Genomic DNA, 57671 nt, shown 5'->3' on the forward strand with positions numbered 1-57671 from the left:
TTACAAAATAAATCAATTTTTATTTAATTTTAATTCTTGAAATTCATTTCATTTTTTGACGGTATTATGAGTTTGAGTATTGTTAATTTATGTGGTGTTGGCGTGACATGTTAAGGTTTTTTGTCAACCATTAAAGGTTAATATTTTTATAAATTAGTTAATGATTTATTAGTAAGTGGCAAAGTGTGGTATAGCCTTGCTATGTAGCGGTAAGTATTTCTCGTAACCCAGTCAGGTATATTTAAAATTTTTCACTTATCAGTTCCAAATATTAATAAGGAAATTAATTTATGCGCTGTATAATTGATTTTCGGCACAATTTCAGCAAGATAGTTCGCTACAAGAAAAGCTCAGAAAGCGAAAACGCTGCCTGTTGCAAAATCTGCTCACTAGCTAATTGCTGGTTTAGGTAGTGAAACTTAAAACGGAGATAACGAATGACCCCAGAGCATCCGGCTTCACTGACCCCAATGCCCAGCGATTACGCTAACTGGTTAACTGACCTGAAAGGGCGTATTCACAGAGCCCAGCAGCGTGCTTCGTTGGCGGTTAACCAAGAACTAGTTGGGTTATATTGGCAGATAGGTCGAGACATCCTGACTCGTCAGGCTGATCAAGGCTGGGGGGCCAAGGTCATTGAACGGCTGGCGCATGATTTGCGCACAGCCTTTCCCGAAATGAAGGGATTCTCACCGCGTAACCTCAAGTATATGCGCGCTTTTGCCGAAGCCTGGCCCGAAGCGGAATTTGTGCAAGCGGTGCTTGCACAATTACCCTGGTACCATCAGCTAGCCCTGCTGGACAAACTTAACAGCCAGGAGGAACGCCGCTGGTATGCCGCCAGAGCCATCGAACATAACTGGTCGCGTAACATATTGGTGATGCAAATCGAAACCGGTTTGCTGCAACGTAGCGGTAGCGCAGTAACTAACTTCGATCTCAGTCTGCCTCAGGCGCAGTCTGACCTGGCGCGTGAGTCATTGAAAGATCCTTACCGTTTCGATTTCCTCGGGCTAACTGAGGAAGCACAGGAACTTGAAGTGGAAAACGCGTTGGTAAAGCATGTGACCGAGTTTCTGCTGGAGTTGGGCGCAGGCTTTGCCTTTGTCGGGCGTCAGGTGCTGCTAGACGTAGGCGGTGACGAGTTCTTTATCGATCTGCTGTTCTATCATCTCAAACTGCGTTGCTATGTGGTAATCGAACTTAAAGGCGGTAAGTTCAAACCTGAGCATCTTGGGCAATTGGGATTCTACCTGACAGCGGTGGATCGACAGGTGAAAAACGAACAGGACAACCCGACTATTGGTCTTTTGCTCTGTAAGAGTAAAAACAAAGTGGTTGCCGAATATGCCTTAGGAGATAAGTCCCAGCCAATGGGTATTGCTGAATACAAGTTAGTTGAATCGCTGCCAGTGGAATTGCAAACCAGTTTACCCAGTATAGAACAGCTGGAGCAGGAGCTGGCAGGGGGAGATTTCCCTGCTCATTAGACATCCGTACTTTTTCACCAGTTAAAAGGGTTGCCTCGTATCCGTAACTAGCGAGCTTTTTTGAAAACAAAAAGCCCGCTCAGGTTTCCCTGAGCGGGCTTCTCTAAATATGGCTCCTCTGACTGGACTCGAACCAGTGACATACGGATTAACAGTCCGCCGTTCTACCGACTGAACTACAGAGGAATCGTGTGAACGAGGCGCATATTAGCGATGCCGATCCCTGTTGTCAAAGCCCTATCGCACACTTCTGGTTTAAGTGCGCGTAAAAGCAGCGGAATGCTGTTTTTCTGCCTTGAACGTTCAGATTTCAAACTGCCAGCAAGATCTCACTTTAAGCGCATTTCCTTTGAGATGTTAGATGCATGTCAAAGTTTTGTTATTTGCCGATTTTAAAACAATCATTTCAGTGCTTTTATGATGAAAATTTCAAATGCTGATCAGATGAAACAAATGAACTGCTTATCATCACGGGTGAAATCAGTTTTGAAGTCTGAAACAGCATTTTGAAAATAACCTTTTGATAAGTAGATAGTTGCAGGAAAGAGCAGTACCGAAACGATAGCGTTAGACCAGAAGCCTTACCTCTACAACCAGATAAATAACGCCAGTGCCGTTGAGTGAATGTAAAAAATATTTTTCATTCGTCGTATCAGCCCAACTGAGCATGTTAACGAATAAGAAGGGTTACCTATGAAATTCAAAAAAGCGTTAGTGACTTCCCTGTTAGCTTGCATGTTACCTGCCGCTGTTATGGCAAAAGACCTTCAGGTGGGCGTCTCTATGGCGCTGTTTGACGATAACTTCCTGACCATTCTGCGTACCGCGATGCAGAAAGAGATGACCAAAGATGGTGTTCAAGGTCAGGTCGAGGATGCGAAAGGCGACGTTTCCCAGCAGCTGCAACAAATTCAGAACTTCATCGGTCAGGGCGTTGACGCCATCATCGTTAACCCGGTGGATACCAATGCGGTTAAACCGCTGATGGATGCGGCTTCTAAAGCAGGTGTGCCACTGATCTTCGTTAACCGCAAACCGGCAGGTGAATTGACCGACAAAATGGCTTACGTCGGCTCTGACTCCGAGCTGGCGGGCCGTCTGCAAATGGAAGCGCTGGCAAAAGCGATGAACGGTAAAGGCAACGTCGCCATTTTGATGGGCGATCTGGCTAACGAATCCACCCGCGACCGCACCAAAGGTGTTGAAGCGGTAGTGGCTAAATACCCGGGCATCAAAGTGGTTCAGAAACAGACCGCGAAATTCACCCGTAACGACGCGGTCGACGTCGTGAGCAACTGGATGACCGCAGGCGATGACATTCAGGCGATTGCGTCTAACAACGATGAAATGGCGATCGGTGCGCTGCAGGCGCTGGGTAAAAACCCGAACCACATCCTGATTGCGGGCGTGGATGGTACGCCGGATGCATTGCAGATGCTGAAAAACGGCAAGATGGTCGCCACTGTATTCCAGGATGCTAAAGGTCAGGGTGAAGGCGCCGTACAGACTGCTGTGAAACTGGCGAAAGGCGAGAAAGTGGAGAAGGTGATTAACATCCCTTACCAGCTGATCACCAAAGACAACATGGCGCAGTTCGAATCTCGTAACCAGAAATAATCGTTCCCGACTCAGCCGTACGGAGGTGATGTATGACCGCTTTTGCGCTTGAAGCCGAAGGCATCAGCAAGTTCTTCCCCGGAGTGAAGGCACTCGACAATGTCTCACTACGCATTAAACCGGGGTCGGTACATGCCCTGATGGGTGAAAATGGCGCGGGCAAATCCACTTTAATGAAATGCCTTATCGGGATGTATCGTCCCGATAAGGGCACCATTCGCATTAAAGGGGAGCCGGTGCAGTTTCAGGACACCATGGATGCGCTGCGTTCTGGCATTTCCATGATCCACCAGGAACTGAATCTGGTGCCTTACATGACTGTGGCTGAGAACATCTGGCTCGGTCGCGAACCGATGAAGTACGGCTTTGTTGACCACGCGTTGCTGAACAAGCAAACGCAGGAATTACTCAACAAACTTAATATCCGTTTAAAAGCCGATCGTATGGTTGGCGAGCTGAGTATCGCGGCTCAGCAGATGGTGGAAATTGCCAAAGCGGTGTCGTGGAACTCCGACATTGTGATTATGGACGAACCGACCTCGGCACTGACGGAAACCGAAGTGGCGCATCTGTTCACCATTATCCGCGACCTGCGTGCACAGGGTAAAGCCATCATCTATATCAGCCACAAGATGGATGAAATCTTTACCATCACCGATGAGATCAGCATCTTCCGTGACGGAACATGGGTGGGCAGCAATAGCACCTCTGAATTTACTCGTCAGTCATTAATTACCCAGATGGTGGGCCGTGAACTGACGCAGCTGTTCCCGAAATTCAATGGTGAGATCGGGGAAGAAGTGCTGACGGTGCGCAACCTCACCTGTAAAGACCGTTTCACCGATATCAACTTCACGGTACGCAAGGGTGAAATCCTCGGCGTTGCCGGCCTGGTCGGGGCGGGGCGCAGTGAGGTAATGGAAAGTTTGTTCGGTATGGAAAGCTTCGACAGCGGCGAAGTGCTGATCGATGGCGTACCGGTCAAAATTGATTCGCCTTCCACGGCGATAGAGAAGGGCATGGCGTTCCTGACCGAGGACCGTAAAAAGTCCGGCTTATTCCTGGTGTTGTCGGTGATGGAGAACATGAGCATCGTCAACATGCCGGATTATGTCAGTAAAGCCGGTTTCGTTAGCCACATGAAGATGGCGCAGGACTGCATGGAGCAGATCCGCAAGCTCAATATTAAAACGCCGACCATGGATCAGATCATCAACAACCTCAGTGGCGGTAATCAGCAGAAGGTGTTGATTGCGCGCTGGCTGCTGGCGCAACCGAAGATTCTGATCCTCGATGAACCGACGCGCGGTATTGACGTCGGGGCAAAAGCCGAGATTTACCGCTTAATCAGCGAACTGGCGAACCGTGGCGTGGCCATCATTATGGTCTCGTCTGAGTTGCCGGAAATTCTGGGCATGAGCGACCGCGTGATGGTTATGCACGGCGGACGTATAACTGGCATCCTCGATAAAGAAGAGGCCAATCAGGAAACCATTTTGTCGTTGGCATCCGAGTGAGGCGCGAGACATCTATGAGCAACGTAAAAATTACGGCCCCGCAGGCCGCGGAATCGACATCCTTCTTTGGCAATCTGCGCCATAAGCTGCCAAAAGATACCGGCATCTTTGTGGTGATGTTAGGTATTGCCCTAATCTTTGAAATTGCAGGCTGGTACGTACGTGACCAATCTTTCCTGCTCAACACCAACCGTCTGGTTTTAATTGTGTTACAGGTGGCGATCATCGGCATTATCGCGGTGGGCGTGACGCAAGTCATCATCACCACGGGGATTGACCTGTCGTCTGGTTCGGTGATTGCACTGACCGCGGTGGTGGCGGCCAGCCTGGCACAAACCTCTGACAGCCTGACACCGATGTATCCTTCTCTGGTTAACCTGCCCGCAGTCATTCCGATTGTGGCGGGGATCGGCGTAGGTCTGCTGTGCGGGGTAATGAACGGTTTCCTGATTACCAAAACCGGTATCCCGCCATTTATCGCGACACTGGGCATGATGGTGTCAGCGCGTGGTCTGGCGCAGTACTACACGCAAGGTAACCCGATTAGCTTCCTGTCAGATGGTTTTACCTCCATCGGCCAGGGTGCAATGCCGGTGATTATCTTCCTGGTGGTGGCCTTCCTGTTCCATATCGCCCTGAAGCATACGCGTTACGGTAAGTATGTGTATGCCATTGGCGGCAACATGACCTCGGCCAAAGTGTCAGGGATTAACGTTAATAAATACCTGATCATCGTCTATACCATTGCCGGTGCGCTCTCTGGTCTGGCGGGTGTGGTGCTGGCGGCGCGTGTGAGCAGCGGCCAGTCAAGTATGGGTATGGCATACGAGCTGGATGCGATTGCCGCAGCCGTTATCGGCGGTAGCAGCCTGATGGGTGGCGTGGGCCGTATTACCGGCACGCTGATTGGTGCGGTGATTCTGGGTCTGATTAAGAGTGGATTCACCTTCGTCGGTGTGGATGCTTACGTGCAGGACATCATTAAAGGCATCATTATTGTTGCCGCAGTCTCCATCGATATGCATCGCAACCGCAAAAAACGCTGATACGCGTCGTCCTTCGCGCTGTAACTGCGTTGGCTACGCTTGTTCACCCCGGTCACATAGTGGCCTATGTTACCGGGGATGAACAATCTTGCCGCCTTGTTACAGCGCGAATGACTTAGCGTATCTGCTTTGAGTAGGGTGTAAAACAATACATTTTTGCATTCATCTCCATCCGCTATCTATATCCCCCTGGCTGAACGGTCTTTTCAGTTTTACACCGCGAATGAGTGAACATATCGCCTTGAGCGTGCTTAAATCAAAACTCCGCTTCTTGAGTCCTGTCACGCTTTAGCTGCCTTGCCTCACAATAAGTTTTCCCACTGGTTGATCCTGTTCCTTTCCCCGCGTTTGCTTTCGTTCTGACCGTTTTTGGTCACTTTCTGCGACTTCTGCACCACTACAACGCTTTGGGTCATCACTTTTTTGCACATCTGCCACGCAATTTACGCACCATGGTGGTGCATTCTGATTCGTTTTTAATCACTCTGCGTCATGCGCTCAGCTTATTAACTCTTAAGAGGTAATCAGAAAGGCTTATTTTCCGTGCCGTTAGGAATATTCTGGCACTGCTTTTTCACGCTTCGAATAAACCTGGCCTGCATATTGCAACTTCATGAACACAAGCCAGCAGGCTGAGACACCCAAACGGGTTATTCGGGGATTGACGGAGGCAATATGAATTTAAGACGACTGAAGTACTTTGTAAAAATCGTCGATATCGGCAGCCTGACTCAGGCAGCAGAAGTGCTGCACATCGCGCAGCCTGCGCTTAGCCAGCAAGTTGCGACGCTGGAAAACGAACTCGATCAGCAGTTGCTGATTCGCACCAAACGTGGCGTAACGCCAACCGAGGCGGGCAAAATTCTTTATGCTCATGCTCGTACTATTCTGCGCCAGTGCGAACAGGCGCAAACGGCCGTCATCAACGCGGGCCAGGCGTTAAATGGCCAGGTATCAATTGGTCTGGCACCGGGCACCGCCGCTTCTTCGCTGACGATGCCGCTGCTGCAAACGGTGCGTGAACAATTCCCGGATGTACTGGTGTATCTGCATGAGAACAGCGGCACCTCTTTAAATGAAAAAGTGATGAACGGTCAGTTGGATATGGCGGTGCTGTATGACCGTGCTCCGACAGCCGGCATTAACAGCATTCCATTAATGAAAGAAGAGTTGTATCTGGTTGGCGCGACCGCATGCCCGGGCGCTACCGTTGATCTCGCCGACGTGGCGCAGATGAATTTGTTCCTGCCGCGTGACTACAGCGCGGTGCGCAAGCGTGTTGATGAAGCTTTCTCTCTGCGTCGTCTGAGCGCAAAAATCATCGGTGAAATCGAGTCAATCTCAACCCTGACCGCCGCGGTTTCCAGCGGTATGGGAGTGACCGTTCTGCCGGAATCAGCGGCTCGCGCCCTGGTGAGTTCAACTCACGCGTGGATGGCTCGTATTAACAGCCCATCGCTGAATCTGCCGCTCTCGCTGAATATCTCTGCGCGCCTGCCACTGTCACCTTCCGCGCAGGCAGTGAAAAACATCCTGCTGTCACTGCTGAATAAGCCGATGACGGAAGAACGCGAGTTGATGTTGGTCGGTTAATCCCTTCTTCTTTACCCCAGCTATCTCCGGCTGGGGTAAACCCTTCACGGTTAAACACCCGCAAACGCGTCGGGATATCACCCCCCCTTATTACTATTCCGCATAACACACCGTTTTTTATTATTTCCTGCAATGACACCAACTTCATAACATGGACGAAACAGGGCAGGGAACAGGAGAAAAGGGTGTGAATTTCCAGCAACTTAAAATTATACGTGAAGCAGCACGTTGCGAATTCAACCTGACAGAAGTGGCGAACACGCTGTTTACCTCACAATCTGGGGTCAGCCGCCATATTCGCGATCTGGAAGATGAACTCGGCGTCGAGATTTTCATTCGTCGCGGCAAGCGATTGCTGGGCATGACGGAACCGGGCAAGGCGCTGTTAACCATTGCTGAACGCATTCTTGATGAAGCAGGCAAAGTACGTCGCCTGGCGGATGTGTTTACCAATGAAACCAGCGGCGTGCTGACGATTGCCACCACGCATACGCAGGCCCGCTATAGTCTGCCGCGTGTGATCAAAGCATTCCGACAGCTCTATCCTAATGTTCGTCTTGAACTCAATCAGGGTTCGCCGCAGGAAATTGTGGCCATGCTGCTGGCGGGTGAAGCTGATATTGGTATTGCCTCCGAGCAACTGGTGAACAACAGCAGCCTCGCGGCATTCCCGTGGTTTAGCTGGCACCACTCGTTATTGGTGCCACACGACCATGAACTGTTACAGCATCAGCCGATCACGCTGGCTAGCCTGAGTCGCCATCCATTGATCACCTATCGTCAGGGGATCACGGGTCGCTCGCGTGTTGACCGCGCGTTCCAGGCGGCGGGCCTTAAGCCGGACATTGTGCTCAGCGCGCAGGATTCTGACGTCGTGAAAACCTATGTTGAGCTGGGTCTCGGCGTCGGCATTCTGGCTGATCAGGCATGTGACATCTATGAGGGTGAAGATTTGGTGAAAATTGACACTCACCATCTGTTTGATGCCAACACCGTATGGCTGGGATTGAAGCGCGGCCAGTTGCAACGCAATTACGTCTGGCAGTTTCTGGAACTGTGTAATGCCAATCTGTCGCTGGAAGAGATTAAGCGTCAGGCGCTCTCCTATGAAACGGAGTCTGAACCCGCTATCGATTTCCAGATTTAAGCCACAGGTCGCCATGAAGGGTGACCCAACATTCCCCGTAGGGTGCGCATTCATGCGCACCTGGCCACAAACCGCACCGTAAACGACGACGCATTCATGCGCATCTTGCCACAAACCGCACCGTAATTGATGACGCATTCGGTGCAGCATAAAATTTCTTTTGTCGCCCTAAAACGCATCCCAGCCCAGTTTCCACCCCGTAGAAAAACATCCTGCACTGCTGCGCCACGTTACAGTGAAATGAACAGGATAAAGGGGATGAAAATGTCGCGGATTCAATTAAAAGATGCAGAACTGTTGCGCCAGCAGGCGCTGTTTGGTGGACGTTGGCAGGACGCCCACGCGGGCGCCACGCTGCCGGTCATCGATCCCTCTACTCAACAGCAGATTGCTACTATTCCGGCACTGGGTGCAGCCGAAACCGAGCAGGCGATAGATTATGCCGAGTCGGTGCGCGTTAGCTGGGGCAAAACCCCGAATGCATCGCGCGCCGCGCTGTTGGATAAGTGGCATCAGCTGATTCTCGATAATGCGGACGATCTGGCGATCATCATGACCGCCGAGCAGGGCAAGCCGCTGGCAGAAGCGAAAGGCGAGGTATTATACGGCGCCAGCTTTGTGAAGTGGTTCGCTGAAGAGGCGCGCCGCATCTATGGCGACACCATTCCGGCGCCCAGCGAAGACCGCCGCATTCTGGTTCTGAAACAGCCCGTTGGCGTGGCCGCCGCGATCACACCGTGGAATTTCCCGATTGCGATGATTACCCGCAAAGTGGCACCTGCGCTGGCCGCCGGTTGCCCGATCATAGTGAAACCTTCTGAGCTGACGCCGCTGTCGGCTCTGGCCCTGGCAGTGCTGGCAGAGCGGGCAGGTTTTCCCTCTGGCGTGCTCCAGGTGCTCACCGGATTGCCGACCGAGATCGGCAGCACACTGACCGCCAGCCGCACGGTACGCAAAATCTCCTTTACTGGATCCACACGCGTCGGCCAGTTGCTGATGCAACAAAGTGCCGACAGCATCAAACGCCTGAGCCTTGAACTGGGCGGCAATGCCCCTTTGATAGTGTTTGATGATGCCGATCTCGATGTCACCATTCCCGGTGTGATGGCGAGTAAATTCCGTAATGCCGGGCAGACTTGCGTCTGTGCCAACCGCATTTTGGTTCAACGCGGCATCTATGAGCGTTTCAGCGAGAAACTCCTTGAGGCAGTGGCAACCCTTAAAGTGGGGGATGGATTTGAACCCAGTAGCACGATTGGGCCACTGATTAACGATCGCGCTGTTGAGAAGGTGAACAGTCATATTGATGATGCGCTTAGCCAGGGCGCCACCTTACTGCGTGGCGGGATCAGTGCAGCGAATGGCACCTTTGTTGAGCCGACCGTGTTGGGTAATGTCACCAGCAGTATGCGTATTGCGCATGAAGAAACTTTCGGCCCGGTCGCACCGCTTTTTGTTTTCGACACGGAAGAGGAAGCGATACGCATGGCGAATGATACACCTTATGGATTGGGCGCTTATTTCTTTACGGAGAATATACGCCGAGCCTGGCGCGTGGCGGAATCATTAGAATTTGGCATGGTCGGTTTTAATACCGGTGCGATTTCATTAGATGCGGCCCCCTTTGGCGGAATTAAATTATCCGGATTAGGACGTGAAGGTTCGCGCTATGGAATTGAAGAGTATCTGGAGCAGAAAACGTTTCATATGGGCAGTTTATAAATGCAGCAATGCGTGTTAAATCGTACCGCTTCAAATAGGTAGCCGCGCAATTCATTGCGCATAATGACTTTCATCATCAATTTCATAATCAGCGCCGGCAGCCTCAGGTTCCTGGCGCTGTTTTATTTTGTGCGCGCCGTCATACTTTTCCGGCTCATCACCGTTTTAGTGCAAGTTTCGTGCGAGCTGCACCGTAGGGATGCACGAATTTTGTGAAGTAAATCATCTGTTTATTCCTTCGGCAATTCCGCAAATTTTCCCTCTCCAATACGGCAGAAAATTTTTCTGGGCTGTTTTTTACGCATTTTTATTTTTTACTGGGCTGGCATACTTTCTGCATTAGCTTATTAACGTGACAGATAAATGTAGTGCAGATCGTTAATTGGCGCACATGTGATGGGTGTAACAAATAAGGAATTTTCCATGTTAAGTTTCGACCCTGAAAAAGTTTCTCTCCCAATTGGCCATTATATTGGTGGCCAGCATGTCACCACCCAGGGCGCACGTTTCGCCGTAAAACGGCCGTCTGATGGCAAAGTCTATGCCGAGCTGAGCGAAGCCCAGGCCAGTGATGTTGATCGGGCTGTCACCCTGGCTCATGAAGCGCTAAAAACCAGTGGCTGGCGCAGCTGCCCACCACGGCAACGTGGCAAAGTGTTACGCCGCTGGGCGGATCTGATTGAAAGCGATCCGTTACTGGCTCAGCTCGAAGCGTTGGGGTCGACGCGGCCTATCAGCGATGTGGTACAGCATGAAATTCCGTTCACTGCAGAAGCTATCCGTTTCTACGCCGAGTGCGCAGACAAATACAGTGGCGATCTATTTCCGACGCAAGAAAGCAGCCTCGGCATGCTGATTTCGGAGCCGTACGGCGTGATTGGCGCGATTACACCGTGGAATTTCCCGTTGTCGATGGCGTCATGGAAATGCGGCCCAGCACTGGCAGCAGGTAATGCGGTGGTGCTGAAACCTTCGGAGCTGACACCTTTCTCTACGGTGCGCATGGCAGAACTGGCGGTGCAGGCCGGTTTACCGGCGGGCATTCTGAATATTGTGCAGGGCAGTGGCGCAGTGACCGGCAGCGCGCTGGTCACTCATCCGCTGGTGCGCAAAGTCTCGTTTACCGGTTCCACTGTGACGGGCGCTCGCATCATGAGTGACGCAGCACAGCATGGCATGAAGCCTGTCACGCTGGAGTTAGGGGGTAAAAGCCCACAGTTGGTGTTCGATGATGCGGGCGATATCGATGTGCTGGCACAGCGCATCCTGCGCGGCTTCACCGCCAACGGAGGACAGGCATGCGTCGCGGGTACTCGCCTAATTGTGCAACGTGGCATCGCTCAACCGCTGCTGGATCGCCTGGTGGCGCTGTGTCAGCAGCCGCAGCCAGGTGTCACCTGGCAAGACAGCAGCCGTTATGCGCCGCTGATCGATGAGCGCCAGGGCAACAAGGTGGCATCAGTGATTGCTGAAGCCAAAGCGCAGGGCGCGGAAGTGTTAGTGGGTGGTGAGCGTTTTGCCGACACCGATGGCGGGTGGTTCTGGCAACCGACCTTGCTGTGTGGTGTAGCGGCAGACAACCCAGCCGTACAGCAAGAGATTTTTGGCCCGGTGCTGACCGTGCAGGAGTTCGACAGCGAAGAGGAAGGTCTGGCGCTGGCCGCGCATGAGACTTACGGATTGTGTGCGGGCGTGCATACGCTGAGCCTGCCGCGCGCCATGCGAGCGATGCGTGCCATCGAATCTGGCACTGTATGGATCAACCGTTATGGCCGCTCCGGTGATTTTATTATTCCTACTGGAGGCTTTCTTGGCTCCGGTATTGGCAAGGATCTGGGACGTCAGGCATTTCAGGCCTGTCAGCGCCAGAAGAGTGTATTAATCGATTTTTAAATTCACGTATCAGACAACGACGAGGTCGCGTCATGGCACTGTTTAAACCGAAATTCATCACCTTTGATTGCTACGGCACCCTGATTAACTTTGACATGGCGGGAGCGGCTGAACGCTGCTTTAAGGATCGTGTATCCCCGCAGGAGATGCTCGCATTCACCACCGATTTCGCCATCTATCGCCGCGATGAAGTGCTGGGAGCGTGGAAGCCTTACTACGATGTGGTGAGCGATGCGCTGCAGCGCACCTGTAAGAAATGGGGCGTGCAGTGGAGCCAGGCAGACAGTGATTTTATCTACACCGATTGCGCCACCTGGGGACCGCACCCCGATGTGCCGGCTGGGCTGGCAAAAGTGGCAAAAGAGTTTCCGCTGGTGCTGCTCACCAACTCTATGAACGATTTGATTCCGCACCATGTGCCGCGTCTCGGTGCACCGATCCACATGACCATCACCGCGGAAGAAGTGGGTGCGTACAAGCCACAGATGAAAGGCTTCGAGTACATGCTGGACAAGCTGAATTGTGGTCCGGAAGAGATCCTGCACGTTTCGTCGAGCCTGCGCTATGACCTGATGACCTGCTACGACATGGGCATCAAAAACAAAGTGTGGGTCAATCGCGGTCACGATCCGGCCAACCCAGCGTATGAATACACCGAGATTAAAGACATCGGCGGTCTGCCCGCTGTGGTTGGACTCTAAGCCCGGAGGCGGCGATGAAACTCGAATCATTCTGGCAAGCCACCGCACCGGAATTTACCGGCGCAGCGAGCGGCGCACTGCCGACGGTTGCGGATGTGGTGGTGATTGGCGGCGGATTTACCGGCATCTCAACCGCGCTGAATCTCGCACGACAGGGTATCAACGTAGTGGTGCTGGAAAGTGGCAACGTGATGAGTCAGGCCTCCGCGCGTAACGGTGGGCACTGCAATACCGGCGTGTCGCAAAACTTTGCTTCGTTGGTGGCCAGCCAGGGGATCGAACAAGCCAGTCGCTTCTACCGTGCTTTTGACGACGCCGTGAGTTATGTCCAGCAACTGGCGCGGGAAGAGCAGATTGATTGTGATTTTCGCCTGTGCGGCAAGCTCAAGCTCGCCAGCAAAGCGTCGCATTTCCCCGGGCTGCGCAGCGCATGGCAACTGATGCGTGACACCGTTGACCCGGAAATCGAGTTGATCAGTAAAGATGAGATTCGCCGTGAAGTGGGTAGTGATGCCTTTCACGGTGGCTTACTGCAAAAACGCGGTGGCCAGATGCATATGGGCAAGTTCGGCATGGGTCTCGCCAATGCGGCGGCCCGCGCGGGAGCGAAGATCTTTCCGCATCACGCGGTGACCGGCTTGACACGTCTGGATGGCTACCGTCATCGCGTCACCACCGCCAGGGGCGAGATCATCGCGGAAAAAGTCATGATGGCCACCGGCGTATCGAATGAAGGGCCATTCCCGTGGTTCCAGCGCCGCATCGTGCCGGTAGGCAGCTTTATCGTGGTGACTGAACCGCTGGGTGATGCGTTGATTGAACAAGTGCTGCCCAAAGATCGCACCTACGTCACCTCGCTGAACATCGGCAACTACTTCCGCACCACTGCCGATCGTCGCCTGGTGTTTGGGGGGCGCGCACGTTTTGCCGTCAGCAATCCGACCTCGGATACGCGCAGCGGCGAAGTGTTGCGCGCCGCGATGACCGCGCTGTTCCCGCAGCTGGGCAAATCGCGCATCGATTACTGCTGGGGCGGCATGGTGGATATGACGTCCGATCGCCTGCCGCATGCGGGTGAGCACGATGGCGTGTTCTATTCACTGGGTTACAGCGGCCATGGCACACAGATGTCGGTGTGGATGGGGCGGGTGATGGCGGATTTACTGGCAGAAAAACGTAACGAAAACCCCTGGCAGCGCGATGCATGGCCTGCGCTGCCAGGTTACCACGGGAAACCCTGGTTTTTGCCTCTCGCGGGGCTGTATTACAAGGCTAAGGATCGGCTCTCCTGATAGTTAGTCTGGTGCGCATCAATGTGCACTCTACGCTGGGATTCTTCAGGTCGCTATTGATGCGCGCCAGAGGGTTCTCTCGAGGGGAGCGCATAAATGCACATCCTAAGGTGTCAATGATTTGGCATTCATGCGGGCGCTATCCGGTTTGGTCGGGGCCACATTAATGGCGATGTGATTGACGCTCGATTATCAAAACAAACAACTTTTCATATTGAGGGTGTGCAGATGAGTAAATTCGATAAAGAGTCTGACGCTGTAAATCCGGCCCTGACACGTATGTTGACTGAGGGATCTCTGTCACGTCGTGGCCTGATGAAGTTGTTGTCTGCTGGTGCAGTCATGAGCAGTGGCTTGATAGGTTTTCCGCAGATGAGCTTTGCGGCTGACACCCCGGTGAAAGGCGGCAAGATGCGTGCAGCCATGTCCAACGCCTCCGCTACCGATACACTCGATCCTGCCAAAGGTAATAACAGCGGTGACTACACCCGCCAGTTTATGGTTTACAGTGGCCTGACCGAACTCGACCAAAAGTTGGCGATTCAACCGGGGCTGGCGGAATCCGTGGAGTCTTCGGATGGTGTCACCTGGCACATTAAATTGCGCAAAGGGGTCACGTTCCACGACGGTAAACCCCTCACCGCGAAAGACGTCATTTACTCACTCAGCCGCCACAAAGATCCTGCTGTGGCTTCCAATGCCTTTAAGCTGGCCGATCAGTTCAAAACCTTCACGGCGGTGAACGATAACGAAGTCACACTGGAGCTGAGCAGCGCCAACTTTGATGTGCCTTATATGCTCGCCAGTGCCCCGTTCCTGATTGTGCAGGATGGCACCAAAGACTTCAGCAAAGGCATTGGCACGGGTCCGTTCAAATTGAAAGAGTTCACGCCGGGCGTACGCTCTGTTGGCGTGAAGAACCCGAACTACTACAAGCCCGGCCTGCCACATCTCGACGAAATCGAACTGCTGGGCGTCACTGACCAGGCGGCACGCGTCAATGCGCTAATGTCGGGTGACTTGCATATCGTATCGACTCTGAGCGCAGCCGACAGTAATCGTTTGAAAGCCACGCAAGACTTCGCGGTGCTGGAAAGTAAGGCGGGCATGTACACCAACCTGATCATCCGCACCGACATGAAGCCGGGTAGCAGTGAAGATTTCGTGCTGGCGATGAAGTATCTGCAGCCGCGCGAAATTGTGCTGAAAACCGTGTTACAGGGTTATGGCGATATCAGTAACGATACACCCGTGCCGCCGTGGCATCCGCTGTTTAACGCCGATCTCAAACCGCGTCCACTGGATGCCGAAAAAGCCAAATTCCACATCGAAAAAGCCGGCATGAAAGGGGCAACGGTGGAGATCATCACCACACCCAACATTGAAGGTGCGGTGGAAGGGGGCCAGTTAATCCAGCAAGTGGCACGTAACACCGGGCTGAACGTTAAGGTACGTCGCGTGCCGTATGACGGCTACTGGTCAACGCACTGGACCAAAGATCCGGTGGGCTATGGCTCGATCAACCCGCGTCCAACGTTGGATATGCTGTTCTCTCAGTTCTATATGTCGAGCGCGGCCAACAATGAATCTGGCTGGAAGAACGATCAGTTTGACCAGTTGGTCGTTGCCGCACGCGGTGAGCGCGATCAGGGCAAGCGCAAACAGATGTATGGCGATATGCAGAAGCTGATCTATGACCACTGCGGCACCATCATCCCCACCTTTATCAGTACCCTCGACGGGTACAGTAAAAAAGTGGGCGGCGTCGAAGCCTGGCCAAGCGGCATGATGATGGGTTACCGCTTCCATGAGTTCGCCTGGCTGAAAGCCTAATTCGTCATCCGTCAGAGGAGAACGCCGATGAATCGATACATGTTGTTTCTGATTGCCCGGCGCGCAGGTGCGGGCATCCTGACCTTGCTTATCGTCTCGGCGGTGGTGTTTTTTATCACCAGCCTGCTGCCTGGCGACGCCGCGCAGATGATCCTGGGGCAAAACGCCACGCCGGAAACGGTGGCGGCGTTACGCCAGCAGTTGGGGCTGGACCAGCCGTTGTTGATGCGTTACTTCAGCTGGCTTGGCGGAATGCTACACGGTGACTTTGGCACCTCGTTTGCCAGCCATCTGCCGGTGACGCAACTGGTGGGACAGCGTATTCCTGCCACGCTGGAACTGGCGGGTATCACCACGGTAATCTGCGTCCCGCTGGCGCTGGTGATCGGCATTCTGGCCGCCATGAATCGTGGTTCAGCACTGGATCGTTTTCTGGTGATCGCCACCATGGCGACGGTGGCGGTACCGGAGTTTCTGGTGGCCACCGTGGCGGTGTTGATCTTCGCGGTCAAACTGCATTGGGTCTCGGCGATGTCGTTTGGCAGCCCCGACATGGATCTCGTCAGTTATCTGAAAGCTTACGCACTGCCGGTGCTGACGTTGTGCTGCGTATTAGTGGCGCAGATGGCACGGATGACGCGTTCGGCGATCATTAATCAGCTCGACAGCCCGTATCTTGAGATGGCGTTGCTGAAAGGGGTCTCGCCGCTGCGTGCCGTGTTGCGTCATGCGCTGCCGAATGCGGTGGGACCGATTGCCAACGCCATTTCGCTCAGCCTGTCTTACCTGTTTGGTGGGGTGATCATTATTGAGTCGATCTTCAGCTACCCCGGTCTCGCCAGTGCGCTGGTGGATGCCGTGAGTAACCGCGATCTACCGGTGGTGCAGCTGTGCGTGATGATGTTCGCCGCCTGTTATCTGGTGCTGCTGCTGATTGCTGACATCCTGACTATCGCCTTTAACCCAAAATGGAGGAGCTGATGAATAGCTTGCTGCTTCCTGTACGAATTTTTCAGTCGCTGTCGATCTCCGGTCGCATTGGCCTGGCGATCTCTCTGTTTTGGGTACTGATGGCGCTGTTCGGCAATCAACTGGCGCCGCATAGCGTAGAGGATATCGGTGGTGGCCCGATGCTAGGAGGGATGACCGCTGACAACCTGCTGGGCACCGATTATCTCGGTCGCGACATCCTCAGCCGCATCTTATACGGTGCGAAATTCTCCATCGGTCTGGCGTTGACCGCTGCGCTGGGTGCCAGTTTAATCGGCACCTTGCTGGCGCTGTTGGCCGCTGTGGCCGGTCGCTGGCTCGAGGAGTTGCTGGGCCGCATTAACGATGCCATGTTGGTGCTGCCAGGCAAAGTGCTGTCGCTGATGATTGTGGCCGTGTTTGGTTCGTCGCTGCCGATGCTGATTCTGACTGCTGTCTTCACTTACTGGCCCGGTGCGTTCCGTATCGCGTTCGCCATGGCCAGCAGTTTGCGCAATATGGATTACGTCCGTGCTTCACGACTGCGTGGCGAAAGCCGCTGGTATGTGGCCATCCATGACATTCTGCCGAATATGGTGCATCCGATGCTCACCGATTTTGGCCTGCGTTTTGTCTATATCGTGCTGTTACTCAGCGGCTTGAGCTTCCTGGGCTTAGGCGTGCAACCACCTTATGCTGATTGGGGCACGCTGGTGCGTGAAAATCTGCAGGGCCTGTTTAACGGCTCACCTGCGGTATTGATGCCGGCAGTGGCGATTGCCAGTTTAACCATCGGCGCCAACCTGTTTATTGACAGCCTGCAGCAGATGCGTCCGCTGACGCTGGCGAAGGAGGGAGCATGAACGTGACACCCCATACAGCCATGCCCGTGATCTCCGTTGAAAACCTGCGTGTCACCGCCGAGACGGATAAGGGCGAAGAGATCGATCTGGTTTCAGATATCCGTTTTACCGTACAAAAAGGCGAAGTGCTGGCGCTGATCGGCGAATCCGGTTCGGGTAAAACCACCATCGCCATGGCGCTGATGGGTTATGCGCGCCACGGCTGTCGCATCGCCGAGGGCAACATTCATCTGGCGGGCACCGACGTACGTAGTCTGTCGCCCGGCCAGCTGCGCGAATTTCGCGGCAACAAAGTGGCCTACATCGCCCAAAGTGCGGCAGCTTCCTTCAACCCGGGGATGCGTATTCTCGACCAGGTTATCGAGCCGGTGGTGATCCATGGCACCATGAAACGCAAAGCCGCCAAAGAGAAGGCGATCACGCTGTTTCGCGAGCTGGCATTGCCGAATCCTGACACCATTGGCGACCGTTTCCCGCATCAGGTCTCTGGCGGACAGCTGCAACGTCTGATGACGGCCATGGCACTGATTGGCGATCCGGATGTGGTGATCCTCGACGAGCCGACCACGGCACTGGATGTCACCACTCAGGTTGAAGTACTGAAAGCGTTTCGCCGTGTGGTGGCACAGCGCGGTGTGACCGCGATTTATGTCAGCCACGATCTGGCGGTGGTAGCGCAGATGGCGGACCGAATTCTGGTGCTGCTGCGCGGAAAAATGGCGGAATATGGCACCACTGAGCGGTTGATTGGTGCGCCGCAGGCCGAATATACCCAACTGTTAATGGATGCTGCACGCCAGAAAGAGCGAGAAAGCAGCTGGACCTGCGCAGAGGCTGATGCGCAGCCGCTGATGGAGGTGCGCGATCTCAGTGCCGGATATGGCCCGCGTGATAGTGAGGGCAAACCGAAAACGCTGATTCTGGAAGATATCAATCTCAAGCTGTGGAAAGGGCAAGCGATTGGCATTATCGGCGAGTCGGGTTCGGGTAAAACCACGTTGGCACATGCGATTGCGGGGCTTAATGCCCCGAGTCACGGTCATATTCTGTTTAATGGTCACTACATCAATGGCGACATGCATAAACGCCCGGATAACGAACTGCGGCGGATCCAGTATGTGTTCCAGATGGCGGATACCGCGCTGAACCCGGCACACAGCGTGGAACGTATTCTGACTCGCCCGCTTGTGCTGTTCCACGGTCTGAAAGGGGCCGACCTTGAGCGTCGTTTGCATCAGTTACTGGACCTTGTCAAATTACCGCGCTCAGTGTTGTGGCGCCGCCCATGGGCGCTCTCCGGTGGGCAGAAGCAGCGTGTGAATCTGGCCCGTGCCCTTGCGGCGGAGCCGGATCTGATTCTGTGCGATGAAGTGACATCGGCATTAGATACGGTGGTCGCCGCCGCCGTACTGGATCTGATCAGCGAACTGCGTCGTGAGTTGGGGCTGTCGGTGCTGTTTATCAGTCATGATATGCATGCGGTCCGCGCCGTTTGCGATGATATCGTGGTGATGAAATCAGGCCGCATCGTCACGCAAATTTCACGTGCTGATTATGATAAGCCGACCAGTGAGCTGTACTTCGAGCGTCTTAAACGGGCGGTGCCGGAGCTGCGCCAGGGTTGGCTGGATGAGCACGAAGAAGTGCTTAAAGCAGAATAAACATCACGACATCCGTAGCGATGCGATAAATCGCACATCTCAATGGCGAAACCGCTCGCGCAGCAGATTGCGCCGCTACGTCGCGGGGGCGTTTTACAAGAAAGGAGCAGCAGATGATCACATTACGCGCCATGACGCAGGACGATATTGAACACGGCTATGCCATCACCCAACAGCTCAAGTGGCCGCATCGTCGTGAAGACTGGCAGCAGGCGTTGGCATTGGGTGAAGGCGTGGTCGCTGAAGAACAGGGCAAATTTGTCGGCAGCGCCTTTGGCTGGCGTTGGGGTGAACACGCCGCAACCATTGGCCTGGTGGTGGTGAATCCCACCTGCCAGGGGCGCGGCATTGGTAAGCAGCTGATGCTGGCCGTGATGGAAAAATTCCCGGACGCCGTGATTCGTTTACATGCGACGGAAATGGGGCAGGGGTTGTATGAGAAGCTCGGCTTTAAGGTGACGGGCAGCATCCAGCAGCACCAGACACGTGAGCTGGCAGCCGTGCCTGCGGTGAGTATCCCCACCGGTCTGACGCTGCGTAATGTCGAGGCGAATGACGTCGAACTACTCACCGAATTAGACCATCAGGCTCACGGTATGTGGCGTCCACAGTTGATGCAAACGCTGATCGCTGATCATCAAACGGTATTGCTGCAGGACGCGCAGCAGCGGGTACAAGGTTTTGCCAGTCTGCGCCGCTTTGGTCACGGCTGGGCAATTGGCCCGGTGATTGCGCGCGATATCGAGACGGCACAGGCGTTAATTGCCGCGCTGATGCAGGGTTTGCGCGGCGAGTTCGTGCGCATCGATACCGATGCGGCTTTACCGCTGGCGAGCTGGCTGGAAAAACGGGGGCTGGTCAAGGTTGACGCGCCCACCACCATGTATCTGGGAACGCCGTGGTCACCGCAAGCCGGTGAGATGCAGGCGTTTGGGTTGATGACCCAGGCGATGGCCTGATGCATATCGTTTATAAATCGGAGGCCACGCGTGGAGCCCACTGGCAGCGCTGGCTGGCTGAGCATGCACCGGATGTGCAGTTGCATATCTGGCCGGATGTGGGTGACGCAGAACAGGTTGAACTGCTGGTGGCCTGGCAACCGCCGGAAGATGTCATGGCGACGTTCCCTAATCTCAAAGCGCTACTGTCGGTGGGCGCGGGGGCCGATCAGTTCGATCTAAGCCAACTGCCACCCCATTTGCCGGTGGTGCGCATGATCGAACCCGGCCTGACGCAAGGCATGGTGGAGTACGTCACCTTTGCCGTGCTGGGGTTGCATCGTGATATGCCGCGCTATTTCCAACAGCAGCGCGCAGCTACGTGGCAAACGCATCCGATTCGTACCGCCCATCAGCGGCGGGTGGGTGTCATGGGATTAGGCGAACTCGGCCAGGCATCTTTGCAGCAGCTGGTGTCATTAGGTTTTGACTGTGCTGGCTGGAGCCGGACACCGCGTGAACTCGAGGGTGTGCGCTGCTGGCATGGCGCCGAGCAACTGGCTGAGTTTCTGGCACACAGCGACATTCTGGTGTGTTTGCTGCCGTTGACTGACAGCACACGCGGTTTGCTTAATGCTGAACTGTTTGCGCAGTTACCTGCCGGAGCCGCACTGGTACAGGTGGGGCGTGGCCCGCAGTTAAATCATGACGATCTGCTCACGGCGCTGGCCAGCGGACAATTGAGTGCAGCCGTGCTCGATGTGACCGATCCCGAACCTTTACCGCCGGAACACCCTTTCTGGCAGCATCCTGCCATCTGGCTCACGCCGCATATTGCCAGCCAGACGCAAACCGATAGCGCAGTGGCGGCGCTGCTCGACAACCTGCGCCGCTACCAACGCGGCGAACCGATGGTCGGCCTTATCGATCGCAAACGGGGATACTGAGATGGAACTGGAACAATTAGTCGCTCTGCGACGGGATCTGCACGCCCATCCCGAGCTGGGGTATCAGGAAACACGCACCAGCGACATTGTGGCGCAGGTACTGCAAGAACATGGAATTGAAGTGCACCGTGGCATGGGAAAAACCGGTGTTGTAGGCGTGCTGAAGCGTGGCAACGGCACGCGCATCATTGGCCTGCGCGCTGATATGGATGCGCTGCCGATGCAGGATAACGGCACCCAGGCATGGAAAAGTGTGCATGCCAATGTCTGCCACGCCTGCGGTCACGATGGCCATACGGTGATGCTATTAGGTGCGGCTATCCAACTGGCGCAACAGCGTGATTTTGACGGCACACTGGTGTTTATCTTTCAGCCGGCAGAAGAGGGACTCGCCGGCGCGAAAGCGATGATCGATGACGGACTGTTCCAGCGATTTCCTTGCGATGCGGTATTTGCCCTGCATAACTGGCCCGAACTGCCGCTGGGCGACGTGCAGACGCGACCGGGCGCCATCATGGCGGCGGCGGATCGCTTTGATATCACGGTAAAAGGTGGCGGCGGTCATGCCGCACAGCCGCACCTGACGCGCGACACGCTGCTGGCGACCAGCGAGCTGGTGGTGCAACTCAATACGCTGGTGGCGCGTGCACTTGATCCCTGCGAGCCGGGATTGCTCACGGTGACGCGCATGCAGGGCGGATTCTCCCACAACATGATTCCAGCGGAAGCCAGTATCACCGGCACAGTGCGAACATTCAGCCCAGCGGCGCAGGACATCATTGAAAGTCGTTTGCGTGACATGGCGCAACATGTCACGGCGGCGCACGGCCTGCAGGCAGAGGTGAGCTATCTGCGCTATTACCCGGCCACGGTCAATCATGCGGGGGCTGCACAAGTGGCGCTGGAGGCATTGCGCGAGGCTGGCATCCCTGCTGAACAAGCCAGGCAACCGGCACTGACGTCAGAAGATTTTGCCTTTATGTTGCAGGCAAAACCGGGCGCCTATCTGTGGATCGGGTCGGCACCTAGCCAGCCCTTACACCATTCCTCTTACGACTTTAACGACGCACTGATCCCGCACGGTATTCAGACTTTGACGGCCATCGCCCGCCACGCGCTGCGTGCAGAATTTCCCTGCTGATTGGCAGAAGATTTTGAAACGAAATGCCGCTGCTTTGCTGATTACGGCAGCGTGAGAAACCAACGGGTTGCGATACTTGAGCCAACCGAACGTTACGTGGATGAGGATTTTGAAAATGCAGAATGTCATGGCGGAGCAGCAAGCGTATAGCGATAACGGCCTGTTACTGGATGCACGTGAGCAGAATGTGCCACGTGGTGTGGTCACCGCGCATCCGTTGGTGATTGAACGGGCAAAGGGCAGTGAAGTGTGGGATGTTGAGGGCAATCGCTATCTCGATTTTGTCGGCGGGATTGGGGTACTCAACGTGGGTCATAACCATCCGGCAGTGGTGAATGCGGTGACAAAACAGCTTGGGCTGGTGTCACACGCCTGTTTCCAGGTTGTTGCCTATCCGGGCTATATCGAACTGGCGCAGCGCCTGAATACACTGGTGGGTAAGGGTGAAGATTTCAAAAGCGTGTTCTTCACTAGCGGCGCGGAGGCGGTAGAAAATGCGGTGAAAATTGCCCGTGCGCACACCAATCGCAGCGGCATTATCGCGTTTGACGGTGCCTTCCATGGCCGTACCTTACTGGGCTGTACCCTGACGGGGATGAGCCAGCCGTATAAACAGAACTTCGGTCCGTTCGCCTCAGAGGTGTATCGCCTTCCTTATCCTAATGCCTTCCATGGCGTCAGCGATGATGACTGCCTGCAAGCGCTGGAACAGTTGTTCGCCGTGCAGATCCTGCCGGAGCGAGTGGCGGCAATCATCATCGAGCCTGTTCAGGGTGATGGTGGCTTCCTGCCAGCGGGTGCGAACTTCATGCAAGCGCTGCGTCGCATTACCGAAAAACACGGCATCGTGCTGATTCTCGATGAAGTGCAGACCGGATTTGGTCGTACCGGTACGCTGTTTGCCTTCGAGCAACTGGGCATTACGCCGGATCTGGTGACAGTGGCGAAGAGTCTGGGTGGCGGTCTGCCGATTTCCGGCGTAGTCGGCAAAGCGGCCATCATGGATGCGCCATTACCTGGCGGTCTTGGCGGCACCTATGGCGGTAACGCTCTGGGCTGTGCGGCGGCGCTGGCGGTGCTGGACCTGCTGGAAAACGACAATCTGCTGGCGCGCAGCAATCAGCTGGGTGAACAGCTTAACGCGCGTCTGCAACAGCTGGCGGAGAAGTATGCCTGTATTGGCGAAGTGCGCGGTGTGGGCTTTATGCAGGCGGTGGAGATCATCGACTTCGAAACCAAACGCCCTGACGCAGCGATGACGCAGAAAATCCTCGACTGCGCCTGCCAGGAAGGTCTGTTGCTGATCAAATGCGGCCTGCATCGCAACGTGGTGCGCTTCCTCGCGCCACTGGTGACCACAGATTCGCAGTTGGAAGAAGCGTTACATATCTTTGATATTGCGCTGGCCCGCGCCAGTGGTCGCCTGGGATAAATCCGGCTTCCTCATTGATATCTCTGGAATTATTGACTCGACCAATGAATGACGTGACGTGCGGAAGTCGCTAGCGCCGTCACGTCAAAGCGTGATATACCATCGTATCAGCCTGCGCGATTGGTCAACAATGAGGGGTGCTATGAACGGCTTAATGAAACTCGACCGCATCGACATCAACATCCTGGTGCAACTACAAAAAGATGGCCGTATCAGCAACGTCAATCTCGCCGATGCCGTTGGACTTTCGCCCAGCCCTTGTTTGCAACGGGTGAAGCGCCTGGAGCAGGCTGGATTTATTACCGGATATGAAGCCCACATCAATCTGACCAAAATTACCGATTCCGTCACCGTGTTTACTGAAGTGACGCTCTCGGGCCATCGCCGCGAAGATTTTATGAAATTTGAAAATGCGGTACGCGATGTGGATGAGCTGATGGAGTGCCACTTGATTACCGGCGGCTACGACTATTTGCTGCGCTTTATTACCCGCAGCATTGAGCATTACCAGGAAGTGATTGAGAAGATGCTGGATGCGCAAATCGGCATCGATAAGTACTTCAGCTATATCGTGATCAAATCGCCGATTATGAAAAGTACCGTTCCACTGCGATCGCTGATTGCTAAGCATAACTCAGTTGATTTTAGTGTCTGATGTTCTCTCATGAGACCTTCTCCCGTTGTGGGAGGAGGGATCCACTAAGCCCCTGCATTGACGATACGGGAACATGATTCTCCCCTCCCTCAGATCTCATTTTTCGTTTCAGCTAACCCAGCCATTGTCATGTTGCCCGCCGCATCGATTGGCGCGGTTGCTTGCGGGTGGGAGATAACGGTAACACGCGCTTTGACCCCGCAGCATAAAATTTCTTCTCTGCCGTAAATTCCCTTTATCTTTACTGTTCAGGTCGTGGCTTCACGCGCGCCCGGTGCCTGCATATCCGTACACTCAATTTATCGCTTTACAAGGAGTTGCCATGACCGCTCTAACCCTTGCCGATCATCAATGGCAGCGCGACGACTTCACCATCTCTACCGAACGTCAGCGCCTTGATATGGATTACATCCACCAGCAATTGACTGAGAAGTCTTACTGGGCCAGCGCGCAGCCACGCGCGAAAACCGAACGCGCGTTTGCCGGCTCGTTACCGTTCGGTGTTTACCATCTTCAGCAGCAGATTGGCTTCGCGCGGTTGGTCACGGATTACACCCGATTTGGCTGGCTGTGCGATGTGATGATTGATGAAAACTGGCGGGGTCATGGCCTGGGCAGCTGGCTGGCAACCTGTGTGCGTGCGCACCCGGAACTGGCCACGGTGCACCGCTGGATGCTTTCAACCAATGATGCCCATCAGCTGTATCAGCGCCTTGGCTGGCGCGTGGTGCAGGACCCACAAAAACTGATGGAATTTCCTCTCTCCTGATAACGGAGCTTGCTCACCATGGGTTACCGCGTTGGCGTTGATATTGGCGGATCCTTTACGGATTTTGCCGTGCTGAATGAACAAACTCATCAGATCCATACCTTAAAAGTTCTGTCGCGGCCGGATCAGCCCGGCAGCGAAATTCTCACCGGGCTGTCGCAGTTGCAGCAGCGTGACGGTATTGAACCCCAGCATATTGACTACTTTACCCACGGCACCACCGTGGGCATCAACGCGGTGATCCAGCGACGTGGCGTGCGGCTGGCGCTGTTTGCCACCGAGGGATTTTGCGATGTGCTGGAGCTGGCGCGTCTTAAAATCCCCCATATCCACGATCTCTTCTCGCGACGTCCGGCGCCGTTGATTACCCGCGACCGTGTGTATGCCATCAAAGAACGCACTGACCGCCACGGCGAGGTGTTGCAGCCAGTGGACCGGCAAAGTGTGCTGGAGGCGATTGAAAAGGCGCGTGCGGCGGGTTGTCAGGGCATTGTGGTGTCGCTATTGCACAGCTATCGCAATCGCCAGAACGAAGCGGCGGTCAAAGCGATCATCGAGGACGTGGCGCCTGAACTGCTTACCTCTTGCTCTGCCGACATCTGGCCGATTATTCGTGAATATGAACGGACCATCACCGCCACTATCAATGCTTACGTGCAGCCGATGGTGATTCATTACCTCGAATCGTTTGAACAGGCGTTACACACCATGGGCGTTAAGCCTCCGCCGCGTATCACTAAGTCCAACGGCGGCGTGATGGGTGTGGAGCAGGCAAAAACTGAATGCGTGCAGATGGTGCTGTCAGGTACGGCTTCGGGAGTGATCGGTGCCAGCTTCCTCGCCAGCGCCTGCGGTTTCGACAAAATTCTCAGTCTGGATATCGGGGGCACCAGCGCGGACGTGGCGGTGATCGTCAATGGGCAAGTCGCGCAGGGCAACGGTGAAATCATCGGTGATTTCCCCATTTATATTCCGTCGGTGGCCGTTACGTCGGTGGGACAGGGGGGCGGATCGCTGGCGTGGATCGATAACCAGGGGGTACTGCAAATGGGTCCAGACAGCGCCGGATCGCTGCCGGGACCGGTGTGTTTCCAGCGCGGGGGGACGCAGCCAACCGCGACCGATGCTTTTGCGGCCTGTGGGATGATCGGTCATGGCGATCTGGGCTACAACGCGGTGAAAGTCGATGTCGCCGCCGCGCGTGCCGCCTGGCAGCCGCTGGCGGAGCAACTGGGCATTACGGTGGAAGAGACGGCGGAAACGGCTATCGAACTGGCGATCTCCAGTATGTACGGTGACACCAGCGGATTGCTGTCGCGTTTTGGGCTGGATCCGCGTGAGTTCTGGTTCCTCGCCTTTGGTGGCGCGGGCCCGATGATGGGGTGTTTCCTCGCCCGCGAACTCAACATGAAAGGGGTGATCGTGCCACCTACACCGGGCGTACTGTCTGCGCTGGGAGGGCTGGTAGCCGACATCCGCAATGATTTTATTCGCACGCTTTACAGCGATCTGGACGCCAGCCTGGCGGATAGGCTGGCAACGGAAGCGGAAGCCCTGAGCCAACGTGCGCGTGGCTGGCTGCGCGAGCAACACGGCGCGGATATGCCGTTCACTTTGCATTACAGCGCCGATATGCGCTATCGCGGCCAATCGTTTGAGATAGAAGTCGCATTGCAGCCGGAGTGGCTGGTGCAGGCCAACGTGGCGGCCTTACATGAGGCCTTTGACCGCCAGCATCAGCAGCTGTTTGGTCACTGTGATGCCGATGCGTCGGTGCAGATTATCAATCTGCGGTTGGTGATTGCGTCTCCCACACCGAAACCCACGCTCAATCTGTTGCCTGCGGCCACTGATGCCGTCGAGGTCGCAAAACAGGTGCATGCCTGGATTGACGGTGCGTCACATCCGGTCGATGTGGTGTTGCGTGCCACTCTGCGTGCCGGACATCATCTCAACGGACCGGTGATCATCGCACAGGATGACTGCACCACCTGCGTTCCACCGTTCATGCAGGTGGATGTCGATAGTTTTGGCAACTTGCTGATTACGCCTCTGGAGGCAAACTAACATGGCCATTAACGGACGTAACCTGCAAATTCTGGCGAACTATTGCGCGGCGGCGGCCGATGCGATGGCGTTTACGCTGATGCGCACCGCGCACTCCACTTTCGTCAAAGAGACCGAAGATTTTTCCTGTCAGATTGTCAGTCGTGATGGCATGGCGTTCGCCTCACCGCGCAGCTTTGGCGCGCCCTGGTACAGCGGCATTGATTACGGCCCGGTGCTGGCGTTAATCGACAGCTATCAGGAGGGCGATATCTGCATCACCAATGATTCGTATGCGGGCAATGTGGCAACCCACTCGCCGGATATCCATATCTGGAAGCCGGTGTTTCACAACGGGGCGATTGTCTGTTTTGTGGTGGGCCATATTCATAACACTGATGTGGGCGGCGCGGTGCCGGCTTCGCTGTCGCGATCGCTGACCGACATCGTGCAGGAGGGCATCCGCATTCCGCCACTCAAGATTGTGCGCAACGGCGAGTTGAATGAAGAAGTCGCCAGCATCATGCGCCTCAACGTGCGTGTACCAGAGCAAAACTGGGGGGATTTCAAGGCGCAGATTGCCTCGGTGAACGTGGGCGAGCGTAAGATCCATGACATCATCGCGCGTTTTGGTGTTGAGGATTTCCTGCAGGGTATCGAGGGTATTTTGGACTACGCCGAAGCGCAGGCGCGCAGCATTATTGCCACTATCCCGGACGGGGAGTACTTCTATGCTGACTTTGCCGATGAAGATGGTGAAGGCGGCTATCCGTGCCGCGTGGCCATCACGCTGCGCATTAGCGGCGACACGCTGGAGCTGGATTACACCGGCAGCGATCCGCAGCTGGCCTCATCGCTGAATATGCCCACGGGCGGCCGTGAACGCCACCCGCTGGCGCTGGTGGGTGTCACTTATGTGCTTTCCACGCTGGATCGCCATCTGCTGCTCAATGCGGGCACCTTACGCCCGACGCGCGCTATCCTGCCGCCCGGTACGGTGATGAACTGTGAAGCGCCTGCCGCGGTGGGCATGCGATCGCTGACCTGTGCGTTATCGCAGATCGCCACCATTGGCGTCTTTTCCCAGGCGTTGCCCGATCGCTTACCGGCCAACTCACCCGGCGGCAACTCGATCATGAATATCCGTACCAGCGATAGCCAGAACCGTAGCGTGGTGGCTTCGCTAGGACCCGTCGGCGGTGGCGCGGGCGGTACACCACGTCATGATGGCCCGGATGGTTCTGGCGGGTTATCGGCGTTTCTGAAAAACACGCCTATTGAGATCAACGAGGCAGAAGTACCCATCCATTTCCATCGCTATGGGCTGGCAGCGGACAGTGCCGGTGCCGGGCGCTATCGTGGCGGCCTGGCCACGGAGATGGCGTTTGAAATTACCGCGCCCAACACCACGGTAACGGCGCGCAATCGCAACCGGTCAGTGTTCGCCTCGGCTGGCGTGCTGGGCGGTGAGTCAGGGGCATTGTCGCACTTCCGCACGTTGCGCAACGGCAAGGCCATTGAACACGGCAACACCGATGTCATTCGTTGCCAGCCGGGCGATATCGTTGAGGTGCGTGGCCCGGGCGCGGGAGGGTATGGCCTGCCAGTGGAACGTGACACGGCGGCAGTGCTGCAGGATGTGCGCTGCGGATTCGTCTCCCGCCAGATGGCGCGTGAGCGCTACGGCGTGGCGATCATTGATGATGAGGTGGATGCGGTCACCACAGCGCGTTTACGCGCTGAGATGCAGCACGAAGCCCGGCAGCATTTTGATCACGGCCCAGCCCGCACCGCGTTTGAACAGCAGTGGACACCGGCGCGCTATGCGTTGCTCACCGCGTTCCTGGCACAAGCGCCTGTCAGCTGGCGCCACTTCCTCAAGCAGCAGGTGTTTGACGCCGTGGCAGTGGAGGCACAACCGGCAACACGTGAGGCGGTTGCAGCAGATCCACAACCGGCAATGCTTGAGGCGCAGATGCAGGCCATCTTCCAGAATCTGCAACAACGCTATCCGGCGATGATGAACAGGTCGCACTAAGCGCTAATATTCAGCTTCAGGCTTTGCCATAGTCTTTTGTTGCCCGATGACGGTTCATCAGGCGCTTTTAAGAGGATGTCACTATGGCTTCAGCAAACACGCCCGTTTGGTTTATTTCTGGTTGTTCAACCGGCTTTGGCCGGGAGCTGGCGCAGCAGACCATTGCGCGCGGCTTTCATACCGTGGTGACCGCGCGTGACCCGGCAAAAGTGCAGGATTTGGTGGCGGGGCATGACAACGCCCTTGCGGTGGCACTGGATGTGACCGATGCGCAAAGTATCGAGCAAGCCGTTCAGGCCGCACTGGACAAATTCGGTACGGTAGATGTGCTGGTGAACAATGCTGGCTATGGCTATCAGAGTTCAGTGGAAGAGGGCGATGAGCGTGAGATCCGTGCTCAGTTTGATGCCAACGTCTTTGGTCTTTTTGCCTTAACGCGCGCGATTTTGCCGGCGATGCGTAAACAGCGTCGCGGACACGTGATCAATATCACCTCGGTCGCCGGATTCATTGGCTTTGCCAGTTCAGGCTATTACTCGGCCAGCAAACACGCGGTGGAAGGCTGGTCTGATTCCCTGGCAGTGGAAGCGGCGCCTTTAGGCATTCATGTCACTTGTGTCGAGCCGGGCCCATTCCGCACGGATTGGGCAGGGCGTTCACTGCACCAGACGCCGAGCACCCTACCGGAATATGCTGATACGGCGGCAGCGCGCATGAAAGCGACTTCCGAATACAGCGGCACCCAGGCGGGCGATCCGGCTCGTGCGGCCACGGCGATGATCGCCATCACGGAGCACGATAACCCTCCGCGCCATCTGGTGATGGGCGCATGGGGTTATGAGGCAGTGACCAGTAAGTTGAAAGAGAGACTGGCACAAATCGAAGACTGGAAGCAGACGTCGATTGATACGGATTTTCCGTCATAACCCTGATGCACGGTAGATCGCGCCGCCACCGCTAACCGGGATTAAACGCGAGCGGCGCGGCATTGACGCCAATGCCCGCAGGGCGGAACACGCTCCTCCCGCCGGGCATTTATATCATCTTTTCAATCTCTTCAAACGGTACGGCCTGGCTGAACAGATATCCCTGTAGCTGATTACAGCCCGCATCGGCCAGCGCCATCTTCTGGCCTTCGGTTTCTACTCCTTCGGCGGTGACGGTTAAGCCCATGGCGTGACCCAGACGCACCACGGATTCAACGATTGCCGCAGAGTTTTGCGCGACGCCCAGTGATTGGGTGAAGGAGCGATCAATCTTGATTTTGTCGACCGGGAATGTGCTGAGATAGTTAAGGCTGGAGTAACCGGTGCCAAAATCATCCAGCGCAATGCGAAAACCGGCCTCACGCAGCGCGATGATGTTATTGCGTGCTTCGTGCTCATCCTCAATCAATACGCCTTCGGTGATCTCCAGTTCCATATGATGCGGATTGGCGCCTTCTTCACGCACAATTTCAATGATGCGCTCCACAAAGCCACTGGCGCGAAACTGCACGGGAGAAACGTTAACCGCCACAATCACCTGCGGCAGTTTCAGTGAGGTTTTACAGGCTTCACGTAACACCCATTCGCCCAGCGGAATGATCATCCCGGTCTCTTCGGCGATGGCGATAAAGTCACCCGGCGAGACATCACCACGCACCGGATGCTGCCAGCGCAGCAGGGCTTCTAACCCCACCACTCGCTGTCCGCTGATCTCCATCAGGGGTTGATACCACACGCGCAGGCCATCGAAATTGACCAGCGCCTGACGTAAATCCGTCGCCATCTGCTGGCGGGTACGCAGCGATTCATCCATCACTTTTTCGAACTGGCGATACTGGCCGCGACCACTGTTTTTTGCCTCATACAGCGCGATGTCCGCTTTACGCATCAGCTCCAGACGGTCAATGCCATCTTTAGGGGCCAGCGCCAGCCCGATGCTGACCCCAACCCACACTTCGCTGCCTTGCAGCTCATAGGCTTCACTCAGCTCACTGATAATGCGTTTTGCCAACGCCTGCACCTGACCGATGTTATCGACGTCCGGCATCATCACAATGAATTCATCCCCGCCGATGCGCCCTACGGTATCGCTGGCACGCAAGATGTGCGAGAGGCGGCGCGCCACCTCAATGATCAGCTCATCGCCCGCATGATGGCCATAGGTATCATTGATGTTTTTAAAGCGATCGAGATCAAGCAACAGCAGCGCCACACGCTGATCGTGCCGGGCGGATGCAGCCAGCGCCTGGGTCAGCCGATCTTCCACCAGTGCCCGATTAGGCAGTCCGGTAAGCACATCGTGAAAAGCCAGATGCTGTGCCTGCGCCTCACTGGCGCCGAGCTTAAGCAACGATTGCGACAGATTGAGAGAGGAGGTCCAGATGCGCCTGACCATAAACAGGCAGAGCAGGGTAATCAGCACCACGGATAACAGTGTTGAAGGGCCGAGCATGCGCAGCATCTGCGCGCCGGGTTTATCCGGTAGCCAGCTCAGGTAACCCACTGCATCGCCTTGCTGTGAATTCAGTTGATAGAGTGCATCTGTTCCAGGCTGCGGTGCGCCATCGCTGAAATGTAGCTGTTGCAGTTGGCTGCGATCCGCCAGATTACGTAAATAGCCATCATCGAGGAATTTGATACTCACTAATCGATAGCGGCCTGCTTCACGGGTACTGCTGATATCGCCCACAGCAAGGGCCGCGGCACGTTGCCCAATGCGCACGAAATCGGCGCGATCGCTGGGACCCGCCACTTCATCACTGCTCACCACGAGCGGACTGGCCAGCATGTCTTTTAGGTATTGCCCCACGCTGTCACTGGGCACGCGTTTACCCTCACGCCAGATCGCCAGCGGCTGATTGTTACGATCCATCAGCAGAATCAACTGGTGGTCAAACATGTCATAAAGCCAGCCGCCGATATTTTGATCTAACCAGCTCTGATCCGGTACGCCCAATGCCAATTGGTCCGCGAGAGGCGACCAGCGAGTCAAACTGCGCAGCTGACGCAAATGTTCATTCAAACTTTGGCTAAAGGAGGCCTCAATCATGCGTTGCTGTTGATCGCGAGCCTGTTCATTGCTCAACGAGGTGCCCCAGAACAAGCCAACACCTGCTCCGGCAAAGGTTAAAACTAAAATCGCCACCAACGGCAAAATCACTTCCCGAACGAAATTGCGTCTGAATCCATCTGACAGTTTGATTGTATTAATCATTTTAAGGTTCGCGTGACAAGGAGGGCTCATCAATAACGTTAGCAGACTTTACGCAAGCTGCATCCCGTAAGGGAAGCGATAAAGTGGTGAAAATAAGCGATAATTTTTTGAACACTGTCACAAAGGTAACAGTTAAAAATTTTTTATTAAAACCACAGCCGTTTCGCTTCGATCCTGCTGCCCTAAAGCAAATTCATCCTCACGTCATTGAGTCGTCACGGCGCTGTCATCTGGCTCGCGCACTGTAGTCGCCATCTCGCAGCACTTGTCGTTGCGCTCCTCAACCCATAGCGAATGAGGTATTGAACGTGATGGAGATATCCAGACATCCGACCACTGTGTATCAGGCGGTCGCCGCCCAACTGGAGCAGGCACTGCAAGAGCGTTATCGCTGTGGTGACTATCTGCCTTCTGAACAACAGTTAGCCGATCACTATGAAGTCAACCGCCATACGTTGCGCCGCGCGGTAGATGAACTGGTGAACAAAGGGCTGCTGCAACGCCGTCACGGCGTCGGCATTTTGGTGCTGATGCGTCCCTATGATTACCCCTTACATGCGCAGGCGCGCTTTAGCCAAAACCTGCTGGAGCAGGGCAGCCACCCCACCAGTGAGCGACTGCTGGCGGTGCTGCGTCCCGCCAGTGGTGATGTGGCCAGTGCGCTCGCCATTAATGAAGGCGACAACGTGATTCATCTGCGCACGCTGCGCCGCGTGAATGGCGTGCCGGTGTGTGTCATCAATCACTTCCTGCCGGAACTGAGCTGGTGGCCGACGATACAGCAGTTCCAGAACGGCTCGCTGCATGACTTCATGCAGCAGCACCTTGGCCTCGATTTAACGCGTTCGCAAACCCGAATCAGCACCCGCCGCGCACAGGCGAAAGAGTGTAAACAGCTGGAGATTGCCCTGCAGTCACCGCTGCTGTGCGTGCGCACCCTGAATAAACACCGTGACGGTCAGGTAGCGGAATACTCCGTCAGCCTGACGCGTGGCGACATGATTGAACTGACTCTGGAGCATGAATGAAACAGCAAACCGCTCGCCAGCATTGGCTATCGGTACTCGCGCACAGCGAAGCCAGCCAGCTAAATGCCCACTGGCAGTCGCTGCACCTCAAAGCGCAATTTGAAGCGATTCGTCCCGCCGAAACCGGTTTAACCCGTTTGCAGGCGCGCATGGGCGGTAGCGGCAAACGCTTCGTGATGGGCGATGCCACCGTCACGCGTGCCGTAGTGAAACTGCATGATGGCACCCTCGGTTTCAGTTATGTGCTGGGCCGCGATAAAGCCCATGCCGAACGCTGCGCCGTGATTGATGCGCTGCTGCAACAGCCGGAAACCCATGCGCTGTTGCAGGAAAAATTAATTGCCCCGCTGGCGGCCCTGCGTGAAGAGCAGCGTCAACTGCGCGCACGTGAAATCGCCAGCTCTAAAGTGGACTTCTTTACGCTGGTACGCGGAGATAACTAATGACATTACTGGCCAGTTTTAACCATCCGGTTGCCGATTCACAGCGTGCCTTCCGCCGCATTCTTAAAGCGATGAGCGAGCCAGGCGTGATGGTCTCTCTGCCACTGGAACAGGGCTGGGGCGACCTGTCGCCTGCCGCAACGGCGGTACTGCTGACGCTGGTGGATCAGGAGAGTGCGTTGTGGCTGGATGGCCGCGTAGATAGTGAAATCGTGCGTAACAACCTGCGTTTTCACACCGGTGTGCCGATTGTGGAAGAGCGCCATGCACCCTTTGCCCTGACGCATGCGGCATCCAATCCGGATCCCGCGCAGTTTGCGCCGGGCGACAATATGTCACCGGAAAAAAGCACCACACTGATCATTGAAGTGCCATCACTGAACGGCGGCTTAACTCTGCGCCTGTCTGGTCCTGGCCTGCGTGAGTCACGCGCCATCGCCCCGCAGCTTCCCGAAGCCATTCTGACCTATCTGCGCGAGCGTCCGCACCCGTTCCCACTGGGCGTGGATCTGATTTTCACCTGCGGTGAAGCGATGATGGCCTTGCCACGCACTACCGACGTGGAGGTGTGCTGATGTACGTTGCGGTGAAAGGGGGCGAGAAGGCGATAGCCAGTGCTCATGAGCTACAAGCTGATTTGCGCCGTGGCGACCGCGATATCGCAGAACTCGGCTGCGATCAGGTCGCACAGCAGCTGGGATTAGCGGTGGATCGCGTGATGACCGAAGGCGGTATCTACGATCCCCAACTGGCGGCACTCGCCATTAAACAAGCCAGCGGCGATTTGGTCGAAGCGATCTTTCTGCTGCGTGCCTATCGCACGACGCTACCACGTCTGGCTGACAGCCTGGCGCTAGACACCGATGAGATGCGCATCGAACGTCGTATCTCGGCGGTGTACAAAGATTTGCCGGGCGGTCAGGTGCTCGGTCCCACCTACGATTACAGCCATCGCCTGCTCGACTTCACGCTGCTGGCTAACGGTGAAACCCCGGCGGCACCGCGTGACGATCAGGCGCTGCCAGAGCACTGCCCGCATGTGTTCAGCATGATGACCAGAGAGGGCCTGGCAGCGCGCGAAGAGGATGATGGCAGCGAGCCTTGTGATATCACGCGTGAACCGCCTGGTTATCCGGCCACGCGCGCGGCACGTCTGCAACAGTTGGTGCGCGGCGACGAAGGTTTCTTGCTGGCGCTCGGCTATTCGACGCAGCGCGGTTATGGCCGCAACCACCCGTTTGCTGGCGAAATCCGTACCGGCTATCTCAGCGTGTCGATCTGCCCGGAAGAACTGGGCTTTGAGATTGATATCGGTGAAATCCTGCTGACCGAGTGTGAAATGGTCAACGGCTTCACCACGCAAACCGAAGGTGCACCGCACTTCACGCGCGGCTACGGGCTGGTGTTTGGCCGTTCAGAGCGCAAGGCGATGGCGATGGCACTGGTGGATCGTGCTCTGCAAGCACCCGATTACAACGAACGTATTGCCGGCCCGGCGCAGGACGAAGAGTTCGTGCTGTCGCATGCCGACAACGTGGAAGCGGCGGGCTTTGTTTCGCATCTGAAACTGCCGCACTACGTCGATTTCCAGGCGGAGCTGGAGTTGCTGAAACGGCTGCGTGAACAGGTTCAGGAGCAAAACGATGAGTGAGTTAACCGGCTATAACAACGGCTATCTGGATGAGCAGACCAAGCGCACCATTCGTCGCGCGATCCTCAAAGCGGTAGCGATTCCGGGTTATCAGGTGCCGTTTGCCGGACGTGAAATGCCGATGCCTTACGGCTGGGGCACCGGCGGTATCCAGATCACCGCCAGCATCATTGGCGACAGCGACGTGCTGAAGGTGATTGACCAGGGCGCGGATGACACCACCAACGCCGTGTCGATCCGTCGCTTCTTCCAGCGTGTCAGCGGGGCAGCTACCACCGAAGCCACCAAAGACGCCACGCTGATCCAGACGCGTCACCGCATTCCGGAGACGCCATTGCAGGAAGATCAGGTGCTGATTTTCCAGGTGCCGATTCCTGAGCCGCTGCGCTTCATCGAGCCGCGCGAAACGGAAACCCGCACCATGCACGCACTGGAAGAGTACGGCATCATGCAGGTCAAACTGTATGAAGATATCGCCCGCTATGGCCATATCGCCACCACTTATGCCTATCCGGTGAAGGTCAACGATCGCTACGTGATGGACCCTTCGCCGATCCCGAAATTCGATAACCCGAAAATGCACATGATGCCTGCGCTGCAGCTGTTTGGCGCCGGGCGTGAAAAGCGCATTTATGCCTTGCCGCCTTATACCAAAGTGGAAAGCCTCGACTTCGACGACCACCCATTCACCGTACAAAGCTGGGATGAACCCTGTGCCCTGTGCGGTTCACGCCACAGCTACCTCGATGAGGTGGTCATGGATGATGCCGGTACGCGCATGTTTGTCTGCTCCGATACCGATTTTTGCCACCAGCAGCAGGAACAACAACATGCACAGTGAACAGCCGCTGCTTGCGGTCAACAATCTGACGCACCTTTATGCGCCAGGCAAAGGTTTTGAAGACGTCAGCTTTGAACTCTATCCAGGGGAAGTCTTGGGCATTGTGGGTGAGTCGGGTTCCGGCAAAACCACCTTGCTGCGTAGCCTGTCTGCGCGTTTAGCGCCGCAGCAGGGCAACATTCTTTATCGTGCTCAGGATCTTTATCAACTGAGTGAGAGCGACCGCCGCCGCTTGTTGCGTACCGAATGGGGCGTGGTGCATCAGCATCCGCTGGACGGATTGCGCCCGCAGGTCACGGCGGGCGGCAATATCGGCGAGCGCCTGATGGCCGTCGGCCAGCGTCATTACGGTGACATCCGTAAAGAGGCGATGCGCTGGTTGCAGGACGTCGAAATCCCCGCCAACCGCATCGACGATTTGCCGACCACCTTCTCCGGCGGTATGCAGCAGCGTTTGCAGATTGCACGCAACCTGGTGACGCAACCCACGCTGGTGTTTATGGATGAGCCGACCGGTGGTCTGGATGTGTCGGTGCAGGCACGACTGCTGGATCTACTGCGTACGCTGGTGCGCGAACTCAATCTGGCGGTGGTGATCGTCACCCACGATCTCGGCGTCGCGCGCTTGCTGGCGCACCGCCTGCTGGTGATGAAGCAGGGCAAGGTGGTGGAGAGCGGTCTGACCGACCGGGTGCTGGACGATCCGCATCATCCTTACACGCAACTGCTGGTCTCATCGGTGCTGGCTTAACTTCATCAGGACATCAACATGCAACCTTTATTGCGCGTAGAGAAACTTAGCAAAACCTTCGTGCTGCACAACCAGAGCAGTGCTGAACTGCCGGTGCTGCAGGATGCCAATCTTGAGGTTGGCGCCGGTGAATGTGTGGTGCTGCACGGTCGTTCCGGCAGCGGTAAATCCACGCTGCTGCGCGCGCTGTACGGCAACTATCAGGCCAACAGCGGCCATATCTGGCTGCAACATCAGGGCGCATGGATCGACATGGCACAGGCACCCGCGCGGCAGATCTTGGCGATTCGTCGCGAAACCGTTGGCTGGGTCAGCCAGTTCTTGCGTGTTATTCCCCGTGTGCCCACGTTGGAAATCGTCATGCAACCTCTGCTCGAACGCGGTGTGGATCGTGCTTTTTGCGAGAAGCGAGCCAAAGACCTGCTGACCAGGCTGAATGTGCCTGAACGTTTGTGGTCACTCGCACCGTCCACGTTCTCGGGCGGTGAACAGCAGCGCGTGAACATCGCACGGGGTTTTATCGCGGATTATCCGGTACTGCTGCTGGATGAACCCACCGCCTCACTCGACAGTGCGAATAGCGCAGCGGTGGTGGAATTGATTGAACAGGCGCGCACCCGTGGTGCCGCTATTGTGGGCATTTTCCATGACGAAGCGGTGCGCGCACGCGTGGCCGATCGCCTGCACGTCATGCAGCCGGTTAAAACAGGAGCAGAAGCATGATCGTCAATAATGTCCGCCTGGTGCTGGAAAATGAGGTTGTCGCCGGTTCGCTGGAGATCCGCGACGGTCGCATCGCCAGTTTCAGCGACAGCACCAGCCAATTGCCTGGTGCGCTGGATGGCGAAAACGCCTTCCTGTTACCAGGACTGGTTGAGCTGCATACCGACAACCTCGACAAATTCTTCACGCCGCGTCCAAAAGTGGATTGGCCCGCGCACTCGGCAATGAGCAGCCACGATGCGCTGATGGTTGCCAGCGGCATTACCACGGTGCTGGATGCGATTGGCGTGGGCGATGTGCGTGATGGCGGTCATCGCCTCGAAAACCTGAGCAAAATGATCAACGCCATTCAGGACAGCAACCGCAAAGGTATCAACCGGGTCGACCACCATCTGCATCTGCGCTGTGAGTTGCCACACAACACCACGCTGCCGCTGTTTGAAAAGTTGATGAGCACGCCTGAGCTGTCACTGGTATCGCTGATGGACCATTCGCCAGGCCAACGTCAATACGCCTCGCTGGAGATGTATCGCACCTATTACCAGGGCAAATACTCGTTGAATGATGAGCAGATGGACCAGTTCGAACGTGAGCAACTGGCACTGGCTGCTGAGTTCTCGACGCCGAACCGCAACGCCATCTCCAGCCTGTGCCGTTCACGGGGGATCCCGATTGCCAGTCATGATGATGCTACTGCCGCGCATGTGGCCGAATCGCATGAGGTGGGCAGCACCATTGCGGAGTTTCCCACCACCATCGAGGCTGCACGTGCCTCGCGTGAGTGCGGTATGCAGGTGTTAATGGGCGCGCCGAATATCGTGCGTGGTGGATCGCACTCGGGCAACGTGGCAGCCTGGGAGCTGGCCAGCCATGGGCTGCTGGATATTCTGTCATCAGATTACTACCCAGCGAGCCTGCTGGACGCGGTGTTCCGCTTAGTGGCAGATGAACGCAACAGCCTGACGTTGCCACAGGCCGCCGCGTTGGTGACACGTCATCCGGCGCGTGCCATTGGCTTGCACGATCGCGGCGTGATTGGCGAAGGCATGCGTGCCGACCTGGTACTGGCGCATACCGAACATGGGCATCCACACATTCGCCACGTCTGGTCGCAGGGCAGGCTGGTGTTCTGATGGCGCGCCTGATCTGGCTCACCGGGCCTTCGGGCTCGGGTAAAGACAGTCTGTTGAATGCGCTACGTGAAGCGCCGCCAGATAACCTGGTGATCGCCCATCGCTACATTACGCGCCCGGCTGATGCCGGGGGCGAAAATCATGTGGCGCTGAGCGAGGCTGAGTTTCGGCGTCGCCAGGCCATGGGATTGTTTGCCATCAGCTGGCAGGCACACGGCCTCTACTACGGGCTGGGAGAAGAGATCGACCACTGGCTGGCGCGCGGGTTGAATGTGCTGGTCAACGGTTCGCGTCTGCATCTGCCGATTGTCGAGCAACATTACGGCACACAACTGTTGCCGCTGGTGCTGCACGTTTCACCGGCGGTGCTGGAAATGCGCTTACGGCAGCGCGGACGTGAAAGTGAAGGGGAGATTCGTCAACGCCTGGCGCGCGCATCAGAACCGCTGCCTGCGCACTGCCATCCGCTCAATAACGATGGCGCACTCAGCGATACCCTCAACGGGTTGCGTCAATTGCTGGAGCATCCACCATGAAACTCACTTTTCTCGGTACGGGTGGCGTGCAGTCTGCGCCGCTGTTTGGCTGTGATTGCCACGCTTGCGAACGTGCACGTCTTGAGCCAAGGCGCGCGCGTGCCGCGACCAGTGCACTCATTGACACGGGCAGCGAGCGTATATTGCTGGATGCCGGACGCCACGACCTGCATCAGCGCTTTCGATCCGGTGAACTGAGCCGTATTTTGCTCACCCATTTTCATATGGACCATGTGGCAGGACTGTTCAGTTTACGTTGGGGATTAGGTCAGCCGATTCCGGTGTGGGCACCGCCGGATGAGAAGGGCTGCGATGACCTGTTTAAACATCCTGGTTTGCTGGATTTCCGTTCTGCCCTCACGCCTTTCGTCCCTCATAGCTTTGGTGCGTTGCAGGTGACACCTCTACCGCTGCAGCACTCAAAACTCACTTATGGTTACCTGTTCGACTGGCAGGGTACGCGTCTCGCCTGGCTTTGTGATACCTGTGGATTGCCACCTGACACTGCAGATTTTCTTCATGGTCAACCGCTGGATCAACTGGTGGTTGACTGTAATGACCCGCCACGAGAAAGCGTACGCAATCATAACGATGTGACGCGCGCATTGCAGATTATTGAACAGCTGGCACCGCGCCAGGCGTGGCTTGTCCACCTCAGTCATGAGATGGATGGCTGGTTACTTAATAATCGCTTACCGGACAATGTGCTGGCGGCCACCGACGGCCAGACGATTACGGTCGGCTCCTCACTCAGTGTCACTGTTTAATCATTTAACTGTCATTAAGTCTTCATCGGATTTGCCCGTAATAACGGGCAATCAAGACCTCAGAGAGATGGAGTGCAACATGGCACAGGCATTACTGAAAACCGTTATCGACAATCCTTATGTTCCGCACGCCGGGCAAGGCAACAAGGTGCTGTCGGTGCAGGGACTGTGCAAGGCGTACGGCGAAAACCGCGTACTGGATAATGTCAGCTTCGATCTGCATGCGGGCGAGCTGGTGGCCGTGATTGGTCGCTCAGGCGCAGGCAAATCGACACTGTTACACATGCTGAACGGCACCATCAGTGCTTCGCAGGGCGCGATTCTCAGTAATCGTCAGGGTGAAGCCGATCGTGATGTGGTGACGCTCAATAGCCGCCAGATGCGCGAATGGCGCAGCGAATGCGGCATGATTTTCCAGGATTTCTGTCTGGTGCCGCGTCTGGATGTACTGACCAACGTACTGCTGGGGCGCCTGAGCCAGACTTCAACACTGAAATCGTTCTTCAAAGTGTTCACCGAAGCGGACCGCGCGCAGGCGATTGAGCTGTTGCAGTGGATGAACATGCTGCCGCAGGCGCTGCAGCGTGCGGAGAACCTGTCAGGTGGGCAGATGCAGCGCGTGGCGATTTGCCGTGCGCTGATGCAAAACCCGCGCATTCTGCTGGCAGATGAGCCGGTGGCCTCACTCGATCCGAAAAACACCAAGCGCATCATGGATGTGCTGCGTCAGGTGAGTGAGCAGGGCATCAGCGTCATGGTGAACCTGCACTCGATTGAACTGGTGAAGCAGTACTGCACCCGTGTTATCGGCATTCAGCGCGGCAAAGTGCTGTTTGACGGACATCCTTCTCAGTTGACCGATGGCTTGCTGCATGAGCTGTACGGCGACGAAATTAACCAGCTCCACTAACTTCCACGGCAAGAGAAAAAACACGAATGAAACTGACCTCTTTAGCTTTATTGACTGTTGCAATGACTTTTGGCGTTAACGCAGCGGATGCACCAAAAGAATTGAACCTCGGGATTTTGGGTGGACAGAACGCCACTCAGCAGATCGGCGATAACCAGTGCGTGAAAGATTTCTTCGACAAAGAGCTGAACGTCGATACCAAAATGCGCAACTCGTCTGACTACTCAGGCGTGATTCAGGGCCTGCTGGGTAACAAAATTGATATGGTGCTGAGCATGTCTCCAGCATCTTATGCGTCGGTTTATCTGCAGAACCCGAAAGCGGTTGACGTGGTCGGCATCGTGGTGGATGACAAAGACGGATCACAGGGTTATCACTCTGTGGTGATCGTGAAAGCAGACAGCCCGTACAAAAAGCTGGAAGACCTGAAAGGCAAATCCTTTGGTATGGCCGATCCGGATTCAACTTCTGGCTTCCTGATGCCAAACCAGGCGTTCAAGAAAGAGTTTGGTGGTACGGTTGACGACAAGTACAACAACACCTTCTCCAGCGTTACCTTCTCTGGCGGCCACGAGCAGGACATCCTGGGTGTGCTGAACGGTCAGTTTGAAGGTGCTGTGACCTGGACTTCAATGATCGGTGATTATGACAAGGGTTATACCTCTGGTGCCTTTGGCCGCATGATGCGTATGGACCAGCCTGATCTGATGAAGAAAATCCGCATCATCTGGCAGTCTCCGCTGATCCCGAACGGTCCAATCCTGGTGAGCAACAACTTGCCCGCTGACTTCAAACAGAAGCTGGTGGCTGCGATCAAGAAGCTGGATAAAGAAGACCACAGTTGCTTTGTTAAAGCGGTGGGCGGTGCTCAGCACATCGGCCCGGCAACCGTTGCCGATTATCAGAACATCATCGATATGAAACGTGATTTGATGAAAGGTTCACGCGGTTAATGAACCTGCGGGGCAGGTGTGCTGGCAAAGCATACCTGCCTGATGCACTTGCAGCAAACCGTAGCGGCGCGATGAATCGCGCGGTTTTCACTCGCAGATGAGCGGGTATCAGTGTGCAATGAATCGTGCCGCTACACCGTTGTGCCACGCAATATTACCTCAAATACAGGACATCCCCCTTGACCGATTTCGAACACTACTACCAACGCATCCGTCGTCAGCAAAAACGCGACACTGTGCTCTGGTCGCTGCTGTTGGTGGCGCTCTACCTCGCTGCGGGCAAGATGGCGGAATTCAATCTGGTCACCGTCTGGCAATCACTGCCACACTTTTTTGATTACATCGGCGAAACCGTGCCGGTGTTGCATTGGTCGGTGTTGTTCGCGGATGTCAAAACCGAAGGCTCGCTGGCCTACTGGGGCTACCGCCTGCATTTTCAGCTGCCGCTGATTTGGGAAACTTTGCAGCTGGCGCTGTCGTCGACCATCGTTGCCGTGATGATCGCTGGGGTACTGGCGTTTTTCGCCGCCGACAACACCCAAACGCCGCGCAGCGTCCGCTTTGCGATCCGTGCCTTTGTCGCTTTCCTGCGCACCATGCCTGAACTGGCGTGGGCGGTGATGTTCGTCATGGCGTTTGGCATTGGGGCGATTCACGGTTTCCTCGCACTGGCGCTGCACACCGTGGGAAGCCTGACCAAACTGTTTTATGAATCGATTGAGAGCGCTTCGGACAAACCGGTGCGCGGCCTCGCGGCCTGCGGAGCCACCAAATTACAGCGCATGCGCTTCGCCTTCTGGCCACAGGTGAAACCGACGTTTCTCTCCTACAGCTTTATGCGCCTTGAAGTGAACTTCCGTTCTTCCACCATCCTCGGATTGGTCGGTGCGGGCGGTATCGGCCAGGAGCTGATGACCAACATCAAACTGGACCGTTACGATCAGGTCAGTATTACGCTGCTGCTGATCATTGTGGTGGTTTCGCTGCTGGATACGATATCCGGCTGGTTGCGCCGTCGCGTGGTGGAAGGGGATATCAAATGATCGCATTAGCACCGGATGTAGCGAAACTGAAGCAGGAACATCCTGCACTGTTCGCCGCCCAAAACCGTTATCTGCGACGGGTGGCTGGCATTGCACTTGCCATCGCGCTCTATTACCTGTTCTTCTTTGAGTTCTTTGGCATTGAGTGGAGCCGAGTCATTATCGGTTGCGAGCAACTAGGGCGTTACTTCCTGCGCATGTTCGTTTGGCAAGACTTTATGAATTGGCCATTTGGCTATTATTTCTCGCAGATTGGCATAACGCTGGCGATTGTATTTGCCGGGACATTGACTGCATCGCTGATCGCGTTGCCAGTGTCGTTCCTTGCGGCGCGTAACGTGATGCACGATCCCATTGCCCGTCCGATCTCCTTAGTGGTGCGCCGTTTGCTCGACATCCTGCGCGGTGTCGATATGGCCATCTGGGGCCTGATCTTTGTGCGTGCGGTTGGCATGGGGCCGTTGGCGGGCGTACTGGCGATTGTGGTTCAGGATGTGGGCTTGCTGGGTAAACTGTACGCGGAAGGGCATGAAGCGGTTGAACGTTCGCCAAGCCGTGGTTTAGGTGCGGTGGGGGCCAATAGTCTGCAGAAACATCGCTTTGGCATCTTTACTCAATCCTTCCCGACCTTCCTGGCGTTGAGCCTGTACCAGATTGAATCCAATACCCGTTCGGCGGCGGTACTCGGCTTTGTCGGGGCAGGTGGCGTCGGCCTGGTGTATGCCGAGAACATGCGTCTGTGGAACTGGGATGTGGTGATGTTCCTGACCATCCTTCTGGTCGGCGTGGTGATGATTATGGATGTCATCTCCAGCAAATTGCGTAAACGCTACATCACGGGGAAACCGTTGCCGCTGTGGCAGCCTGCCGTGCGCGATTAAGCCGTTCACTGCGTTGCCAGGCGCGCTCCAGCGCCTGCGCCAACTGCACCTGTTGCCAGGGTTTTGCCAGCCGTTCACACAGCGGCAAAGTGACCTGACTTTGACGCAAATCCTGACCGCTAATCAGCAGCGTGGCCAGTTCCGGCCACTGCTGTTGAGCCTGACGAATCACATCCGCGCCGTTTAACGCCCCGGGTAACATCAAATCACTGATCAGTAACTCAATGTCCGGCGTCTGCCGCAGCAGCGTTAACGCGGATTCGCCATCGTCACACTCTAATGTGAGATAGCCGAGCTGATGCAAGTGCTCACACAATGTCTGCCTGACGGCGGGTTCATCATCCAGGACCAACACCAGACGGTCGCTGCTGGCAACTGGCGTGAATTCCGGCAGCGCCGGTGCAGACTGGGCCGCTTCCGGTGCACGCGGCAGTAACAGGCGCACGGTGGTGCCCTGGCCGGGGGCGGTTTCCACCTCAATCTGCCCGCCAGATTGACGCACAAATCCATATACCATCGACAACCCAAGTCCGCTGCCGCTGCCCGTCTCTTTGGTGGTGAAAAATGGCTCAAACACCTGTTCTCGCACCTCGGCTGACATGCCGCAGCCGTGATCGATAACTTCAATGGTCACGCGATCGCGTTTGCCATCCGCTTCCTGCATTCGCTGATTCCAGATGCGCAGGCGAATTTCCCCGCTTTGTTTCTCCATGGCATCGCGTGCATTGACCACCAGATTCATCAGCGCATTTTCCAGTTGCCCGGCATCGATCCACGCTGGCCAACCGGGGCGTTGCGCATCTACCACTAATTGCTGACCGGGCAACAGTGAATGCTGCAACAGTGAGTGCAGATTATCGACCAGCTCAATCACTGATACCGCACGCGGATAAAGCGACTGTTTACGCGAGAAGGCCAGCAGCCGCTGGGTAAGCTGTGCCGCGCGGTCGGCCGCCAGCCGCGCACGATCGATTCGACTGGCCAGCGAACCAGAGGGGAGTTGGCCCACGGTGAGCGCCAGACTGCCAATAATCACGGCCAGCAGGTTGTTGAAGTCATGAGCGATGCCGCCGGTGAGTTGGCCCACCGCTTTCATTTTTTGGCTGTGTAGCAGCGCTTCTTCCAGCGTCTTGCGCGTGGTGCGCTCCAGTACGGTATTGACCATGCCACGGCGTGGCACCGGGCTAAAGCGCAGTTCCAGCGTGCGGCCGTCGGGCAGGCGAACTTCCTGCGCATCGTGCAGGCTGGTGAGTTGCACATCCATCCGCTCTAGCAGACGTTGATAATGCAGGCCGCGATGCAGGTCGCGCGCCGGAATGCCGAGCAACTCGGCATATTGTGCGTTCCAGACCACCAGTTGCCCGCTGTTATCGAACAACGCAAAGCCATCGCGCATCGCGAGGAAGGTGGATTCCAGTTGATTACTTTTCTCTTTTAACAGGCGCGAAGTGTGGGCCAGTGAAGCGGTATTGCGCGCAAAGACGTTAAAGGCGCGAGCCAGATCGCCAAGCTCATCGCGGCGGGCCAGTCCCGGAACATTGACGCTTTTCTCGCCCTGGGCCAGACGCGTCATGGCGTGGGCGATAGCGGTCAGGCTCGAACCGAGATTACGATAGATGTAGTAACCCGCGTAACCGGTGATCAACAGTGCCAGCAGCATAAACAGGCCAATAAACCCGATGATGGAGTCCAGCTCCTGATGCGTCACCGTGCTACGTGCATCGCTCTGCTGCGCGACCAGTTGCACATAATGGGTGATGTCACCATTCAGCATCGCAACCAGTGCTTTGATGCGATAGGTCGCGTAGGCAATGGCGATATCGCTCTGCTCAAGCTGTTGAGCGACGGGTTGTAAGCTGCGCGTGGTGTCGACCAAGCGGTCACGCTGCACCGCCAGCGCATCCTGTAGCGGCAGGGCGGACCAAATGGGCAGTACCTGTTGTAATTGCTGTTCAGCAGCTTGCGGTGCCGTGGACTGGATCGCCACCTTTAACAGGGCATCCGTTTGCTGGCGCAGCGGCAAAAAAGTGCCGTCGCTGGCGAGTACATCAATGCGATTCAGCAGCAATTGCGCCTGCCACAGACCACTCAGCATCACGTTGCGTTGTAAGTGGCGTTGATGACCAACCCGCAGCAGCTGATTGATGCTCTGTTCCAGCATCTGGCTGCGTTCACGAATGCGCGCCAACAGCGCGGGTTGCTGTGCGGCCAATGGCGCGTTCGCCAGCAGGGATAAAGACTGCTGCAAGGCTTGCTGCGTCTGTTGCAGACGTGCCGACTCGCTCTGGTACTCCAGCGCACCCACCACCTGCGCCAATCGTACGGCGGCGGTGGCCACATTGGCCGTATCCCGCGCCAGCGCCAGGCTGCCGTTCATATCCGCCAGGGTTTGCGCCTGTGCCTGCTCCTGAATGTGACCCGCGTGGCGAAATCCAAAAATAGCCACCAGGCTCACCGCCAGCGTCACGCTCACCACTAACAGGTTAAACAGCAGCAAGCGACCCCGTGCGCCAGCGTGCCAGTGCAGACTCTGACTCATTTACGGACACTCCTTACCTCTCAACTCCCGGCGAGTATAAAAGCGTGACCGGGGCGCAATATGACAAATATGAATGGCCGCTGACATTTTCCATTTATCTGGCGTTGCAACACTCGGCGACAACTTCACACAGCAGGAGCCTGGAGATGGCGGCGACACCGATATTAGAAATGCGCGAAATCACCCGACGCTTCGGCAGCTTCTACGCCTTAAAAGGCGTGGATCTGACCGTGTGGCCGGGTGAAGTCCATGCGCTGATGGGCGAAAACGGTGCCGGAAAAAGTACGCTGATGAAGATTCTGGCCGGTGCGTATATCGCCAGCAGCGGGGAAATTCTTATTGATGGTCAGCCCTACGCCATCAAAGGCCCGAAAGAGGCGCTGGCAGCGGGCATCACACTGATTTATCAGGAAATCAATCTGGCGCCCAATCTCACGGTGGCAGAAAACATTTTTCTCGGCAGCGAGATCACGCGTGGCGGGCTGGTGAAACGTCGGCAGATGGCAGAAGAAGCACAGCAGGTGATTAATCGTTTGGGTGCGCAATTCAGTGCAACCGATCTGGTGAGCAGGCTGAGCATTGCCGAGCAGCAGCAGGTGGAAATCGCCCGCGCGCTGCATCGCAACAGCCGCATTCTGGTGATGGATGAACCCACTGCCGCACTCTCCAATCGTGAAACCGAACAGCTGTTTGCGCTGATTAAACGCCTGCGCAGTGAAGGCATGGCGATCATTTATATCAGTCATCGCATGGCGGAAGTGTATGAGCTCTCCGATCGCGTCAGCGTGCTGCGCGATGGGCAGTATGTCGGCAGCCTGACACGTGATCAGCTCAATGCCAGTGAACTGGTACGCATGATGGTCGGGCGTCCACTCAGCGATCTGTTTAATAAAGACCGCGATATTCCCTTCGGTGAGATCCGCCTGGCCGTTAATCATCTCACCGATAACCGTAAAGTGCATCCTAGCAGTCTCTCGGTGCGCGCCGGGGAAATTGTCGGGCTGGCAGGTTTGGTCGGTGCCGGGCGCAGTGAGCTGGCACAGCTGATTTTTGGCGTGCACCAGCCGAAAGGCGGCGAGATCTGGATCGATGGGGAGAAGGTGAAAATTCACTCCCCGCGAGATGCCATAGCACGTGGCATTGGTTTCCTGACCGAGAACCGTAAAGAGCAAGGGCTGTTTCTGGAACTGGCCGCGCAGGAAAACATCGTGATGGCCACGCTGGAGCGTGATGCCAGTTACGGTCTGCTCAATCGGCGCAAAGGGCAAAAGATCGCTGGTGATGCCATCGAATCACTCAATATCCGTGTGCCGCACGCCCAGGTACGGGCAGGTGGATTATCGGGCGGTAACCAACAGAAGCTGCTGATTTCACGCTGGGTGGCGATTGCACCGCGCATCCTGCTGCTGGACGAACCCACGCGCGGCGTGGATGTCGGCGCTAAAAGCGAAATCTACCGCATGATGAATCAGATGGCGCAACAAGGCGTGGCGATTTTGATGATCTCCAGCGAGCTGCCGGAGGTGGTCGGGATGAGTGACCGCGTCTACGTGATGCGCGAAGGCAGCATTGCGGGCGAGCTGAGCGGCACAGAGATCAGCCAGGAAAACATCATGACACTGGCCACCGGCGCACAGCCGGTTCAGGCCTGAGGAGACCGAAATGACCAGTGAAACCGCACGCGTAAAAAGTCCTACGCTCAAACGCGCCTTAATGAGCGATCTGCTGCAAACGGTGGGCATTCTGCCGATTTTAATTCTGATTGTGGCGGTATTTGGCTTTGTCGCACCGAACTTCTTTACCGAAGCCAACCTGCTGAATATCACCCGCCAGGCTTCGATCAATATCGTGCTGGCGGCAGGCATGACCTTTGTCATCCTCACTGGCGGGATAGATTTATCCGTCGGTTCGATGCTCGGCACCACGGCGGTGGTGGCGATGGTGGTGTCACTCGATCCCGCCTTTGCCGGGCTGACGATACCGGCGGCGCTCGGCGCAGGGCTGATTATGGGGCTTTTCAACGGCATGTTAGTGGCGTGGGCCGGTTTACCGCCCTTTATCGTCACGCTCGGCACCTATACCGCCTTGCGCGGCGCGGCTTATTTGCTGGCGAACGGCACCACCGTCATCAACTCTGACATCAATTTTGAGTGGATAGGCAACGGTTATCTCGGGCCGATCCCATGGCTGATCATTATTGCCTTTGCCGTCATCGCGCTGTGCTGGTTCATTCTGCGCCGCACCACCCTGGGCGTGCACATCTACGCTGTGGGCGGCAACATGCAGGCGGCTCGTCTTACCGGCATTAAGGTCGGCATGGTGCTGGTGTTTGTCTATGCCATGAGCGGCATGTTGTCGGGATTGGGCGGATTGATGAGTGCATCACGCCTTTACAGTGCCAACGGCAATCTGGGGGTGGGATACGAGTTGGATGCGATAGCGGCGGTGATCCTGGGCGGTACCAGTTTTGTCGGCGGCATCGGCACCATCACCGGCACGCTAATTGGTGCGCTGATTATCGCCACGTTGAACAACGGCATGACGCTGATGGGCGTGTCTTACTTCTGGCAACTGGTGATCAAGGGCGGAGTGATCATTATTGCCGTGCTGATCGATAAGTACCGTACGCGTCATCACGTGGGTTAAGGGCTATTTGCAACAGGTTGTCACACAACGGCGATCTGCTGGGTCGCCAATATAATCAAAAAAGCAGGAGAACATCGACTATGCGTTTTAATCCGATTATTACCGGACTGCTGGCGGCGACGTTGTTGAGTGCGCCACTGGTGCAGGCAAAAGAACTCAAATCCATTGGTGTCACGGTCGGCGATCTCGCCAACCCGTTCTTCGTGCAGATCACCAAAGGCGCAGAGCTCAAGGCGCGCGAACTGGCGGGCGACAAGGTCAATGTGACGCTGGTCTCCAGCGGTTACGATCTCGGTCAGCAGGTGGCGCAGATTGATAACTTCATCGCCGCTAAAGTGGACATGATTATCCTCAACGCCGCCGACTCCAAAGGCATCGCGCCTGCGGTAAAACGTGCGCGTGACGCCGGTATTGTGGTGGTGGCGGTGGACGTAGCCGCAGACGGTGCTAACGCCACCATTACCTCCGATAACACCCAGGCTGGGGCGATGGCGTGTAAATACATCTCTGATCGCCTGAAAGATAAAGGTAACGTGGTGATCATCAACGGACCGCCTGTATCGGCGGTGCAAAACCGGGTTGAAGGCTGCATGAACGAGCTGAAAACCCATCCGGATATCAAACTGCTCTCCTACAACCAAAATGCCAAGGGCAGCCGTGATGGTGGCCTGGAAGTGATGACTGGACTGCTGTCAGCCAATCCGAAGATCGATGCGGTATTTGCGATCAACGATCCAACGGCGATAGGTGCGGATCTGGCGGCTAAACAGGCACAGCGCAGTGAGTTCTTTATTGTCGGCGTCGATGGATCGCCTGATGGTGAAGAGGCACTGAAACGTAAAGGTTCGCTGTTTGTCGCAACGCCAGCACAGGACCCACAGGTGATGGCGGCCAAAGCGGTGGAGATTGGTTACGACATCCTGCAGGGCAAACCCGCGCCTGACAAATCGGTGCTGATCCCGGTCACCATGATCGATCGCAACACCGTCAGCAGCTACAAAGGCTGGACAGTGAAATAACGTTGATCACTTGAGGCGGTCTCTGGGCCGCCCGCATTGGGAGAGGAGTTATGCATCGATCCGAAGTGAACGCCATTCTGCAACTCACCCGAGAATTCTTTATGCGTCAGGACGTGCATCTGCCGCCGTGGGCCGATTATGGCCTCAGCCAATGGCGTGCGCTGGATAAACGCAGCGCAGAAGAGCTGCTGGCGCTGCATCTGGGCTGGGATGTCACCAGTTTTGGTGCTGATGATTTTTCTCAGACCGGCTTAACCTTGTTTACTCTGCGTAACGGATCGCGCGGCGGCCAGCCGTGGGGCAAACCCTATGCCGAAAAGATCATGCACGTGCGGGAAGGGCAGGTGACGCCCATGCACTACCATCCGCAAAAAATGGAAGACATTATCAATCGCGGCGGCGGAAATCTGATCGTGACACTGCATAACCGCGCGGGCGACCGGCTTGATGATTCGCCGGTAAACGTCACGTTGGATGGCATCCGCCAGACTCACGCCGCGGGATCGCAACTGCGCCTGTCACCGGGTGAGAGCGTAACCCTGCAGCCCGGAATCTGGCACAGCTTCTGGGGCGAAGAGGGCTATGGCGATGTGCTGGTTGGCGAAGTCTCGATGCCCAACGATGACGAGCATGACAATGTCTTTCTCACGCCGCTGGCGCGCTTCAACCCGATTGATGAGGATGAAGATCCGCGCTGGTTGTTGTGCAACGAATATCACCGCTGGCTGGCATAAAGGAGTTCACGATGGCACTGATTTCTCTGGCGCAGGGTCTGGCCCACGCGCAGCAGCACCAATACGCACTCGGCGCATTTAACGTGCTCGATACCCACTTTCTGCGCGCCCTGTTTCAGGCGGCAGAGCAACAACGATCGCCGTTTATCATCAATATCGCGGAAGTGCACTTTAAGTATGTCAGTCTCGCGTCTCTGATTGCGGCTATTCGCACCGAAGCGACGCTGCATGATATTCCGGTCGTGCTTAATCTCGACCACGGTTTGCACTTTGAAGCGGTGATGCAGGCGATTCGCCTCGGTTTTACTTCGGTGATGTTCGATGGCTCAACCCTCAGCTATGAGGAAAATGTGCGCCAGACGCGCGAAGTGGTGAAAATGTGCCACGCCATTGGCGTTTCGGTTGAAGCGGAACTCGGCGCGGTAGGCGGCGATGAAGGTGGGGCGCTGTTTGGCGAGGCTGACAGCAACAAGTTTACCGATCCTGCTTTGGCGGCGGAGTTTGTCCAGTCGACCGGGATCGATTGTCTGGCCGTGGCGATTGGCAATGCGCACGGCAAATACAAAGGCGAACCGAAACTTGATTTTGACCGTCTGGCGGCCATCCGCGCGGCCGCAGGCATTCCTCTGGTGCTGCATGGCGGCTCAGGGATCAGTGACGCCGATTTCCGCCACGCCATCAGCCTGGGCATCCATAAAATCAATTTCTACACGGGCATGTCGCAAGCCGCACTCGGTGCAATTGAAAAGCAAATTACCCAGCGTGATGCCCGCTACGATGCCTTTGCTGAACTGCTGATGGCGGTAGAACACGATATTGCCAATGTGGTGGCGCAGCAGATGCAGGTGTTTGGCAGCGCCGGGAGGGCCTGACATGGTGCAACGCAACGGTATTCTCGGTGCGGGCAGTATGCTGGTGGATCATGTGCAACGCATCACGCATTGGCCGGAACAAGGCTGGTTAGCCGAGATTACCCACAGCGAGAAGTGCAGCGGAGGCGCTGCACTGAATGTGCTGTTCACCCTGGCGCGCATGCAGGTCAATTTGCCGCTGGCGGGTGTCGGCATGGTGGGCGGGGACAGCGACGGCGATTACATCGTGCAGTTGCTGGACGAGCATCAGATTGATCGTCAGTTTGTGCAACGTACGCGCACTGTCAGCACGGCGATGACGCAAGTGATGACCACGCCCGATGGTCAACGTACGTTTTTCCATGCGCGCGGGGCCAATGCCGAGCTGGATTTGCCCCATTTTGCTGAAGTTGCCACGTCACACCGTATTTTTCATCTCGGCTATTTGCTGCTGCTGGATAGTCTCGACCAGCCTGATGAGGTGTTTGGTACGCGCAGTGCGCATCTGCTGGCACAAATGCAGCAACGCGGTTACCTCACTTCGCTGGATTTGGTGTCGCGAACCGGGGAGTATCGCCCGTTGGTGGTGCCGGCGTTACGCTGGCTCGACTATCTGGTGATTAATGAACTGGAAGCGCAATCACTCACCGGAGTGACGCTGCGCAGTGCTTCGGGGCTGGCAAGGCCCAGCGCGTTTGCCGAGGCCGCCGCCTGGTTAATGGAACAGGGCGTGCGCCAACGCGTGGTGATCCATGCCCCTGAAGGTGCGTGGGGACAAGAGAGAATGGGTGAGAAAGGGTGGCAGCCGGCGTGGTGCCTGAAACCAGAAGAGATTGTGGGCAGTGTTGGCGCGGGAGATGCATTTTGCGCTGGGGTGTTATTTGCCAGCCATGAAGGTTGGCCCCTGCTGGAGACCTTGAAGTTGGCACACACCTGCGCCTGTTTCAATTTGCATGCAGCAAACGCGCTGGACGGCACGCGGCCATTGGCCGAGATGCAGCGCTGGATGGATCAGGCAATCTGTGTTTCACGTGCGGCTGAAGCCGGACGCAATACATCAGCGGAAAACACGTAACCGAGGCCACGGATGGTGCGGATCAGGCTGGGTTGATGTGGATTGGCTTCGATTTTCCGCCGCAGTCGCATAATGAGCACGTCTATAGTACGGTCGAACACCTCAAGACTTTCATTGTGGGTCAGTTCCAGCAGTTGATCGCGCGTTAGCACTTTGCGTGCGTGACCTACAAGGGCGCGCAACAGGGTATATTCGCCTTGGGTGAGGGCAACACTTTCGCGCTGAGGATTAAACAGCTGACAACGCGCATCATCCAGCCGCCAGCCATTGAATTGCCATCCTTCATCCTGCTGCGCATCAGCTTGTGCCAGACGCCCACAGCGGCGCAGTGCCGCACGTGCACGCGCGACAACCACCCGAGGATTAAAGGGTTTGGCGATGTAATCATCAGCACCCATCTCTAATCCCACCACCATATCTGCTTCCGACCCCATTCCGGTCAGCATGATGACCAACAGGTCCGGCCGCTGTCGCTGCATCTGTTGCAGCACCAGTAAGCCGTTGGTGTCCGGTAGCATCATGTCCAGCATCACCAGGGAGATCTCGGGATGCAGGCTGAGCAGCGCAAGGGCATCTTTGCCCTGATGGCAGCTGTAGACGGTAAACACATGTTCACTCAAAACATCGTGCAGCAATTCACACACGGCACGATCATCATCAACGACCAAAATCGCGGGCTTCATTGCACTGTCTCTTATGTTGCGAAAGGGTTAAAAAGCAGTGTAACCCGATGTTTTTAAGCTGCTGCCCTATGCTGCAGAAACGTGAGCGCCATCGCTGAGCAGTGTGCGAAAGCGTGCGGTGCTGCAATCTTTTTTCTCCTGAGGGCAGTAGAAGGGAAAACGATTGCGCAGCCATGGTGCAATGCACCATAATCGCGCCCTGATCGGGTTCAGAATTATCCTAACCGTAACCGCATTTTGAAACGTAAACGATTGCGTACGGTGATGGCATAGCTATTGCTATGTGGACAGGGGAAAGCGGAAGGTGTGTCTACCTTGGGTCCAGCGTGTGTCGCTTTCATCAATACAATAATTAGTTTGTTAACCACATTGGCAAGAGAGAACGTGCACCCGTGCCGTCTCCGCTCATGAGAGATGATGATGTTAGAAAAACTCTTCAAACTTAAAGCGCACAACACCACCGTGCGCACCGAAATCATTGCGGGTATCACTACCTTCCTGGCCATGGCCTACATTCTGTTTGTTAACCCGAGCATTCTCGGTGCGACCGGCATGGATAAAGGTGCGGTCTTTGTGGCGACCTGCTTAGCGGCGGCAATTGGCTGTGTGCTGATGGGGCTAATCGCCAACTATCCCATCGCGCTGGCACCGGGCATGGGGCTCAATGCTTTCTTCACTTATACCGTTGTGCTGCACATGGGGTACACTTGGCAGATCGCACTCGGTGCGGTGTTCCTGTCAGCAGTGATCTTCTTTGCGCTGTCAATTTTCAAAATTCGTGAGTGGATTATTGCCAGTATCCCGCTTCCCTTGCGCGCGGGTATCGCTGCGGGTATCGGCTTGTTCCTGGCATTGATCGCGCTGGAAGGCGCGGGCATCGTGGTGGATAACCCGGCAACACTGGTTGGCCTGGGCGATCTGACCAAACCGGGTCCGCTGCTGGCACTGTTAGGGTTCTTCATCATTGTGGCACTGGAAGCGCGTCGCGTAACCGGCGCGGTGCTGATTGGCATCCTGATTGTCACCTTTATCTCGATGGGGATTGGCCTGACGCCATTTGGTGGCGTGTTCTCCGCACCACCGTCAATTGCACCGACCTTTATGCAGTTGGATATCGCGGGTGCGTTTAACGTGGGTCTGGTGAGCGTCATCTTCGCCTTCCTGTTTGTGGATGTGTTCGATAACACCGGCACGTTGCTGGGTGTGACCAAGCGTGCCGGTCTGGCTGATGAGCAAGGCAATGTGCCGAAAATGGGGCGTGCGCTGATCGCTGACAGTGCGGCTGCGCTGTTTGGTTCATTACTGGGCACCTCAACCACCACCAGCTATGTGGAATCGGCTGCGGGTGTCAGTGCAGGTGGTCGTACCGGTTTGACAGCGATTGTGGTTGCGGTGTTGTTCCTGCTAAGCCTGTTCTTCTCACCGCTGGCCGGAAGCGTTCCGGTATACGCTACCGCACCGGCATTGCTGTTTGTGGCGGTGTTAATGGCTTCTGGTCTGGCCGAAATCGACTGGAAAGATATCACCACGGCTGCGCCAGTGACCGTGACCGCGCTGACCATGCCTTTGACTTACTCAATCGCTAACGGCATCGCCTTCGGTTTCATTACCTGGACCGTAGTCAAACTGCTGAGTGGCCGTACGAAAGAGATCAATGCCGCACTGGTGATTCTCTCGATTCTGTTCGTCATCAAACTGGGCTGGCTGAGCGCTTAAGTTTTGGTTTCCGGAAGCCCGCTCGGGCTTCCGTGTTTTCAGTTTCATCCCCGCAAATATTTCCTGTGCGATTTCTCGCAATCCTTCGCTGTGGCGTCTTTTGATATTTCTCTGCCAGTTTTAGCCTGTGCGGCGTATTGGTGCCTGCCTGATTTTTTTTGCCGTGTATGGCGGGTTCGTGGAATGTTTAATCGGCTCGAATCTGTTTCACTACTCTGCAAGGTGAAGAGGTAGCCGGGACGCTCTGGAGGTTTGTAATGGAATACGCCATGCGTACTGCCCCGTTTCTTCCGCCACTTATTTACGTCGTCAGGAATATCGGAGATTCAAAAATGGAAGAACTCACTCAACGAGTCGGGTTGTTGGAAAAGACCACCCATCAAATTCAACAGGATGTTGCCGTCCTGACTGCACGATCGGAGAATTTTGCGACCAGGGCTGATATCGGCTCGCTGCGTAGCGAACTGCTGGGTGAGATGGGACAGTCGGAAAAGCGTAGCGATGGCAAGTTTGAAAAAATGGCGCTGCACTTTGACGACAAGCTTGGAAAAATGGCGTTGCACTTTGACGATAAACTGGAAAAGTTAGAAGTGCGTATCGACGACAAGCTGGACAAAATGGAACAACGCATCGATGTGAAGTTTGAGCGCATGGATGAAAAATTCGAGACGAAATTTGTCAGGATCGATGAGAAGTTTGAAAAGCTCAATGTGAAATTTGAAAAGCTGAATGATCGACTAACCTGGTCGATTATGGTGCCCGCTATTCTGGCTGTGCTGGCCTGGTTTGTGAAAGACCTGCTGGTGAAAGTTTGACCTCTAATCCAATATCATTCCGGCCCCAGTGGGACCGGAATGAAGCATTTATCTGAACGGTGGTTCATTAAAGGTGCGCAGTTTCCTTGAATGCAACTTATCGCCCTCAGCACGCAGCAGCTCAACCGCGCAGATGCCGATCTGCAGATGCTCAGAAATTGCCCCTTCATAGAAGCGATTCGCCTGGCCCGGCAGCTTAATTTCGCCGTGCAGTGGCTTATCCGAAACGCACAGCAAGGTGCCATAGGGAACGCGGAAGCGATAACCCTGTGCCGCGATAGTGGCGCTCTCCATGTCTACCGCGACCGCGCGGCTCAGGTTGAAACGCAGCGCAGAAGCAGAGTAACGCAGCTCCCAGTTGCGATCGTCCGTTGTTACCACCGTACCCGTGCGCAGCCGCTGTTTCACCTCTTCTCCCGGCATGCCGCTCACGGCCTTGGTGGCGTCATACAGCGCTCGCTGCACTTCAGCAATGCTTGGAATAGGAATGTCCGGCGGCAGCACGCTATCCAGCACATGGTCGTCTCGCAAATAAGCATGCGCCAGCACGTAATCACCGATGGTCTGGCTTTCGCGCAGGCCGCCGCAGTGACCAATCATCAACCAGGCGTGTGGACGTATCACTGCGAGATGGTCGCAGATGGTTTTGGCATTGGACGGACCCACACCAATATTCACCAGCGTGATGCCACGACGATTTGGTGACGTCAGATGCCAGGCGGGCATCTGGTGCTTTTTCCACGCGAGATCAGACATCATTGCAGTGGGGTCCTGGGTGTCAGCGGTGATCACCACATCGCCAGCACAGGCAAGGCTGTCATAAGGTGTGGAAGGATCCTGAACCTGTTCAATGGCCCAACGCACGAACTCATCAACATAACGCGTGTAATTGGTAAACAGCACAAACGGCTGGAAGTGCTCCACAGCGGTGCCGGTGTAATGGCGTAAACGCGCCAGAGAGAAGTCGGTGCGCAGCGCATCGAAATGTGACAGCGGGAAAATTGCGTTGGCATGGAAGAGGCCGTCTGCGGTTTCATCGCCAATCTGTGACAGTTCAGTGGTGGGGAAATGGCGCGCAATGCTGGCGCTCATCGAGCGATCCAGTGTCAGGCCATCAATCACGTAGGGGTACGGGATCTCCTGCTGGGAAGGCACCACTTCAACCAGGACGTCGTACTCTTTCTCCAGCATCTGCAGCTGCTCACTCAGATAGTGGCGCAACAGTGCCGGGCGGGTAATGGTGGTGCTATAGCTGCCGGTGTGGGTAAAACGTCCCCATGCACGAGTGCGGTTTTGCTGAGGGCCTTCACCCAGCCAGGTGATGCGCAGTTCCGGATAAACAAACAGGCCTTTCTGTCGCGCATCCTCATCCGGTAGCGTGCCCTGTGTCGTGAAATCGCGAATCGCATTACGCAGTGCTTC

49 protein-coding genes and 1 tRNA gene (1 of these 50 running past the window's edge) are annotated in these 57671 nt (G+C 55.8%); 45 read left to right on the forward strand and 5 right to left on the reverse strand.

The features are described 5' to 3' along the window. Positions 1–437: 437 nt before the first annotated feature. On the forward strand, positions 438–1490 hold the full coding sequence (locus ACCW76_RS07910; protein ID WP_436338230.1) for a PDDEXK nuclease domain-containing protein: 1053 nt from the start codon (positions 438–440) through the stop codon (positions 1488–1490). 110 nt (positions 1491–1600) lie between these two features. Here the strand turns inward: ACCW76_RS07910 and ACCW76_RS07915 are convergent. Next, a tRNA-Asn gene (locus ACCW76_RS07915) sits at positions 1601–1676 on the reverse strand. A 507-nt stretch (positions 1677–2183) separates the two neighbouring features. Here ACCW76_RS07915 and ACCW76_RS07920 point away from each other — a divergent pair. The 22 genes from ACCW76_RS07920 (at position 2184) to ACCW76_RS08025 (ending at position 30236) form a co-directional block, all read left to right on the forward strand. Continuing rightward, positions 2184–3107: a sugar ABC transporter substrate-binding protein gene (locus tag ACCW76_RS07920; protein ID WP_436338231.1), complete on the forward strand. Its 924-nt coding sequence runs from the start codon at positions 2184–2186 to the stop codon at positions 3105–3107. 32 nt (positions 3108–3139) lie between these two features. Beyond that, a complete protein-coding gene (locus ACCW76_RS07925) occupies positions 3140–4624 on the forward strand; it encodes a sugar ABC transporter ATP-binding protein (RefSeq protein ID WP_034824628.1) in 1485 nt (494 codons plus the stop codon). A 14-nt stretch (positions 4625–4638) separates the two neighbouring features. Further along, entirely contained in the window at positions 4639–5670 is a 1032-nt protein-coding gene (locus tag ACCW76_RS07930; protein WP_038646197.1) for an ABC transporter permease, read from the forward strand. Between the two features lie 675 nt (positions 5671–6345). Next, entirely contained in the window at positions 6346–7263 is a 918-nt protein-coding gene (nac, locus tag ACCW76_RS07935) for a nitrogen assimilation transcriptional regulator NAC (RefSeq protein WP_034824624.1), read from the forward strand. Positions 7264–7450: 187 nt separating this feature from the next. After that, positions 7451–8410: an HTH-type transcriptional regulator Cbl gene (gene cbl, locus ACCW76_RS07940; RefSeq protein WP_045832269.1), complete on the forward strand. Its 960-nt coding sequence runs from the start codon at positions 7451–7453 to the stop codon at positions 8408–8410. Positions 8411–8674: 264 nt separating this feature from the next. After that, complete coding sequence (locus ACCW76_RS07945; protein WP_160868087.1) at positions 8675–10132, forward strand: NAD-dependent succinate-semialdehyde dehydrogenase; 1458 nt, start codon at positions 8675–8677, stop codon at positions 10130–10132. A gap of 423 nt (positions 10133–10555) precedes the next feature. Next, positions 10556–12025, forward strand: a complete 1470-nt coding sequence (locus ACCW76_RS07950; RefSeq protein ID WP_045832268.1) for an aldehyde dehydrogenase family protein — start codon at positions 10556–10558, stop codon at positions 12023–12025. Between the two features lie 32 nt (positions 12026–12057). Beyond that, positions 12058–12726, forward strand: a complete 669-nt coding sequence (locus ACCW76_RS07955) for a haloacid dehalogenase type II (protein ID WP_038646202.1) — start codon at positions 12058–12060, stop codon at positions 12724–12726. Between the two features lie 14 nt (positions 12727–12740). Continuing rightward, positions 12741–14018, forward strand: a complete 1278-nt coding sequence (locus ACCW76_RS07960; protein ID WP_436338233.1) for an NAD(P)/FAD-dependent oxidoreductase — start codon at positions 12741–12743, stop codon at positions 14016–14018. Positions 14019–14246: 228 nt separating this feature from the next. Further along, positions 14247–15851 carry an ABC transporter substrate-binding protein gene (locus ACCW76_RS07965; protein WP_436338235.1) on the forward strand — a complete coding sequence of 535 codons (1605 nt, stop codon included), beginning with the start codon at positions 14247–14249 and terminating at the stop codon, positions 15849–15851. A 27-nt stretch (positions 15852–15878) separates the two neighbouring features. Continuing rightward, positions 15879–16832: an ABC transporter permease gene (locus tag ACCW76_RS07970; protein ID WP_038646208.1), complete on the forward strand. Its 954-nt coding sequence runs from the start codon at positions 15879–15881 to the stop codon at positions 16830–16832. Next, positions 16832–17683 (forward strand): ABC transporter permease, encoded by an 852-nt coding sequence (locus ACCW76_RS07975; RefSeq protein WP_045815180.1) that lies wholly within the window; start codon positions 16832–16834, stop codon positions 17681–17683. Before ACCW76_RS07970 ends, ACCW76_RS07975 begins: the two co-directional genes overlap by 1 nt. Then, positions 17680–19344, forward strand: a complete 1665-nt coding sequence (locus ACCW76_RS07980; RefSeq protein ID WP_436338237.1) for an ABC transporter ATP-binding protein — start codon at positions 17680–17682, stop codon at positions 19342–19344. The genes ACCW76_RS07975 and ACCW76_RS07980 overlap by 4 nt, the downstream gene beginning before the upstream one ends. 113 nt (positions 19345–19457) lie before the next feature. Then, positions 19458–20303: a GNAT family N-acetyltransferase gene (locus tag ACCW76_RS07985; protein ID WP_436338238.1), complete on the forward strand. Its 846-nt coding sequence runs from the start codon at positions 19458–19460 to the stop codon at positions 20301–20303. Beyond that, on the forward strand, positions 20303–21229 hold the full coding sequence (locus ACCW76_RS07990; RefSeq protein WP_436338239.1) for a 2-hydroxyacid dehydrogenase: 927 nt from the start codon (positions 20303–20305) through the stop codon (positions 21227–21229). Before ACCW76_RS07985 ends, ACCW76_RS07990 begins: the two co-directional genes overlap by 1 nt. A 7-nt stretch (positions 21230–21236) precedes the next feature. Next, positions 21237–22370: a M20 aminoacylase family protein gene (locus ACCW76_RS07995; RefSeq protein ID WP_436338384.1), complete on the forward strand. Its 1134-nt coding sequence runs from the start codon at positions 21237–21239 to the stop codon at positions 22368–22370. Positions 22371–22485: 115 nt separating this feature from the next. Further along, on the forward strand, positions 22486–23802 hold the full coding sequence (gene gabT, locus ACCW76_RS08000; RefSeq protein WP_436338240.1) for a 4-aminobutyrate--2-oxoglutarate transaminase: 1317 nt from the start codon (positions 22486–22488) through the stop codon (positions 23800–23802). Positions 23803–23944: 142 nt separating this feature from the next. After that, positions 23945–24457 (forward strand): Lrp/AsnC family transcriptional regulator, encoded by a 513-nt coding sequence (locus ACCW76_RS08005; protein WP_045815175.1) that lies wholly within the window; start codon positions 23945–23947, stop codon positions 24455–24457. Positions 24458–24779: 322 nt separating this feature from the next. Further along, entirely contained in the window at positions 24780–25226 is a 447-nt protein-coding gene (locus ACCW76_RS08010; protein ID WP_045832261.1) for a GNAT family N-acetyltransferase, read from the forward strand. A gap of 18 nt (positions 25227–25244) precedes the next feature. Next, the gene (locus tag ACCW76_RS08015; RefSeq protein ID WP_436338242.1) at positions 25245–27293 is read left to right on the forward strand and encodes a hydantoinase/oxoprolinase family protein; all 2049 of its coding nucleotides are present in this window, start codon (positions 25245–25247) and stop codon (positions 27291–27293) included. Between the two features lies 1 nt (position 27294). Next, positions 27295–29310, forward strand: a complete 2016-nt coding sequence (locus tag ACCW76_RS08020; protein ID WP_436338243.1) for a hydantoinase B/oxoprolinase family protein — start codon at positions 27295–27297, stop codon at positions 29308–29310. Between the two features lie 83 nt (positions 29311–29393). Further along, positions 29394–30236 (forward strand): oxidoreductase, encoded by an 843-nt coding sequence (locus ACCW76_RS08025; RefSeq protein WP_436338245.1) that lies wholly within the window; start codon positions 29394–29396, stop codon positions 30234–30236. Positions 30237–30345: 109 nt separating this feature from the next. Here ACCW76_RS08025 and ACCW76_RS08030 read toward each other — a convergent pair whose 3' ends face one another. Beyond that, positions 30346–32511 carry a putative bifunctional diguanylate cyclase/phosphodiesterase gene (locus tag ACCW76_RS08030; RefSeq protein ID WP_436338246.1) on the reverse strand — a complete coding sequence of 722 codons (2166 nt, stop codon included), beginning with the start codon at positions 32509–32511 and terminating at the stop codon, positions 30346–30348. Positions 32512–32822: 311 nt separating this feature from the next. On the opposite strand from ACCW76_RS08030, the gene phnF reads away from it, so the two are divergent. The 14 genes from phnF (at position 32823) to phnE (ACCW76_RS08100) (ending at position 44171) form a co-directional block, all read left to right on the forward strand. Then, positions 32823–33539, forward strand: a complete 717-nt coding sequence (gene phnF / locus ACCW76_RS08035; protein WP_045832256.1) for a phosphonate metabolism transcriptional regulator PhnF — start codon at positions 32823–32825, stop codon at positions 33537–33539. Further along, entirely contained in the window at positions 33536–33982 is a 447-nt protein-coding gene (phnG, locus tag ACCW76_RS08040) for a phosphonate C-P lyase system protein PhnG (RefSeq protein ID WP_436338248.1), read from the forward strand. The genes phnF and phnG overlap by 4 nt, the downstream gene beginning before the upstream one ends. Further along, positions 33982–34557 carry a phosphonate C-P lyase system protein PhnH gene (phnH, locus tag ACCW76_RS08045; protein WP_038646239.1) on the forward strand — a complete coding sequence of 192 codons (576 nt, stop codon included), beginning with the start codon at positions 33982–33984 and terminating at the stop codon, positions 34555–34557. Before phnG ends, phnH begins: the two co-directional genes overlap by 1 nt. After that, positions 34557–35633: a carbon-phosphorus lyase complex subunit PhnI gene (locus ACCW76_RS08050; RefSeq protein ID WP_038646242.1), complete on the forward strand. Its 1077-nt coding sequence runs from the start codon at positions 34557–34559 to the stop codon at positions 35631–35633. Before phnH ends, ACCW76_RS08050 begins: the two co-directional genes overlap by 1 nt. After that, on the forward strand, positions 35626–36474 hold the full coding sequence (locus tag ACCW76_RS08055) for an alpha-D-ribose 1-methylphosphonate 5-phosphate C-P-lyase PhnJ (protein ID WP_058962106.1): 849 nt from the start codon (positions 35626–35628) through the stop codon (positions 36472–36474). The genes ACCW76_RS08050 and ACCW76_RS08055 overlap by 8 nt, the downstream gene beginning before the upstream one ends. Then, positions 36464–37225: a phosphonate C-P lyase system protein PhnK gene (gene phnK / locus ACCW76_RS08060; protein ID WP_038646247.1), complete on the forward strand. Its 762-nt coding sequence runs from the start codon at positions 36464–36466 to the stop codon at positions 37223–37225. The genes ACCW76_RS08055 and phnK overlap by 11 nt, the downstream gene beginning before the upstream one ends. Before the next feature lie 18 nt (positions 37226–37243). Continuing rightward, complete coding sequence (gene phnL, locus ACCW76_RS08065) at positions 37244–37948, forward strand: phosphonate C-P lyase system protein PhnL (protein WP_045815166.1); 705 nt, start codon at positions 37244–37246, stop codon at positions 37946–37948. Beyond that, on the forward strand, positions 37945–39081 hold the full coding sequence (phnM, locus tag ACCW76_RS08070) for an alpha-D-ribose 1-methylphosphonate 5-triphosphate diphosphatase (protein WP_038646252.1): 1137 nt from the start codon (positions 37945–37947) through the stop codon (positions 39079–39081). Before phnL ends, phnM begins: the two co-directional genes overlap by 4 nt. After that, positions 39081–39617 carry a ribose 1,5-bisphosphokinase gene (gene phnN, locus ACCW76_RS08075; protein WP_045815164.1) on the forward strand — a complete coding sequence of 179 codons (537 nt, stop codon included), beginning with the start codon at positions 39081–39083 and terminating at the stop codon, positions 39615–39617. Before phnM ends, phnN begins: the two co-directional genes overlap by 1 nt. Next, positions 39614–40384, forward strand: coding sequence for a phosphonate metabolism protein PhnP (gene phnP, locus ACCW76_RS08080; RefSeq protein WP_436338250.1), 771 nt, complete (start codon positions 39614–39616; stop codon positions 40382–40384). Before phnN ends, phnP begins: the two co-directional genes overlap by 4 nt. Positions 40385–40463: 79 nt before the next feature. Next, entirely contained in the window at positions 40464–41294 is an 831-nt protein-coding gene (gene phnC / locus ACCW76_RS08085; RefSeq protein WP_436338251.1) for a phosphonate ABC transporter ATP-binding protein, read from the forward strand. Between the two features lie 26 nt (positions 41295–41320). After that, positions 41321–42247, forward strand: coding sequence for a phosphonate ABC transporter substrate-binding protein (phnD, locus tag ACCW76_RS08090; RefSeq protein WP_034824564.1), 927 nt, complete (start codon positions 41321–41323; stop codon positions 42245–42247). A gap of 179 nt (positions 42248–42426) precedes the next feature. Further along, on the forward strand, positions 42427–43290 hold the full coding sequence (gene phnE, locus ACCW76_RS08095; protein ID WP_436338254.1) for a phosphonate ABC transporter, permease protein PhnE: 864 nt from the start codon (positions 42427–42429) through the stop codon (positions 43288–43290). Beyond that, complete coding sequence (gene phnE, locus ACCW76_RS08100; protein WP_045832253.1) at positions 43287–44171, forward strand: phosphonate ABC transporter, permease protein PhnE; 885 nt, start codon at positions 43287–43289, stop codon at positions 44169–44171. Before phnE (ACCW76_RS08095) ends, phnE (ACCW76_RS08100) begins: the two co-directional genes overlap by 4 nt. Here the strand turns inward: phnE (ACCW76_RS08100) and ACCW76_RS08105 are convergent. Continuing rightward, positions 44125–46710: an ATP-binding protein gene (locus ACCW76_RS08105; protein ID WP_436338255.1), complete on the reverse strand. Its 2586-nt coding sequence runs from the start codon at positions 46708–46710 to the stop codon at positions 44125–44127. The genes phnE (ACCW76_RS08100) and ACCW76_RS08105 overlap by 47 nt on opposite strands. Before the next feature lie 146 nt (positions 46711–46856). On the opposite strand from ACCW76_RS08105, the gene ACCW76_RS08110 reads away from it, so the two are divergent. The 6 genes from ACCW76_RS08110 to ACCW76_RS08135 all read left to right on the forward strand — a co-directional run bounded on the left by ACCW76_RS08110 (position 46857) and on the right by ACCW76_RS08135 (position 53035). After that, positions 46857–48362, forward strand: coding sequence for a sugar ABC transporter ATP-binding protein (locus ACCW76_RS08110; RefSeq protein ID WP_436338257.1), 1506 nt, complete (start codon positions 46857–46859; stop codon positions 48360–48362). 10 nt (positions 48363–48372) lie between these two features. After that, a complete protein-coding gene (locus ACCW76_RS08115; RefSeq protein ID WP_436338259.1) occupies positions 48373–49356 on the forward strand; it encodes an ABC transporter permease subunit in 984 nt (327 codons plus the stop codon). Positions 49357–49436: 80 nt separating this feature from the next. Further along, entirely contained in the window at positions 49437–50375 is a 939-nt protein-coding gene (locus ACCW76_RS08120) for an ABC transporter substrate-binding protein (protein WP_436338261.1), read from the forward strand. A 50-nt stretch (positions 50376–50425) separates the two neighbouring features. Further along, the gene (locus tag ACCW76_RS08125) at positions 50426–51109 is read left to right on the forward strand and encodes a D-lyxose/D-mannose isomerase (RefSeq protein ID WP_038646274.1); all 684 of its coding nucleotides are present in this window, start codon (positions 50426–50428) and stop codon (positions 51107–51109) included. A gap of 11 nt (positions 51110–51120) precedes the next feature. Beyond that, positions 51121–51981, forward strand: a complete 861-nt coding sequence (locus tag ACCW76_RS08130; protein ID WP_436338263.1) for a ketose 1,6-bisphosphate aldolase — start codon at positions 51121–51123, stop codon at positions 51979–51981. A 1-nt stretch (position 51982) separates the two neighbouring features. Further along, the gene (locus ACCW76_RS08135; protein ID WP_436338264.1) at positions 51983–53035 is read left to right on the forward strand and encodes a carbohydrate kinase family protein; all 1053 of its coding nucleotides are present in this window, start codon (positions 51983–51985) and stop codon (positions 53033–53035) included. On the opposite strand, the gene ACCW76_RS08140 is transcribed toward ACCW76_RS08135, so the two are convergent. Beyond that, the gene (locus ACCW76_RS08140; protein WP_038646280.1) at positions 52972–53718 is read right to left on the reverse strand and encodes a response regulator; all 747 of its coding nucleotides are present in this window, start codon (positions 53716–53718) and stop codon (positions 52972–52974) included. The two genes, ACCW76_RS08135 and ACCW76_RS08140, sit on opposite strands and share 64 nt — an antisense overlap. A gap of 417 nt (positions 53719–54135) precedes the next feature. Here ACCW76_RS08140 and ACCW76_RS08145 point away from each other — a divergent pair, with 417 nt between their 5' ends. Then, complete coding sequence (locus ACCW76_RS08145; RefSeq protein WP_231638511.1) at positions 54136–55434, forward strand: NCS2 family permease; 1299 nt, start codon at positions 54136–54138, stop codon at positions 55432–55434. Positions 55435–55691: 257 nt separating this feature from the next. Continuing rightward, complete coding sequence (locus ACCW76_RS08150; protein ID WP_436338266.1) at positions 55692–56249, forward strand: hypothetical protein; 558 nt, start codon at positions 55692–55694, stop codon at positions 56247–56249. Between the two features lie 48 nt (positions 56250–56297). Here the strand turns inward: ACCW76_RS08150 and ACCW76_RS08155 are convergent, their stop codons facing one another. Next, positions 56298–57671 carry the 3' portion of an AMP nucleosidase gene (locus tag ACCW76_RS08155; protein WP_038646283.1) on the reverse strand. It continues 75 nt past the right edge of the window, so 1374 of the gene's 1449 nt are visible here — the last part of the coding sequence; the start codon falls outside the window, past its right edge; it ends in the stop codon at positions 56298–56300.

The organism is Pantoea sp. C8B4 (assembly GCF_051336905.1).
GTDB classification, from domain to species: Bacteria; Pseudomonadota; Gammaproteobacteria; order Enterobacterales; family Enterobacteriaceae; genus Pantoea; species Pantoea rwandensis_B.

Coding starts and splice junctions, on each gene's coding strand:
- ACCW76_RS08140 (WP_038646280.1), bottom strand. CDS start 53,718: ATGAAGCCCGCGATTTTGGTCGTTGATGATGATCGTGCCGTGTGTGAA.
- phnH (WP_038646239.1), top strand. CDS start 33,982: ATGACATTACTGGCCAGTTTTAACCATCCGGTTGCCGATTCACAGCGT.
- ACCW76_RS08125 (WP_038646274.1), top strand. CDS start 50,426: ATGCATCGATCCGAAGTGAACGCCATTCTGCAACTCACCCGAGAATTC.
- ACCW76_RS08130 (WP_436338263.1), top strand. CDS start 51,121: ATGGCACTGATTTCTCTGGCGCAGGGTCTGGCCCACGCGCAGCAGCAC.
- phnE (WP_045832253.1), top strand. CDS start 43,287: ATGATCGCATTAGCACCGGATGTAGCGAAACTGAAGCAGGAACATCCT.
- ACCW76_RS07925 (WP_034824628.1), top strand. CDS start 3,140: ATGACCGCTTTTGCGCTTGAAGCCGAAGGCATCAGCAAGTTCTTCCCC.
- phnN (WP_045815164.1), top strand. CDS start 39,081: ATGGCGCGCCTGATCTGGCTCACCGGGCCTTCGGGCTCGGGTAAAGAC.
- phnP (WP_436338250.1), top strand. CDS start 39,614: ATGAAACTCACTTTTCTCGGTACGGGTGGCGTGCAGTCTGCGCCGCTG.
- ACCW76_RS07945 (WP_160868087.1), top strand. CDS start 8,675: ATGTCGCGGATTCAATTAAAAGATGCAGAACTGTTGCGCCAGCAGGCG.
- ACCW76_RS07955 (WP_038646202.1), top strand. CDS start 12,058: ATGGCACTGTTTAAACCGAAATTCATCACCTTTGATTGCTACGGCACC.
- ACCW76_RS07980 (WP_436338237.1), top strand. CDS start 17,680: ATGAACGTGACACCCCATACAGCCATGCCCGTGATCTCCGTTGAAAAC.
- ACCW76_RS08050 (WP_038646242.1), top strand. CDS start 34,557: ATGTACGTTGCGGTGAAAGGGGGCGAGAAGGCGATAGCCAGTGCTCAT.
- ACCW76_RS08105 (WP_436338255.1), bottom strand. CDS start 46,710: ATGAGTCAGAGTCTGCACTGGCACGCTGGCGCACGGGGTCGCTTGCTG.
- gabT (WP_436338240.1), top strand. CDS start 22,486: ATGCAGAATGTCATGGCGGAGCAGCAAGCGTATAGCGATAACGGCCTG.
- phnF (WP_045832256.1), top strand. CDS start 32,823: ATGGAGATATCCAGACATCCGACCACTGTGTATCAGGCGGTCGCCGCC.
- ACCW76_RS08030 (WP_436338246.1), bottom strand. CDS start 32,511: ATGATTAATACAATCAAACTGTCAGATGGATTCAGACGCAATTTCGTT.
- ACCW76_RS07910 (WP_436338230.1), top strand. CDS start 438: ATGACCCCAGAGCATCCGGCTTCACTGACCCCAATGCCCAGCGATTAC.
- ACCW76_RS08010 (WP_045832261.1), top strand. CDS start 24,780: ATGACCGCTCTAACCCTTGCCGATCATCAATGGCAGCGCGACGACTTC.
- ACCW76_RS08015 (WP_436338242.1), top strand. CDS start 25,245: ATGGGTTACCGCGTTGGCGTTGATATTGGCGGATCCTTTACGGATTTT.
- ACCW76_RS08025 (WP_436338245.1), top strand. CDS start 29,394: ATGGCTTCAGCAAACACGCCCGTTTGGTTTATTTCTGGTTGTTCAACC.
- phnL (WP_045815166.1), top strand. CDS start 37,244: ATGCAACCTTTATTGCGCGTAGAGAAACTTAGCAAAACCTTCGTGCTG.
- ACCW76_RS07970 (WP_038646208.1), top strand. CDS start 15,879: ATGAATCGATACATGTTGTTTCTGATTGCCCGGCGCGCAGGTGCGGGC.
- ACCW76_RS08115 (WP_436338259.1), top strand. CDS start 48,373: ATGACCAGTGAAACCGCACGCGTAAAAAGTCCTACGCTCAAACGCGCC.
- ACCW76_RS07960 (WP_436338233.1), top strand. CDS start 12,741: ATGAAACTCGAATCATTCTGGCAAGCCACCGCACCGGAATTTACCGGC.
- ACCW76_RS08005 (WP_045815175.1), top strand. CDS start 23,945: ATGAACGGCTTAATGAAACTCGACCGCATCGACATCAACATCCTGGTG.
- ACCW76_RS08145 (WP_231638511.1), top strand. CDS start 54,136: ATGATGTTAGAAAAACTCTTCAAACTTAAAGCGCACAACACCACCGTG.
- nac (WP_034824624.1), top strand. CDS start 6,346: ATGAATTTAAGACGACTGAAGTACTTTGTAAAAATCGTCGATATCGGC.
- ACCW76_RS07965 (WP_436338235.1), top strand. CDS start 14,247: ATGAGTAAATTCGATAAAGAGTCTGACGCTGTAAATCCGGCCCTGACA.
- ACCW76_RS07975 (WP_045815180.1), top strand. CDS start 16,832: ATGAATAGCTTGCTGCTTCCTGTACGAATTTTTCAGTCGCTGTCGATC.
- ACCW76_RS07990 (WP_436338239.1), top strand. CDS start 20,303: ATGCATATCGTTTATAAATCGGAGGCCACGCGTGGAGCCCACTGGCAG.
- ACCW76_RS08110 (WP_436338257.1), top strand. CDS start 46,857: ATGGCGGCGACACCGATATTAGAAATGCGCGAAATCACCCGACGCTTC.
- ACCW76_RS08020 (WP_436338243.1), top strand. CDS start 27,295: ATGGCCATTAACGGACGTAACCTGCAAATTCTGGCGAACTATTGCGCG.
- phnD (WP_034824564.1), top strand. CDS start 41,321: ATGAAACTGACCTCTTTAGCTTTATTGACTGTTGCAATGACTTTTGGC.
- ACCW76_RS08055 (WP_058962106.1), top strand. CDS start 35,626: ATGAGTGAGTTAACCGGCTATAACAACGGCTATCTGGATGAGCAGACC.
- ACCW76_RS08150 (WP_436338266.1), top strand. CDS start 55,692: ATGGAATACGCCATGCGTACTGCCCCGTTTCTTCCGCCACTTATTTAC.
- ACCW76_RS07930 (WP_038646197.1), top strand. CDS start 4,639: ATGAGCAACGTAAAAATTACGGCCCCGCAGGCCGCGGAATCGACATCC.
- phnC (WP_436338251.1), top strand. CDS start 40,464: ATGGCACAGGCATTACTGAAAACCGTTATCGACAATCCTTATGTTCCG.
- ACCW76_RS07950 (WP_045832268.1), top strand. CDS start 10,556: ATGTTAAGTTTCGACCCTGAAAAAGTTTCTCTCCCAATTGGCCATTAT.
- phnG (WP_436338248.1), top strand. CDS start 33,536: ATGAAACAGCAAACCGCTCGCCAGCATTGGCTATCGGTACTCGCGCAC.
- ACCW76_RS07985 (WP_436338238.1), top strand. CDS start 19,458: ATGATCACATTACGCGCCATGACGCAGGACGATATTGAACACGGCTAT.
- ACCW76_RS08135 (WP_436338264.1), top strand. CDS start 51,983: ATGGTGCAACGCAACGGTATTCTCGGTGCGGGCAGTATGCTGGTGGAT.
- ACCW76_RS07920 (WP_436338231.1), top strand. CDS start 2,184: ATGAAATTCAAAAAAGCGTTAGTGACTTCCCTGTTAGCTTGCATGTTA.
- phnK (WP_038646247.1), top strand. CDS start 36,464: ATGCACAGTGAACAGCCGCTGCTTGCGGTCAACAATCTGACGCACCTT.
- phnM (WP_038646252.1), top strand. CDS start 37,945: ATGATCGTCAATAATGTCCGCCTGGTGCTGGAAAATGAGGTTGTCGCC.
- ACCW76_RS08120 (WP_436338261.1), top strand. CDS start 49,437: ATGCGTTTTAATCCGATTATTACCGGACTGCTGGCGGCGACGTTGTTG.